Origin of the sequence: Aeromonas sp. QDB63, assembly GCF_027707425.1 — a bacterium.
GTDB lineage: Bacteria > Pseudomonadota > Gammaproteobacteria > Enterobacterales > Aeromonadaceae > Aeromonas > Aeromonas caviae.
In genome coordinates, this window is record NZ_JAPCIS010000014.1 from 4,610 (window position 1) to 61,020 (window position 56,411).

The following is a 56,411-nucleotide window of genomic DNA, read 5'->3' on the forward strand; positions in this document are numbered from 1 at the left end:
GGCCCGGGTTTCGGCCAATGAGGGATGCCGCCGTGCTTGTACCGTACCGGTCCTACAACCCCTTGGCGCTCAGCATCTCCTTGTAGCGCTGATACAGCAGCTTGACCCGTTCCACATAAGCCCGGGTTTCGGCCAATGAGGGATGCCGCCGTGCTTGTACCGTACCGGTCCTACAACCCCTTGGCGCTCAGCATCTCTTTGTAGCGCTGATGCAGCAGCTTGACTCGTTCCACATAAGCCCGGGTTTCGGCATAGGGCGGTATGCCGCCGTGTTTTTGCACCGCACCGGCGCCTGCATTGTAGGCGGCGGTGGCCAGGGCCACATTGCCGTCATACTGCTTGAGCAGACCCGCCAGGTATTTCACCCCGCCAAAGATGTTCTGCTCCGCCAGCAGGGCGTTGCCGACCCCGAGCTCGCGCGCCGTGGCGGGCATCAGCTGGGTCAGTCCCATGGCGCCCTTGCGGGAGACGGCCAGAGGATTGAAAGCGGACTCGGCATGGATAAGTGCCCGGATGAGGGCAGGCTCGACCTGATAAGCCTTGGCTGCCGCCTGTATGGTGCTGGCGTAGTCATAGAGGAAGAGGCCTGTCGTGCGCCAGTTGACCTTGGACGCCGGATCGCAGGCATAGCAGTCGTTGAACAACAGCAGTTCGTAGTGAACCTGCTCCGGCATCATGTCGGAATAGCGTATGACCCCGTTCTTTTGTACCGACTTGTAGACCTGGATCTGACGGCTTGCAGGCTTGGCGGGTTCAGGGGAGGGGAGCGGCGCCGTGGTGAGTGCCACGGTACGCGGCGTGGGAACCGGGGAGGAGACAGCCGTCTCCGGGGTCAGGATCACCACCTCTGCCGGTGGCGGTATCTGAGCCGGGGCTGTGTGGGAAAACAGCGGCATCATGCCCAGCAACATCCATGCTTTCAACGGCTTGCTCCTTAAGCCTCGTTAGCCACGTTGAGTAAAGCATTCGGGATGGCGCAGAACAAGTTCCCGTGAACAGGGGAGGCTGGAAATGTGATGGCAGAGGGACGTCCCGCCTGTGTGCTCACTCAGGACAAGGGGCGCGGCTCATGGCGTCAAGGGACGCATGATCGCAACCTCGTCTTTTCCATCGAGTTATTGGCTTTTTTGTAAGTTAAAGGCGTGTTATCTTGCTGTTGCTCCACTCTGGTCAGATCTCTTCGTGGAGCCAGAGAGCGAGCAGGAGAGGGCCGGTATGGCCAGAGCGAAATGGGCATGACAAGCAGGCGAGCGATGGAGCTCAGATTCGAAGAGTACTGTGATGCGGATCTTTCCCTCATCAGAGACTATTACGAGACGACGTTTTCCCACTATGTGCCGGATTTGGCAGAACGGATTTTTGTGGTTCGTGATGCGCACTGGCTGGTGGGGGCGGTGCGCCTGCGCGATGAACAGGATTACTACCACTTGTGCGGCTTTCGTCTGCTCCCTCACTACCAGTCCCTGGGGCTGGGGTCCCGCTTGCTGCAGCATGCCTGCCGCGATCTTTCCGACAAGCCCGTGATCTGTCACGCCCTGCCGTTCGAGAAACCCTTCTACCTCAAGGCGGGATTTGACCACCTTCCCCTGCATGAACTCGACGGACCCCTTCACTCCCACTATCACCAGCAGCACGAACAGGGTTACCAGATCGAGCTGCTGGTGCGTCAGGCGAAGGCGCCTGTTTTCAACTGACGTCTTATTGGGGTTTGGTCAGCAGGTGGATCTTGCCTGGTGACAGCTCCAGCCCCAGCAAATTTTCCTTGAGCCAGGCCTGATAGGGGTCCTTGTCATCCAGCTTGTAGACAGGCTGGGTCTCCAGCCGTTTCTCCATGCTTTGCAGCAGCATCCTCAGCATGAAACCAAACTTCTGTTCCGCCGCGGCAGGCTCCAGCTTGTAATCGATGAGCTTCATGTTGTCGAGGAAGAGCGCACTCCTGGCCTTGTCGTAGCGGGGCCTCGCCTCATAGGTCATGTTGAGGCGCGCGTCGTACTCGGTCTGATCCGGGAGCGCGATTTTCAACTTGCCTTTGCCAAACACCCTGGCGGTATCCGGGCTCTGGCGACCAATCTGCACATCGCTCTGCTCGAGTTGCACATGGGCCTTGATGATGCCGGGCAATTCCAGCTGTTTGTCCACTTGCACCTGGGATTGCAGGTACTGATTTATCTGCTGCTCATTGATGTCATATGAGCCTTGACCTAGCATGGCCAGACTCAGCAGCATAGATTGCAGGATCATGCTAACGACCTGATAGAATGGGTGTGCCCCATAGCATACCATCCCGACCCTGTGGGGTCTGCCCGTGCCATCTGTCCAATACACCAAGGAGTCGCCTTGCTCGACGGTCTGGAATACGACATTCAGTTGCTGTTTTCCCGCTTTCTCGGCTGGTTGTTGCTGTTGTTTCACACCGTGATCGTGGCAGGGATCTCCCTGAGGGTGGTGATGAAGCGACGTCCCATCGGGGTATCCCTCGCCTGGTTGGCCCTCATCTATGCCATCCCCTTCGCCGGGGTCGGTTTCTACGTGCTGTTTGGCGAGATACGCCTTGGTCGCAAGCGGGCGGAGCGGGCCCAGGCCATGTACCGTCCTTACGCCATCTGGATCCGCCAGCTCGCGCGCCTCTTCCCCCAGCACTGCTGTGAGGTGGGCAGCAAGGCACGCCCGCTCCACGATCTGATCCAGGGGCGCTTGGCCATGCCCATGCTCTCGGGCAACCGGATGACCCTGCTGCACAAGCCCAAGAGCATCGTAGAGGAGATAGTGCGCGACATCCGGGGCTCCTCCCAATCCTGTTATCTGGAGTTCTACATCTGGCACCCCGGCGGGGATGTGGACGAGGTGTGCGAGGCGTTGATGGAGGTGGCGGCACGCGGCGTGGATTGTCGTGTCTTGCTCGACTCCATCGGCAGCAAGACCTTCTTCCGCTCCTCCTGGCCCAAAACCTTGCGTGCCGCCGGTGTCAAAGTCGTGGAAGTGTTGCCGGTCGGCGCCTGGCGTATCCCGTTTCAGCGCCAGGACTTGCGTATGCACCGCAAGCTGGTGGTGATCGATGACAAGGTTGGTTATACCGGCTCCATGAACATGGTGGATCCCCGTTTCTTCAAGCAGGATGCCGGGGTCGGCCAGTGGGTCGACATCATGATCCGGGTGCAGGGCCCCGTGGTGCCGTTGATGTGGTCCACCTTCGTCTGGGACTGGGAGATGGAGACCGGCGAGCGGCTGCTCGACAGTCTGCAACATGAGCCGGAAGCCTGGCCCCAGACCAACTACCGGGCCCAGCTCATTCCCTCCGGTCCCTTCGTCGGCGGTGACTGCATCCAGCAGAGCCTGCTGCTCGCCATCTACCAGGCTCGTCACCATCTGGTGCTGACCACCCCCTATTTCGTGCCGGACGATCCGCTGGCTGCGGCCCTCTCTTCGGCGGCGGCCCGCGGCGTGCTGGTACAGTTAGTTCTGCCTGCGCGCAACGACTCACTGATGGCCAACCACGCCAGCAACTCCTTCATGGAGGATCTGCTGGCGGCAGGAGTGGAGATATACCGCTATGATGCCGGACTGCTACACACCAAGAGCGTGCTGGTGGACGATGATTTCGCCCTGGTGGGCACGGTCAACCTCGACCGGCGCAGTCTCTGGCTCAATTTCGAGATCACCCTGCTCATCGACAACCCGGTGTTTGTCGCCGAGATGAACCAGCTGGTGCAGGGCTACATGCTGGAGGCGACCCCCATGTCGCTGACCAGGTGGCGTGCCCGCCCCTGGTACAAAAAATTGCTTGAGAACATCTTCTACCTGTTCAGCCCCCTGCTGTGACAGCCAGAGCGTGGAACCCAAGCCGTTGTCTGGCTTGTGTTGATGCCCATCCTCCCCGTAGAGTGCGCCCATGCACCCGCCATTGAACCATTGTGGAGAAACAGAACTGATGAAGAAAAAAGTGGCCTTGGCCGTCGGAGCCGTGTTGGTGGTGGGAGGGCTTGGCGCCTGCTGGTACACGGGCAATACGTTCGACCGGATCCTGGCCGAGCAGATCGCCAGGGCGCAGCAGGAGAGCGGGATCGAGGTCACCTGGAGCCCGGAGACGGAGAATCTGTTCACCCGCGACGGCGTGCTCAAGGTGGTGGTGCCGCCCCAGACGCTGGCGAGTTTTGATCCCCAGCTGGCGGGAAGCGAACCCATCGAGATGCAGTTCGCGTTCAACAGCCGCCTGTTGCCGCTCTATATCAAGAGCCACCTCCAGCTTGATACCGCACAGGGCACGCTGGCGCCCATCCTGACTTCTCTGGGGATGCAGCAGTGGCAACTGGGGGCAGAATCGGCGAGCAGCCTCTGGACCATGAGCAACAGTTCCCGCTTCTGGGTGAGTGACTTCAAGGTCAAGGAGGGGCTCAACGAGTTCACCTTCCTGCCCTTGAACGGCGACTATCGCGGGGATCTCGACGGCAATGGCCATCTCACCGCCCACTGGTTGGGGATGACGGTCCACGATGCCCAGAGCAAGACAGATCTGGCCTTGGCGGATCTCAAGGGCAGTGCCGACATGGCCGAGATCAGCGGGCTCTGGCTCTCTCCCCGCAGCGATGCGACCCTCACGGCCTTCACCCTGACCCAGCCGGGGAACGTCAAGATCACGCTGGAGGGGCTGATCACGGCCACCGAGCTGGCGGGGGACGATCTTCAGACGCTCTCCACTCGCTATCAGATGAAGGTGGCGACCCTCAACATGGAGAGCGAGGAAGACCGGCTCGCGCTGACCCAGGGAAATCTGGATCTCTCCCTCAAGGGGCTGGATCTCGAGGGGTATCAGACGCTGCAAGAGGCCAGCAGCAAACGGGTGGACGAAGCGGCCATCCAGGAAGCGCTGGACAAGATGCTCCAGAGAGGGGCCACGCTGGAACTGGCGGATCTGAGTGCGCGATTGAACGGTGAGCCTGTCAGCCTGCAAGGGGAGGCCAAGCTGGCGTCCACCACCCTGGCACAGTTGATGGGCAGCGAGGAGGGGATGCAGGCACTCTCCGGTCTGCTTCATGCCCACCTTGGGGAGAAGCTGGGCCAGGCCGTTCCCCAGTTGGCCCCCATGCTGGAGCAATTCACTGCCATGGGATATCTGAAGGCGCAGGAGTCACAGCTTCAGGCCGAGCTCAAGCTCGACAAAGGGGCCGTGACCGTCAATGGTCTGCCGCTGCACCCGTGAGTGCCGCGCAATGAAAAAGGCTCCCTCGGGAGCCTTTTTTCTGGGGGCGCGCAGCCGCTTACTTGAACACGACTGTCTTGTTGCCGTAGACGAAGACCCGCTCGTTCAGCACCAGTTCCAGCGCCCGGCTCAGCACGGATTTCTCCACGTCGCGTCCGGCCTTGGCCATGTCATCGGCACTGAAGGTGTGATCGACGTGGATCACGTCCTGCTCGACGATGGGGCCTTCATCCAGATCGTCTGTGACGAAGTGGGCGGTAGCACCAATCAGCTTGACCCCGCGGTCGAAGGCCTGACGATAGGGGCGGGCGCCGATGAAGGCAGGCAGGAAGGAGTGGTGGATATTGATGATCTTGCGCGGATAGGCTTCGACGAAGCTTGGGGTCAGCACACGCATGTATTTGGCCAGGATGACGTAATCCGGCTGGTAGCCATCAATGAGCGTGCGCACTTGCTCCTCATGCTCGGTGCGGCTCAGATCCTCGTGGCTCACGCAGTGGAAGGGGATGTCGAACTTGCCGGTCAGCTCGGCGAGGGTGTCGTAGTTGCCGATGACCGCGACGATGTCCATGTCCAGGGCGCCGGCATAGTTCTTCATCAGGATGTCGCCGAGACAGTGGGTCTCCTTGGTCACCAGGATGACGATGCGCTTCTTGCCCGCCTTGACGAGACGACGCTGGGCGCCGGCAGGCAGGGCATCATCGAGGTCGGCCAGCAGGGTCTCGTCGTTGAAGCGCCCTTCCAGCTCGGTGCGCATGAAGAAGCGGCCGTTTTCGTGATCCACGAACTCGTCGTTCTTGTTGATGTTGAGCTGGTGCTTGTAGCAGATGTTGGTGATCTTGGCGATGAGACCCTTGGCATCGGGGCAATCGGTCAGCAGTATTTTCTTTTCCATCTCTGTCATGATTCCGTTTGTGATGTTGGCACCCGGTCTGCGCGGGCGCGCGCGTTTTTGCTGGCACTATGCCACAAACGAATTCAGAAAGGACAGCGCGCCGTGTATCGGGTGGTGCTCGCGCGAAAATTGCAGTGCAGCCAGCACCCGGTTTGTCTTTGATGGGTTTTTGGCTGGCATCCTGCGTCTTTTTTCTTTAGGCTGTCTGCGCTTATTCTCAGGGCGGGGCGAAATTCCCCACCGGCGGTATCCCGATGTGACTCGGGGAGCCCGCGAGCGCCCGACCCGGCATTCATCCGGGACGGGGTCAGCAGATCCGGTGAGATGCCGGAGCCGACGGTCATAGTCCGGATGAAAGAGGATAAGACAGATATTGCTGGCCAGACCCTGACGGGTTGGCCGCCGCATGGCTACTTCTGTCTGCCTTTCCATGCCCTGATTCTGGTCCTTGTCTTTCTTAGGAGTCTTACCATGAATCAGTCTCTACTCAGTGAATTCGGTGATCCCATTGCTCGCGTCGAAGCCGCGCTGGCCGCCCTGCGTGCCGGTCAGGGTGTGCTGGTGGCCGATGATGAAGATCGCGAGAACGAAGGCGATCTCATCTTTGCCGCAGAAACCATGACCAACGAGCAGATGGCCATGATGATCCGCGAGTGCTCCGGCATCGTCTGCCTCTGTCTGACCGACGAGCGGGTTCGCCAGCTCGAGCTGCCGATGATGGTGGAGGCCAACTCCAGCCACTATCAGACTGCCTTCACCGTGACCATCGAAGCGGCGCAGGGGGTGACTACCGGGGTGTCCGCTGCCGATCGCATCACCACCATCCGCGCGGCCATCGCCGACGGAGCCCGGCCCTCCGATCTGCATCGACCCGGCCATGTCTTCCCGCTGCGCGCCCGTACGGGTGGGGTACTGACCCGCCGTGGTCACACCGAAGCGACCGTCGATCTGATGCAGCTCGCCGGGCTCAAACCTTACGGAGTTTTGTGCGAGTTGACCAAGGAAGATGGCTCCATGGCCAGGTTGCCGGACCTGGTGGCCTTCGGTCGCCAGCACCGGATGCCGGTCCTGACCATCGAAGATCTGGTGCAATATCGTCAATTGCTGTCAGAACGTTCAGCCTGAGCCTCATACGAAATTGTAATAAGCCCAAATTTTGGTTACGCTTTGTGCGAACCTCATCTAGGGACACTCATTTTTGCTTAAAGTTTGTACGGAAAGTGTGCAGCTAAAAAAAAATGAGGGTTTTAACGCATTTATCTGTGATGAGGCCTATCCAAACTATGATTTTTTTGTGCCATAATCACGCCGCTTGCTAAACGTCTGGCGAGTTAAAGGGAGCTTTTAAAAATGAAAAAAATGTTGTTGGTAGGTGTTGTTGGTCTGTCCGCTCTGCTGGGCGGTTGTGCAAACACCAGCGAACTGGAAACTTCCGTTCAGAATCTGTCTAACAAAGTTGACCAACTGGCTCAAGATGTTAGCGCTGTTCGTGCTGATCAGTCCAAGATCGCTGCTGATGTTGCAGAAGCCAAGCAAGAAGCTATGCGTGCTAACCAGCGCATCGACAACATGGCTACTTCCTACAAGAAGTAATCCATGCGAAAAAATGGCGCATTTCAATGCGCCATTTTTTTTGCCTGAAATTCATCAAATTACCGCGTTTCCCCGCTGAAACCCGCCTGACAAGGCAATGCCGACGAATCGGCATCCCCTCTTCTGATTTTCCTGTCGCTCAATAGAGCAGGCTGTAGAGCTTGCGACGATAACTCTGCGCCGCCGGGTGCGCGCCCATGGTTGCCAGCACATCGAGATAGATCTTCTTGGCATCGCCAAAGGCGAGATCACGTTTGAGGATGGTGAACAACAGGGCCAATGCCTCCTCTTGTCGACCAACCTGGCTGTAGAGCACCGCCAGCTCCTGGGCGAGGGCATGGTCATCAGGCTGTTCAGCGTGGCGCAGCTCCAGGGCGCGCAGCTCAGGACTGTCGCTGGCCTGCAGCGCCAGCGAGAGGCGGGAGCTCAGGGTCTGGTAATGATCATCCTGTGCCACCATGGGGATGGTCGAGAGCAGGCTCTGCGCCTCGTCAAGGAGATTGAGATCCAGCGCGGCCTGTATCAGCCAGAGCGTGATGTCGTGACGCTCGGGGGCGAGGCGATGGGCCTGGCCAAGATGGGTGTGCGCCACATCGGCTTGCCCGTTCTCCAGCGCCTGCTTTGCCTGATCGAGCAGCAACTCCTCCTCTTTGGGGGCAAAGGCGGCGAAATACTGGCGCAATGTGGCTTCATCCTGCGGCCCTTCCAGAATGGCCTGTTCATCCGGGCGCCCCTGATGGAACAGCACCAGCGCGGGCAGTGCGCGCAAGGCAAGCTGGCTGGCCAGAGGTTGCAACTGGGGGTCGTTCATGTCGACTTTGGCCAGGGTCACCGCTGCATTGGCCGGGCCGACCAGCGCTTCCACCTGCGGGGTCATGGCCTGGCACTCCGGCATCTGGGGCGCGTGGAAATAGATGACGACCGGCTTTTTCATGGACGCATCGAGCAATTCTGCGTGGAAGTTCTGGGGAGTGATGTCGACGATCATGAGGCTGACTCTCGAAAAATGGTGTGGATCAACATGGGGTCCAGCGGGATGGAATTCAAGCGCGCATCCAGCAGATGGGCATCGACCCGGCGAGTCGGGGCAGCCAGGCTGAGCCATCCGCTGCCCGCGGGCCAGTCGCGGATTTCATAGCGGCGATTGTCGAGGTGATTATTGAGCTGCCATGCCTGCTCCGGAAGGAAGCAGATCTTGTCGAGCCCGGCGGAAATACCATCGCCATGGGCCTTGAGCACAGCTTCCTTGCGAGACCATAGCCGATAGAAGGCCGAATGTTGCTCCTCTCGGGGCTGGGCGTTCAACCATTGGTATTCGCTTGGCGCATAGAAGCGTTTGGCCAGCGGCAGTATGGGGCGGTGACGCAATCCCATCTCGATGTCCACCCCAAGGGGGCCCTCCTCACAGAGGGCGATCACCAGCCACTCTCCGCTGTGGCTGAGGTTGAACTGCCAGCGATGACTGAGCAGTGTCGGTTTGCCATGCGCACCGATGCCAAAAGTCAGGGCATCGGCACGGCAATGGAGTCGCTCGGCCAGCAGGCGGCGCAGCAGCACCCGGCCGAGCAGGTACTCATGCTGGCGACCCGCCTGGTGGATCTCGTGCCAGTGACGGCGTTCATCCGGGGCGAGTTCGGATGCCAACCTGATCACCAGGTCTGCATCAACGCTTGCCGTATTTAACAAATAGAGATCCGCAGATAGCATAATATTTCACTTAAAAATGGGGGTGAAATAGCGATAACAGTCCGTTTGATGAGCTCAAAACCGATGCTTTCAAGATTGTATATTGTTTGGGCATGATCACATAAATTGCGCTAAACAGAGCATTTCCTTGCAAAAATGTGAGGTCGATTGGGATTTTCGCTTGCCTCGATAGAATTCTTGGATATAGTCGGGTGCTGTTGCCTTATAAATTGCCCTTTCGGGCTGCATTTTAACAAGTTTCACTCTTTTTGCGGGGATAAAGGATTGCGCCACCTGATGCTACTGCTGGTCGCGCTCGGAATGGTGGGTTGTGCATCGGCACCCCAACCCGAGGTCGCGAGCAAGATCGAGGTTTCCATGATGGAACCCGTGATTGAACCCGAAGTTTCACCAACCCCTGACGTCAACGAAATCCTGACCGTATACAAAGAGTGGCGCGGCGTTCCTTACCGGATGGGAGGCAGCAGCCAGCGAGGCATCGATTGCTCCGCCTTCGCCCGTGAAGTGTTCCGCAATGCCGTCGGCATCGAATTACCCCGTGATACCCGCTCCCAGGTCCATGAAGGTACTCGGGTTTCCAAACAGGATCTGGTCGAAGGAGACCTGGTCTTCTTCAAGATCAACCGCCGCCTCAATCACGTGGGCATCTATGTCGGCAATGGCGAATTCATCCATGCCTCCACCCGCGCCGGGGTGACACGCTCCAAGCTCGACAGCAGTTACTGGCGCAGCAAATTCTGGCAGGCACGCCGGATAGACATCTGAGTCAGGCTGGACAAACGGCTCGCAGTACGGACTGTTTTTCCAACCTCACTTGAACCGGGCCCTCAGGGCCCGGTTTTTTTATGACCCTCGTTTAGACTTTCCCTGGTCGACTCTCTATAGTGTGGCCCCCTTGATCCTCGGCAGGTCCAGCATGACACCCCAGCAGAAAACCGGATTGCACCCGCGCAATCGCCATCAGGCACCCTACGACTTCGACGCGCTCTGCCTGCGTACCCCGGCGTTGACGCCTTTCGTGTTCACCAACGAGCACGGCACCCGAACCCTGGACTTTGCCGATCCGGCCGCCGTCAAGACGCTCAACCGGGCATTGCTGGCACTGCACTATGGCATTGCGCATTGGGATCTGCCCCCCGGCTATCTCTGCCCGCCCATTCCGGGCCGGGTAGACTACCTGCATCGAGCCGCGGATCTGCTGGCCGAGAGCGCGGGATGCGTACCGACGGGCAAGCAGGTTCGAGTGCTGGATGTCGGTGCCGGGGCCAACTGCATCTATCCCTTGCTGGGCGCCCGGGAGTATGGCTGGCGCTTCGTGGGCTCAGACATCGATCCTGTGTCGGTGAAGGCGGCGACCCTGCTGGCCACCAGCAATGGATTGGGCAACCAGATCACATGCCGTCATCAGGGTAACCCCAAGCATGTCTTTCGCGGGATCCTGGGGCCGAAGGAGCACTTTGCCCTGACTCTGTGCAACCCGCCGTTTCATGCTTCTCTGGCGGAAGCGAGCAAGGGGACGGAGCGAAAGCTGCGCAACCTGGGCAAGGGCCAGGCAGTGGCCGGGGCGCCCGTGCTCAATTTCGGCGGCCAGAAGGCCGAGCTCTGGTGCGAGGGGGGCGAGGCGGCGTTTCTGGCGGCCATGATAGAGCAGAGCAAGGAGTTTGCCAGCCAATGCCTCTGGTTCAGCTCGCTGGTGTCGAAAAAGGAAAATCTGCCGGCCGCCCGCAAGGCGCTGGTCAGGGTCGGTGCACGGGAAGTGCGGGTGCTCGAGATGGCGCAAGGCAACAAGGTGAGCCGGATCCTCGCCTGGAGTTTCCTGGACGATGGGCAGCGCAAGACCTGGTGGACAGCCCAGGGGAGATGATCGAGGACGGGGCTCAGTGGCGACACGGGCCCCGTCTCTTTTTCAGATCAGATGTTGATTCGTTTGCAGCCTTCCATTCAATCGTTTTCCTGCCCGTGTTTGCTCGCATGTTAGTAACCACTCTCGCGCCTGGTACAGGTGTACGCCGAGATTTTTTTGTACTTGCTGATGAAACTTTCATAAAATAGGACTGGTTAGACCTCTTTACAGGCTTTGAATCGAATAGGGATCGGTAAATGAAAGTTGTCGATTTTCTGAAGCACAAGCGCGAAATTCTGGCGCAACACCCCTTTGAGCTCAAGGATTGGCTCTCTCCGGCGATCCGCGACTACTGGCGTGAGTTTCAGCAAAAGGCACACCTTCACCCCTTGCTGGGAAGAGTGCTGGATCTGCAGGGGGAGTCCCAGGATGCCCGCCAGCAAGAGGCTGCCAGAGTCACCCAGGTCGCGAATGGCCAGCCTGCCCTGGCGCAGGATCCCGTGGTAGAGCTCGAAGGCGAAGCGGCGGCACTCTATGCCGAGTTGCAGACCCGCATCGGTGAAGAGACCCATGTAGGTGAGTGGTTGCAGGTCACCCAGGCGTTGATCAACCAGTTCGCGACCGTGACCGGCGATCATCAGTGGATCCACACCGATCCCGAGCGTGCGGCAGCCGAGTCTCCCTTCAAGACCACCATTGCCCACGGCTTCCTGACTCTGGCCCTGCTGCCCCAGTTGACCGGTTCGGTGGACGAGAGCACGCCGGAGTTCCCGACCGCTCGCATGGTGGTGAATTTCGGCCTGGAGCAGGTCCGCTTCCCTTACCCCATCAAGGTGGACAGCAATATCCGCGCCCGTACCAAGCTGTCGCGTGTCACGCCCATCAAGGGGGGCATCGAGCTCCTCAAGGAAATCAAGATAGAGATCGAGGGGATCCGCCGCCCTGGCTGCGTCATCGAGTCGGTCACCCGGATCTATTTCTGACGCGCTCGTCTTGCGTCCATGAACACAGGCCCACTTCGGTGGGCCTGTGTCGTTTCTGGCGGGTCAGAAACTCGCTCCCAGGGTGATGAGGTGACGCCACTCCTTCTCGCTCACATCCCTGTGCAGGCCGTGGTAGTCGAGCCAGGCATCGTCCCAATCCAGTTCGCTTGACCAGGAGAGGCGCAGGTGATCGTTGAAATAGTACCTGAGGCCCAGGCTGCCGCTGACGGACTGCTTTCTGGTCAGGTAGGGGGAGGGTTGATCGACGAATTTTTCATAACTGCCCTTGCCAAACAGCTCGAATTTTTCTTCCCAGAGGGTCCAGGGCTGCCGGTAGTCCCACCCCAGGCTGACGAAGGGGTAATTGATGATCCTGTCGTCAAACAGGTCGGAATTGCTCCACACCTCCGGCCTGAAATAGGCCCGCTCCAGACCGAGCTGTGTAATGAGCTCCAGCCGGCGTTGCCTGTCATTCCAGAAGCGGTAGCCGGGGCCGGAAGCATAGTCAATCTCCAGATAGCCGGCATCGATCATGTTGTAATCGATGTCGACGGAAGAGCGAAGGAACCAGTGATCGTCGAAGAAAAAGTCGAGCTTGGGTTTGAGCTTGTATTCGTGGCTGTCGGTGATGTTGTTCGCCGTTTCGTAGATGTACTCGCCATCCAGGCTGTAACGCCAGTCCAGATTGGCAAACTCGGTGGAGACCTTGAGATTGACGTTGTTGGTCTTCTTGGTGTTCTCCTTCAGCTTGATGTTGAGATCCCCGTTCCCTGTCAGCAGCCAGGCATTGGCCTCGTCAGGAGAGTCCAGCAGGGGGATCCCCGTCTTGGTGAGCGGCTTGGGTTTTTCCTGCTTGTCCAGACGCCATCGTTTGATGGCGCGGCGCGGGACCGTCATGGCCTGACTGTAGGCGGGCTTGATGCGGATCTGCTCGTCCGTGATCTCCTCTATGGTCCCGCTCAGACGATCGCCGTTGCGCATCCAGAGGATGTCCGCCATCGCCGCGGAGCCAGGCAGCAGAAACAACAGGCAAACCACATGACTGATTCTGTTCATGGTGGTCAGGCCTTCAGCCGCTCACGGGTTTGGGCAGCCCGCTCTTGCGCTCGAGCAGGGCGGTCACCTGGGCACTGTCGATGTCGGGGGCAGCGATGAACTGCTCGGCTTCGGGGGAGAGCACCAGCGGCGCCCCTTGTGCCATCTCCGCTTCGGTGCGGGAGAGGGGGGAGTGTACCTCCAGCCAGCGACGACCGTCGGGTTCCACCGCCATCTTGACCGGCTGGTTGATGACCCGGACCGGGGTGCCGACGGGAACAAGGCCAAACAGGGTTTCGATGTCATCCGGGCGCAGCCGGATACAACCCGCGCTGACTCGCAGACCGACCCCGAAATCCTTGTTGGTGCCGTGGATGAGGTAGTCCTTGTTGCCATAGCCAAGACGCATGGCGAACTTGCCGAGGGGATTGTCGGGGCCGGGGGGGACCACGGCGGGCAGATCGATCCCCTTCTGCTCCAGCCAGGACTTGCGGACCATGGGGCCGGGCACCCAGGTCGGGTTGGGATTTTTCGCAATGACGGTGGTGGTCATCTCCGGCGTCTCGCGGCCGATGTCACCGATCCCGATGGGCAGCACCATCACCTCCTGCTTGCCCTTGGGGAAGTAGTAGAGGCGAAGTTCAGGCAGGTTGATGACGATGCCTTCTCGCGGCACGTCGGGCAGCAGCATCTGGGTCGGCAGAGTGAGCCGGGTGCCCGGGGTGGGCAGATAGGGATCTACGCCGGGATTGGCTTCGAGCAGTGCCAGAAAGCCTGTCCGGGTATGCTTGCCGACCAGTTCCAGATGATCGCCAGGCTGTACGATGTAATCTTCCAAGGCGCCGATGAGACGGCTGTCCGCTGGTGGCAGGGGATAGGTGTTGGACCAGACAGGTGCGGCCCAGAGGCTGGCGGCAGCCAGCAGCAGTGAGACGATACGAGTGTTGAGCATGGTTGTTCCTATCGGCTGGGGTGAGGGACGGGTTCCCTTCCAAAAAATGAGCAGAGATTGTCAACGAATCCCGCGGGGATTACCAGTCCGGCACCATGACTGCCGGGAGGGCGGTGGCGAGCGCGTCACAGGGTGTCACTGGCCCTTCAGGCTCGCCGTATTCACCCGCCGGGAACCGGGTACAGGGTGGAGACAGTGAGCGAGGAGGCGTTGCCGGGTGAAAGTCACTGGCGTTGGGAGGGGCGGGATCGCCGGATGGCGGTTTTATCGCCAGTCGTCTGATCTGCAACGAGATTTACATTGATTTCCCGGCTAGGGTTGGGTCAATATGAGTGCCCGTGGAGAGATGCCGGAGTGGCCGAACGGGATTGACTCGAAATCAATTGTGGCAGCAATGCCACCCAGGGTTCGAATCCCTGTCTCTCCGCCATTTATTCCCCTCAAGCCCGCGTCCGTCGCGGGTTTGTCATTTCTATCTCATCTCTGTCCATCCCCGGCTCAGCCATCTCCCAATGTCTTTCCCGATTTGGGGCCTGTGGTCATGGGGTTGCGAAGTCTCACCTCATTCTCTCGAATGTCTATGTCACCTGATTAGCCACTTGCCGGCCCAGACAGGTCTCCCGGGTTCATCACCAACATGGTGATGGGGAATGGGCCCGCACCTGCAGGGTCATCTGGCCGCCCCCGCGAGCTCAGCCATCGCGATCCCCCTGAGAGGTGCAGAAAGCGTGCGGGTAGATGTGTCCAGAGCAGGCCATTGGTGCTTGGTTTTCTATCCCGCAGCCATCATCAGAGCAACGTGGCTGCGGGTTGGAGACTCATGCCTTGCGGCTGGCGAGCTGGCGAAGGCGCTGGGTGCTCTGGTGCAGACTCTGGTGCTGCACCTCGTTCAGGGCGCAGTGCTTGAGCACGTACTCGGCGCTGGCCACCACCGTCTTCCAGCGCGGTGCCTTGGGCAGGGTGTCGAGGTTCAAGTACTTGTCGAGGGTGCGGGTCTGGGGACTGGAGCGATCCATGTAGACCCGCCACAGCTTGCTCTTCTCCGCCAGCACTGTCTTGCCCTTGCCGGTGCTCTGCTGCCAGGTCTCCAGGGTGAGACGCATGGTGTCCACCAGGGCGCGGCGCAGAGGTTCGTCATCCTGCTGGCGAATGAGATCGTCCGCCAGCGACCTGAACTCCCCTCCCAGCCGGCTCAGTTCCCCCAGCAACTGGCCATCCTCAATGATGGCGCGGCGAGAGAGGCTCTTGAGGGCGTTCTCCAGTGCAGCCATGCGATTGTCGTCCTGGCGCGGTTCTGTGCCAAGGGTCAGCGCATAGGCGTGCTGCCCCCCCAGGTTGATGGGCAGGGCGCGGGCGTTGAGGGTGTCTCGCTGGCCCGCCACCAGGAAGTCCAGCTCCCGCTCCGGCTGCGCGGTCATGTCGGGCCAGTGGCTTGCCAGCGGGGTGGCCAGCCACTCGTCCAGCATCTGCCCCTCCATGGCTTCCGGCTCCTGACCCAGCAGGCGCGCCAGGGCCCGGGAGGCAAACAGCACCCCCTCCTTGCTCATCGAGGAAGACCATGGGGTCGGCCCCCTCGCCAAGCAGGGCGAGGAGCCGCTCCTGATCCTGGTGCAGTTGCTCCTGGAGCAGCAGACGGTGCTCTATCTCCTGTTTGAGCAGGCGGTTCTCCACCAGGGAGGCGCGCCCGGCGCTGGCCTCCAGCAGGGCCCTCACCCGGGCGAACAGCTCCTCCTTGCAGAAGGGTTTCACCAGATAGTCGTTGGCCCCGGCGTTGAAACCCTCTTCAATCTCCTTGGGCTGGTTGAGGGCGGTGAGCAGCAGCACCGGCAGCTTCTCCTTGGGGTGCTGCTGGCGCAGACGGCGGCAGACGTCGAAGCCCGAGAGGGTGGGCATCATCACGTCAAGCAGGATGAGATCCACCGGCTCCTGAGCCAGCTTGGTCAGGGCGTCGTGGCCGTCGCTGCTGGGCAGGATGCGATAACCGCAGGGCTGCAGCAGGTGGCGCAGTATGTGCAAATTGATGGGCTCGTCATCCACCACCAGGATGACGGGGGCATCTTGCGGCGGGGGCGGCAGATCCTCGCTCTCCCAGTCCGGCAGGATGACGGGCTGCTGGCGCACCAGCTGGTGCTCTATCTGGCGGCTGTCGAGGGTCAGACTGCCCGCCTTGCCGCTGGCCAGCGGCAGGGTGAAGGCGAAGGTGGAGCCGACGCTCGGCTCGCTCTCCACGAACAGCTCCCCCCCCATCAGGTGTACCAGCTGGCGGGTGATGGAGAGACCGAGGCCTGCTCCCTGCTTGCTCACTTCCGGGCTCATCTGCACCAGGGGCTCGAAGATGTGCTCCAGATGGTCCCTGGCGATGCCGATGCCGGTGTCGGTCACCTTGATGCGCAGGAAGTTGCCCTCCACCAGGGCGCTCAGCACCACCTTGCCCTGGGGGGTGTACTTGATGGCGTTGCCCACCAGGTTGTAGAGCACCTGCTCGAGGCGCTGCTCGTCCGCCAGCACAGGGGGCAGCTCGGCGGGGCTCTTGTCCACCAGGGTGAGGGGCTTGGCCTGCACCAGGTGCTGGCAGAGATCCAGCACCAGCCGGATGACCCCCTTGGAGGAGACCGGCTGGGGGTGGATCTCCAGCTGGCCGTAGCGCATCTGGTGGTAGTCGAGCAAGTCGTCCACGAGGCGGGCCAGACCGTCGGCGCTCTTGATGATGAGGCCGAGTTGTTTCTGCTGCCCTTCGGTCAGGTCCTGCTGGCTGGCGAGCATGGACTCGGCCATCCCCTTGATGCCGTGGATGGGGGTGCGCAGCTCGTGGGAGGTGTTGGCCAGGAGCTCGTCTTTGAGCTTGTCCGCCTGTTGCAGGCTGAGGTTCTGCTTGTGGGTCAGCTTGACCTGCTGTTGCAGCTCCTGGGTCTGGCGTTCGATGAGCTCGATCTTGTCCTTCACCGAACGCTGCATGTGGCGAAACGCCTGGGCCAGCCGGTCGATGTCATCGTCGGTGCGGGGGATGGTGATGGGGTGATCCAGGGCGCCGTCCGCCACCTGTTCGGCGGCGGCGGTGAGGGATCGCAGGGGCGCCGTGATGGAGTGGGAGAGCCAGCGGGAGAAGAGGATCAGCAGCAGCAGTGAGCCAGCTCCCAGCAGGATCACCAGGGTCTCGAGCTGGCGGATGGGGGCATAGGCCTCGCTGGTGGAGATCTCGGCGATGAAGGCCCACTCGGTATCGAACATCTTCACCTGGGTATAGGCGGCCAGCACCTCGTCATCGTGGTAGGAGAGGAAGGGGCCGACCCCCTGCTCCCCGGAGAGGGCCTTGATGATGAGGGGGGTCTGCAGCGGCCGGAAGTCGGGGCTGAAGCTGTTCTCCACGCTGAATTCGGGGGCGAGCCAGGCGTTGGCGCGCATCCGCTTGTCCGGGCCGATGAGAATGGTCTCGCCGGTTGCGCCGAGCCCCTCCCGCTCCGCCATGATCTGGTTGAGCTTGTCTGGCAGCAGTTCGAAGATGACCACGCCGCGCACATAGTCGTACTGCATCACGGGAGCGGCGAGGTAGGCGACCACCTGGCCGGTCAGCTCGTTGCGGCCAAAATCGGTGAACTCGAAGATCTGCTGGGGCTTCTGGCCGCCATCGAGGCGGCGCTTGATCTTGGCGAAGGTGTTGCCAAGACCGCTGGACTGGTAGGGGCCCGAGAGCAGGTTGGTGGCGAAGTTGGCCTGCTTGGTGACCGAGTAGACCACGTCACCGTTGAGGTCGACCAGGAAGATGTCGCTGTAGTTGGATTTGCGCACCATGTCGGCGTAGCCGCGATGGAAGCGCTGGTGGACGCGGCCATACATCTCGTCCGCCAGGATGAGGGCGCTGATGGAGGGCTCTATCTCCACCTGACTGTCAGGTTGTTGCAGCTTGTCCCAGGAGCCCGGCACATAGCGGGCCTGGGCGCGGGCGCGGGCCTCCTGCGGCGTGGTGCCGAGCTTCTCGAAGGCACCGGTGAAACCGTAGAAGCGACCGATACTGTTGCCGGCAAAGTCCTGCTGGGAGAAGTTGATGATCTGCTCCTTGAGGTTGCCGAAGTAGTCTTGTAGCTGGTTTTTCTTGATGTTGCGCACCGAGACCAGATGGTTGGAGGTCTGGGTGGTGAGATCCTTGCCGTGGCTATAGAGGAAAAACAGGGTGACGACCAGGAAGGGCACCAGGCCCAACATGAAAAAAGCCAGCATCAGCTGCGGTCTGAGCCCCCGAGGCCTGAAGTTCCATTTCATCGCATGATTTTCAATTGAGAATCCAGTTACTAAGCGCGATGAGTTTCTGACTAAAGGCTAACTATTTCAATGGCTTTATCTTAAATTCGCTCGTCGGGTCACAGGGAGCGGGGGGATTTTCGACCAAGGCGTCTAAAGGGTGAGCAAACAGCACGGGAAAGGGCTCAAAGTGAGAAAAAAGGGTTGTGCCCGGGCTCGGGGTACGTATAATGCGCCTCGTTGTCAGGCAACTGGCACGCAAGCAGTAATGCGGGAATAGCTCAGTTGGTAGAGCACGACCTTGCCAAGGTCGGGGTCGCGAGTTCGAGTCTCGTTTCCCGCTCCAATACTCCATGGCACCAACCATGGACATCACTCTCAAGGCAATGCCTTGTCAGCATGGCGCGTTAGCAAAGCGGTTATGCAGCGGATTGCAAATCCGTTTAGTCCGGTTCGACTCCGGAACGTGCCTCCATCTTCTCCCTGTTATCCACATCACTGACGTTGTCCATCCGCCATGGCGGCCCAGGATGATGCTTCATTGCATGTCAGTCAGCCGTGAACAACCCTCCCGTTGCCACGTCTTGTGCAGATGCTGATCCATCTCGGCCAATGCCTCGCCCCTGGATCCGGACCTCTCTTCGCCCTCCTGTTCTGCCAGCGCGGCCATCTCCTTTATCAGCAAACCGCATTGCCACAGGCTGGCGGTGGGGACCCCGTGATAGGGGATGTCGATGGCATCGTCACGATTGAGCCGCCACTCCTGCCACTGGCTCCAGGCGAGCACGCCCAATGCCCCCAGCAGCGCTGCATCTGCAAGTTTCATCCTGTGTTCCCCCGTTCTGGTCCAGTCCTCGTTAACTCTGGAACAGGGGCCGCGTTTTGCCACCTTTGTTGTTTTTTAGTTAAAGAATGTAACCCGGTTTCATTTTTAGGCTTTTAGCCCCGTTTTTAATAAAAAAATGGCGCTGTCGGTGTAGTAATCCTACAATTATTGGCGTAATCTTTGTTCAGTGGTCTTACCAGTGAGGCGTTACATCATGTTTCATCCCTTCTCCCTGACTCAGATAATCCTTCGCCGCATCTTCGTCTTGGTGGCGGGTTTGCTCGCCTTCCCGGTGATGCTGTTTCGCCGGGATCGCGCCCGTTTCTACAGTTACCTGCACCGCATCTGGAGCAAGACCAGCACCAAGCCGGTCTGGCTCAAGATGAGCGAGCGAGGGGAGCGGATCTTCTACTGATCCTCCCCGTGACGCCCGCTTCACCCGGCGCCAGACTGGCGTGGCAGGCAGGCAGGGCGCACCTCCCGATATAAAAAACCGACACCCTGGTGTCGGTTTTTTTATGGGTCTCGAACCGCCACCGGCCTTGTATCCATGGCCGGTCCACGTTGTCTCTTGTCCCTGTGGGCGATCCTTTATGCGGCAAACGCCGGCGCACTCTCAGCCGCATTCTCAGCCGCGCCCGTGCGACATGACGGGAGGAAGGGCTGGCGGTACTCAGGGCGCAGGCCCAAGGGTGGCCAGCGCCGCGCGCAGACGGGCGAGGCCGATGGGCTTGAACAGGCAGTCGTTCATGCCGGCGGCGAGGCAAAGCTCCCGCTCGCGAGGCTGGGCATGGGCGGTGAAGCCCCAGACGGGCAGGCCATGGCCAAGGGCACGCAGGCTGCGGGTCAGCTCGAAGCCGTCCATCACCGGCATCTGGCAGTCGGTGATGACCAGATCGAAGGGGTGGCTGGCGAGGGCGCGCAGGGTCTCCAGGCCATTGCTGCGCACACTGACGTCGTGTCCCAGGTGCTTGAGCTGCTGGCGCAGCAGGATCTGGTTGGCGTGATTGTCATCGACCACCAGGATATGCAGCCGATGGGGGAGGGGTTGAGCCTGGTGGGGCTGGGGCGCCGGCATTGCCGTGATCGGGGCGGGGGGTTGCTGAGCGAGCGTGAGGGGCAGCCTTATCTCGAGCCGGGTACCTTCGCCGACCTGGCTGTGAACGGCTATCTCCCCCCCATCATCTGGCACAGGATGCGGGCGATGTTGAGGCCCAGCCCGCTGCCGGGGAACTGGCCCTGGCCGTGGGCGCGATAGAAGGGGGTGAAGAGCCGGGGCAGCTTGTCCGCAGGAATGCCGGCTCCAGTGTCGGTGATGGTGAGGTGCAGCACAGGAGGCTGCTCGCCCCCGGTCAGGGTGGCGGTGATGGCGACCCGGCCCTGCTCGGTGAACTTGATGGCGTTGCCGATGAGATTGAAGAGGATCTGGCGCAGGCGAAGGGGATCGATCAGCACCCTTGGCATGGGGGTGTCGGGCAGCCTGACCTCATAGAGCAGCCCCTTCTGCTCGGCCATGCCCGCAAAGACCCGGGTGACGGACGAGAGCAGGGGAGCGAGATCGCAGGGGGTGGGAGTCAGGGTCATCTGGCCCGCCTCTATGGAGGCGATATCCAGGCTGTCCCCCAGCAGATCCAGCAGACCGTTGGCGGAGTCGGCGGCGATGCGCAGCAGCTCGCCGCTGTGACGGCTGAGAGCGGGATCCTCGGTGGCCAGCTCCAGCATGCCGAGGATGGCGTTCATGGGGGTGCGGATCTCGTGGCTCATGGTGGCGAGGAAGTCGCTCTTGGCTCGGCTGGCGCTGTCGGCCTGCTGTTTGGCCTCGCGCAGCGCCTCTTCCAGCCGCTTGCGGTCCGTGATGTCTATCCAGCCGTCGATCACCCCGCTGATGGCCCCCTCCCCGTCGAAATAGGGCACCATCCAGTGATAGATGTCGCTCTGGGTCCCCCTGTGATGGAAGAGGCGATCCGCAAAGATGGGCTGCCCCTCCTGCAATACCCTGGCAAAGTCCTGCTCCAGCACGGCGATGCTGCCTGCATCGAGCACCCCTGACAGCCCCTGGGCGAAGGGCTGACCCAGGATGGCCTTTGGCTCGGCGCCGAGCTGGGTCAGGTATTTGCTGTTGCACAGCAGCACCTTGCCGCTCTTGTCCCGCACGACGATGGGGTGGGGCAGGCTCTCCCCCAGTGCCCGGATGAACCTGACATAGGCCTCCAGTTGCTGGCGGGAAGCCTGCTCGGCGCTGGCCATCCGCTTGAACATGCGGTTGCGATAGAGCAGCACCAGCGCCAGGGTGAGGAGCCCCACGAACACCAGGTAGACGATGTGGGCGTGGCGATCCATGAAGCCGGGAACCGGCAGTTTGCGGTTGCGCCACTCGTAACTCATCATGGCGAGCTCGTTGGGGGGGATGGCGAGGATGGTCTTGTCGAGGATCCCCATCAGCATCCCCTGTCCGGGCAGGCTGGCAAACCCCATCCGGATCGGCTCGTCATCGGCGGGGCCGGCGATGCGCAGCGGGCTCTGGGGATCATTGTCCAGCGCATGGCGGGCAAAATAGAGGGGCACGATGGCGGCATCCACCCGTCCCTGGGCGAGCACCTCCATCGCTTCTGCGGCACTCTCCACCTGGGTGATGCGGCTGCCCTCCAGTCTCTGTGCGAGGGGCACATGGTGCGTCATCGCCACCGTCTTGCCCGCCAGACTCCGGAGGGTGTCGATCCCTTGTTCCTCCTGGCGGGTGAGGATCACATAGATGTTGTCGGTGGCGTAGGGCACCGAGGTGTGCAGCCCGTAGTGTTCGGCCACCTGCTGGGAGATGGCGCCGATGAGGTCGATGGCGCCTGACTGCATGGCTTTTGCCAGCTGACGCTCGGAGTCTGCCCGCACGAACTCGAAGGTGAGGCCGGTGCGTGTGCGGATCTTGTCCAGCATGTCCACCGTCATGCCGACCAGCTGGCCGTCATGATCCAGGGCGCCATAGGGGTAGAGGTTGTCCATCAGCCACACCCTGATGGGGGGCGCTTGCCGCATCCAGGCCCGCTCGGCGGCATCATAGAGATCGGCGCTTCGCTCGCTCATGTCGCGGATGGGCCCGTTCCACTGGGTGAAGAGGGTGTTGCGCGCCCGGTCGTCGATGGCCGCCAGCCCCCGGTTGACCAGGCTGAGCAGGGCGGGCTCGGTGGCCGGGACGGCAAAGCGGAACTCGGCAGGCGCCAGCTCGGGCGGGGCCTCGCCCCGCTGGCGAAGGTTGTCGAAGCGCTCGCTGTTGAGGTAGTGGGTGGCGTGGGCATCCCCCAGCAGGATGTCGTCGCGGCCGAAGAAGACCGCATCGAACGCCTCCATGTTGGAGGGATAGGTCACCAGGGTGAGGGTGGGGTAGTAGCGGCCAAAGCGCGCCCTGTCTATCTGATCCCGGACGGCGGCCACCCGCTGTCCCGGTGTGAGCAGTGCCCCCCGATAACGTCTGGGCACGGAGAAGACGAGGGGGCTGCTGAAATAGGGGTTGCTCAGGCGGATCGCCCGGGTGTCACTGTCCGCCAGGGTGAGATTGCCGAGGCTGGCGAGGTGTATCTCCCCCCGTGCCAGGGCCCGGAGCAGGTGCGCCTTGTCGGGGAAGGCGCTCAGGGCAACGGGTTTGTCCAGCATCCGGGCCAGCAGGTCGATGTAGTCGGCACTGAGCCCCTCGACGCGCTGGCGAGCGATCATGGTGAAGGGGCGGTAGTCCTCTTGCAGGATGCCGACCCGCAGTTGGGACTGCTGGCGCAGCCATCCGAGCTCCACCTCCGACCAGCGGGGAGGCAGCGGGGCGGGATCGTAGCGGCTGTGCAGGGTCAGGGCCTGCACAGGTTGAAGGCAGAGCAGACAGAGCAGGATCAGTGTTCGATATAGGTTCATCTAGCCACCCGACGCGACAGCCATCCCTGCCAAGCCTCATCCAATGGCGGCCATTCTACCGGAAAATGGCTATAACGAGTCCGCTATTTCTCCACGCGCGTCGGCGAGAGCACGTCAAGCAGGGCGGCCTGGCCGCCCCGCCCTCAACCGAACTGGTAGGCCCCCATGTAGAGGCTGCCGTAATCCCAGCTGTCGTGCAGCTTTCGGGGTCTGTCGGCCCCCGCCGCGCCGAGCGCCACAAACAGGGGGCGCAGGTGATCGTCATGGGGATGGGATTCCACCGCGCCCGGCGCCCGGGCCCGGTAATCTTCCAGCGCCCCCCTGTCTCCCTCTGCCATGGTCTGCTCCAGCCAGCGGGCAAACTGGCTCGCCCACTGGGGAACTGGCGAGCCGTCCGGCCCGAGGGCACGCAGGTTGTGGGTGATGGCGCCGGAGGCGAGGATGCCGATCCCTTGCTCGCGCAGCCCCTGCAATGCCTCCCCCAGTTGCCACAGCTGGGCCGGGGTGAAGCTGGCCGGGATGGCGATCTGCACCAGGGGGAGTTCACTGTCCGTATCCATCAGGGAGAGGGGGGACCAGACCCCGTGATCCAGCTCGCGGCGCACCGGGGTGGCGGGCAGGCCGGCCAGCAGCAGCTGATCGCTCACCGCTTCCTGCAACCATTGCGGGCTCGTCGCGGGCCAGCGGATCTGGTAGAGGGGCTCGGGGAAGCCGTAGAAGTCGTACATCAGGGCCGGGCTGGGCTCGACGTTGATCTGCAGCTCGCTTCGGCTGAACCAGTGGGCCGAGATCACCACCAGCCCTCTGGCACCCTCGAGGCGCAGTTGCTTCAGGAACCGGGTCGCGGGCTGATCGCGCAGGACCAGATCCGGGGCGCCGTGGGAGATGAACCAGACAGGGGCGATAGACATGACAGACTCCATATGCGTTGTGCCGATGCGCGCGGCGCACCGACAACCCGAGGCCAGGGCGACATGCCGCTGACGATGTGGTCATTATCTGCCCCTATTGATGGGTTAACAATCAGGCTTTAAGGATAAGCACTCTTCACTTTTGGTTGATAGTCTGGCATCAGGGCGAGGGAGACCGGGGCAGAAACGACAACGCCGGCGCAGTGCGCCGGCGTTGTGATCAGGGTCCGTCGGACGTGGCCTCTGAGGGGATGCCCCGCAGCGCCACCGCCAAGATCAACGCGGGCCCAGGGCGGGTTTATTGAATGCCCAGCAGCTCCACGTCGAAGATGAGGACTGAGCCCGGCGGGATCTTGCCGGCGGCTCTGTCGCCATAGGCCAGGTTGGCGGGGATGTAGAAGCGGGTCTTCTCCCCTTCCACCATCAGTTGCACCTCTTCGGTCCAACCCTTGATCACCTGGTTGAGGCCGAACTCGATGGGTTCGCCACGGGCGACGGAGCTGTCGAACACGGTGCCGTCCAGCAGCTTGCCCTCGTAGTGCACCTTCACCTTGCTGGTGGCGGTGGGGTGAACGGTACCGGTGCCCGGTGTCAGCACTTCGTACTGCAGGCCGGAGGCGGTGGTGGTCACCAGGGGTTTTTCCTGGTTGCTGGCGAGGAACTCGGCCCCCTTGCGCACGTTCTCTTCCGTCAGCTTCCGGTTGTTGCTGCTGGAGTAGAAGTAGTAGGCGGCGCCGGCGATAAGAAGGGCTATCAGAATGAATTTCATCGGGTTTTCCTGTTCCTTGAAATCAGAGTGCAATGAAGGGGCATCTTATCCCAGCCGGGGAGGGAGGGCGAGGGGGGATGCTGGAGGATGTGACCGGACGGGCAAGGCACCGGGGGCATGATGCCCCCGGTTCGGATTTACTTGACGGCCACCATCATCAGGGCGGGCAGGGCGAAGAAGAGCCCGGCCACGTAACCCAGCGCCAGCAGCTTGTTCTCGCTGCCGACCCGGGCCAGGGCTTCGGCGGCCTTGATGGGCAGCTCCCGCAGGAAGGGTACCCCGTAGATGAGCACCACGGCGAAGAGGTTGAACAGCACGTGGACCAGGGCGATGGTCAGGGCGAGCTGGGCACCGGCACCGCTGATGGCGGTGGCGGCCAGCAGGGCGGTGATGGTGGTGCCGATGTTGGCCCCCAGGGTGAAGGGATAGAGTTGGCGGGTGCTGAACACGCCGCCTCCCGCCAGGGGGATCATCAGGCTGGTGGTGGTGGAGGAGGACTGCACCATCACGGTGACCAGGGTGCCGGAGGCGATGCCGGTGAGCGGGCCACGGCCCAGGGCCTTGTGCAGCAGCTCCTTGGCACGGCCCACCATGACCTGTTGCAGCACCTTGCCAAGGGCGGTGACGCAGAACAGGATGAGCAGAATCCCGATGAGAATGGTGGCGATGGCGCCCCCCTTGCCCGGCAGGAAGGCGACGGCACCGTCGATGAGATCCAGGGACGGGGAGATGAGGGGCTTCATGAAATCCATCCCCTTCATCGACATGTCGGCGGAGCCCAGCAGTAGGCTGGCAATCCCTTCCGCACTCTTTTGCAGCAGACCGAACATCAGCTCCAGGGGCAGGAAGATGAAGACCGCCAGCAGGTTGAAGAAGTCGTGCACGGTGGCGGCGGCGAAGGCGCGGCGAAACTCGCCTCTGTCCCGGATGTGCCCCAGGGAGACGATGGTGTTGGTGATGGTGGTGCCGAGGTTGGCCCCCATCACCATGGGGATGGCCATGACCATGGGCAGGCCCCCTGCCACCAGACCGACGATCACCGAGGTGACGGTGCTGGAGGATTGCACCAGGGCGGTGGCCAGGATGCCGAGCAGCAGCGCGACGAAGGGGTTGTTGGCAAAGGCGAAGATCTGGGCCGCGCCCTCGGCGCCGCCGGAGAAGCCCTTGAAGCCGTGGGAGACGGCGCCAACGGCGACCAGGATCAGGTAGATCAGCGTGATCACCGCGAGCCAGTTGAACAGGGGGCCGGGACGACGGATCTGCTGGGGTGCGGAAGATGCGGTGCTGTGCATATGGCCTCTTGGGGTCGTTCTGCGTTGAAAATGGACGGGCGCATTACAACAAGGCTCCATGACAGAAATATGACAACGTGACACTTTTATGATGCTTTGGTGACAGGGCGGCAGGTGGCGTCGCAGACAAAAGGTGTCGGAGCAAACGCCGATATGACGCCATCCGGCTCATCACCGGCCCCCGCCCTTGCACTGGGATCCCAGGGTTATATGCTGCCGGACTTTCCTGTCTTGAAACTGAGGAAGTGATGATGCGTGCATGGGTTTTGTGCCTCTCCCTGGGTCTGCTGTCTGCCGGTGCGCAGGCCAGCGTGTTCAAGTCCGAGTGCAACCTCGACAAGGCGGTCAGGAACGAGGCGATGAACGCCACCCTGGGGGTCAAGGGCAACTGCGATGCCGACAAGCTGGTGCGCCAGCAGAAGGAGAAGGCCAATGCCGAGGTGAAGAAACACACCACGGACGTGCTGGACAAGAAGACGGCGGGACTGAAAGAGACCAGGCAGCACACCAATGCGGCCCTGAACAAGCAGAGTGCCGGTGTGAAGCAGGCGCAGGACAAGGTCAACCAGACCCGCAAGGATGTCAACGCCGTGACCAGGGATCCGGTCAAGGCGGCCGCCACGGCCGTGCTCAATCAGGGGTGAGGGTCCGCGCACCTGACGTCTGAATGCAAGAAGGGGAGCCATGGGCTCCCCTTCTGTTTGGGCGTGTGTGCCGCCTTACTGGCCGTCGGCCGCTTCCTCGTACTGACGGAAGGGGATGCGGAACACGGCGAGGCGCAGGAAGAGGTAGGTGACCCCGATCCCAGCCCAGATGAGGCCAAGCTCCAGGGAGCTCTGCTCCAGGTTGATCCAGAGGGCGCCGATGGTGGCGGCCCCCAGCAGCGGCAGCACCAGGAACAGCAGGTGCTCCTTGAGGCTCTTGTTGCGCTTCTCGCGGACCCAGAACTGGCCGATCACCGAGAGGTTGACGAAGGTGAAGGCCACCAGGGCGCCGAAGTTCACCAGGGCCAGGGCCATGTCCAGATCGAAGGAGACCGCGGAGAGGGCCAGGGCCCCCACCAGCAGCACGTTGATGGCCGGGGTGCGCCAGGTGGGGTGGATATAGCCGAACACCCGCTCCGGGATCATGCGATCGCGCCCCATCACGTAGAGAATGCGCGACACGCCGGCGTGGGCCGCCATGCCGGAGGCGAGTACGGCTGCGGTGGTGCACACCAGCACCACGCTCTGGAACAGGGTGCCACCCACGTAGAGGGCGATCTCCGGCAGCACGGCGTCCGGCTCCTTGAAGCGGGCCAGATCCGGGAAGAACAGCTGCAGGCTGTAGGAGACGGTGACGAAGATGATGCCGCCGATGAGGGCCGTCAGCACGATGGCACGGGGGATCACCTTGCCAGCATTCGGGGTCTCTTCGGAGAGAGAGCTCAGGCCGTCGAAGCCCAGGAACGAGAAGCAGAGGATGGTGGCGCCGGTGAACAGCGGCAGCATGCTGGCAGACTCCACATGGAACGGACGGCTGCTCATCAGGGTGCCGGCCCCTTCACCGTGACTCAGGCCCCAGGCGATGAGGCCGAGGAAGGTGACGATGATGGCGATCTGGATGAAGACGATGAAGCCGTTGAGGTTCGCCACCAGCTTGATGCCGCGCAGGTTCAGGAAGGTCATCACGGTCACCAGACCGAAGATGAAGATCCAGGGCTCCACGGTGGGGAACATGGCGGTCAGGTAGATCTTGGCCAGCAGGATGTTGATCATCGGCATGAACATGTAGTCCAGCAGGGAAGACCAGCCCACCATGAAGCCCACATAGGGGTGGAACACCTTCTGGGCATAGGTGTAGGCGGAGCCTGCGGACGGGAAGCGGCGCACCAGGTGGCCGTAGCTGAACGCGGTCAGCAGGATGCCGCCGAGCGCCAGCAGGTAGGCGGTGGCCACGCGACCATCCGTGATGTCACCGACGATGGCGAAGGTATCGAATACCGCCATGGGCGTGAGGTAAGCCAGACCCATCACCACGACCTGGAACAGGGTGAGGGTCTTGAGCAGCTTGGCACCGGCCATCACGCTTTCTCCTCTGCACAGGCCCCGTGGGCGAGATGGGACGGGATCAGGGACGCGGGAACGCGTCGCTGGACACAGGGGGCGCCCATCTGTGGCACAGATGCGTGGCGCACGCCGGCGGGGACCGGCAGGAAAGCAGTGAAATGCCCCATGTTTTTCCTCACAACGTCGGGAGATTGCTTGGCAATCTGGTTATCAATTCCGGCACATGGCCGGCCTCTTGGTGAATGGTGGTGTGCCCCAGAAAAGCAAAGAACCGATGTTGTTGAAACATCGGCTCTCAAGGGGCGCCGTATTGTGCCCTCAGGGGGGGGGAGGAGACAAGCGAAAAAGGCCGCCAGCGGGGAATTTGTTCCCCCCGTGAGCGATCACTTCGCCACCGCTGCCGGAAAGTCGATGACAACCTTGTCATCAGGCGGGGCCCTGCTTTGCCGCCATGTGAAACCGGCGCCCTGGGGGCGCCGGTTTCGCTCAGGAGGCGTCCTGCTCGGGGCGGCCGAGGCGGACCCGGAACACGGTGAGGCGCAGCAGCAGGTAGATGGCGCCGAGGGCGGCCCAGATCAGCCCCAGCTCGAAGGAGGCGGGCTCCAGGTTGAGCCAGAGCACCCCGATGCAGGCGGCGCCGCACAGGGGTAGGGCGAGGAACAGCAGGTGATCCTTCAGGGTCTTGTTGTGACCCAGCCTGAGATAGAAGTGGGCAATCACCGCCAGGTTGACGAAGGTGAAGGCCACCAGGGCGCCGAAGTTGATCAGTGCCAGCGCCATCTCCAGATCGAAGGCCACCGCCGAGAGGGCCAGCATGCCCACCAGCAGCACGTTGAGAGCCGGGGTCTGCCAGGTGGGGTGGATGTAGCCGAAGACGCGGCTCGGCAGGGCGCGATCCCGGCCCATCACATAGAGCAGGCGCGACACCCCGGCGTGGGAGGCGAGCCCCGAGGCGAGCACCGCCACCGTGGTGCAGACCAGCACCACCGCCTGGAACAGCTTGCCGCCCACATAGAGGGCGATCTCCGGCAGCACCGCATCCGGCTGCTGGAAGCGGGAAATGTCCGGGAAGAAGAGCTGCAGGAAGTAGGAGACGGAGATGAAGAGCACGCCGCCGATGAGGGCGGTGAGCACGATGGCCCGGGGGATCACCCGATCCGCGTTCGGGGTCTCCTCCGACAGGGTGGTGATGGCGTCAAACCCGAGGAACGACAGGCAGAGGATGGAGGCGCCGGTCAGCAGGGGATTGATGTGCATCTGCTCGGAGAAGAAGGGGCGGCTGCTCGCCACCGTGCCGAGCCCCTCGCCGTGGCTCACGCCCCAGGCGATGAGGCCGATGAAGACGGCGATGATGCTGAACTGCATGATGACGATCAGGCTGTTGAAGTTCGCCACCAGCTTGATGCCCCGCAGGTTCAGGAAGGTCATGACGGCGGCCAGGGCCAGGATGTAGGTCCAGGGGGCCACGCCGGGGAAGAGGGCCTCCATGTAGATCTTGGCCAGCAGCATGTTGATCATGGGCATGAACATGTAGTCGAGCAGGGAGACCCAGCCCACCATGAAACCCACATAGGGGTGGAACACCTTCTGGGCATAGGTGTAGGCGGAGCCTGCCGAGGGGAACTTGCGCACCAGGTGGCCGTAGCTCATGGCGGTGAACAGCATGCCGATGAGGGCGAGCAGGTAGGCGGTCGGCACATGGCCTTCGGTGATCTCGGTGACGATGCCGAAGGTGTCGAACACCGCCATGGGGGTGAGATAGGCCAGCCCCATGATGACCACGTGCCAGAGTTTCAGGCTTTTTTTCAGACCGGCGGGGTGCGGGTGCATCAGGCGATCCCCCGCAGGCTGGCTGACGGGATCAGGCTGACGGTGAGGTCATCCTGCACGGTGGGGGCGCCAGTCCGGGATGCGGACGGATGGCGCAGACCGGCGCGGGCCGGCAGGAAAGCGATGATATGCCCCATGGAGTTCCTCACTAAGAAGCGGGTGTCGTGAGATGGCGTGCCACCTCGTTATCATTTCCGGTCTGTTCCGGCCTCGTTATGGATTTGTTTGGCGCAAAAAAAGAACCGGGCTCCGATGAGCGGACGGTCCTTGAATACGGCGGCGCATTGTGCATTCGTGATGCCCCCTTGACAAGCATATCAAGGGAGCAAAAACGCATTTTTTTGCACGTGGGCGAACGCGGTCTTCCGGATCAGGCCAGGGAGGCGGACAGGGCCTGCTCCAGCAGGTCGAGCCCCTCGTCGACGATGGCCGCCGGGGCGGTCAGGGGGGCGAGGAAACGGATCACGTTGCCACGCACGCCGCAGGCCAGCAGCACCAGGCCCCGCTTGCCTGCCTCGGCCACCAGCCGCTTGGTGAGATCCGGGTCCGGTCTGGCGGCATCCCCCTCCTTCACCAGCTCCATGGCCACCATGGCGCCGGGGCCGCGGATGTTGCCGATGCAGTCAAACCGTGTCGCCAGCTGGTGCAGGCGTGCCTTGATCTGCTCCCCCTGGGCCAGGGCCTTCTGGTTCAGGCGCTCCTCCTCGATCACCTCCAGCACCGCCAGGGCGGCGGCGCAGGCGATGGGGGAGCCCGCATAGGTGCCCCCCAGGCCACCGGGCTTGGCGGCGTTCATCACCTCGCTTTTGCCCACCACGGCAGAGAGCGGGAAGCCGCCGGCCAGGCTCTTGGCGAGGGTCATGATGTCGGGTTCGACACCGCTGTATTCGGTGGCGAAGGTCTTGCCGGTGCGACAGAAACCGGTCTGGATCTCGTCGCAGATGAGCAGGATGCCGTGCTGGTCGCACACCTGGCGCAGGCGCTGCATGAAGCTGGCGGAGGCGGGGTAGAAGCCCCCTTCCCCCTGCACCGGCTCGATGATGATGGCGGCCACCCGGGTGGGTTCGATGTCGGCGCTGAAGCAGAGATCCAGCGCGGCCAGGGCATCGCCTTCACTCACTCCCAGGTAGTCGGCGGGGAAGGGGAGGTGATAGACCTCCCCCGGGAAGGGGCCGAAGCCGGTCTTGTAGGGCACCACCTTGCCGGTGAGGGCCATGCCCATCATGGTGCGGCCGTGGAAGCCCCCCTTGAAGGCGATGGTACCGCTGCGACCGGTGTGGGCGCGGGCGATCTTGATGGCGTTCTCCACCGCCTCGGCGCCGGTGGAGAGGAAGAGGGTGCGCTTGGGGGTGGGGCCGGGCACCAGGGCATTCAATTTTTCCGCCAGCTCGATATAGCCGGAGTAGGGGGTGACCTGGAAGCAGGTGTGGCTGAACTTCTCGAGCTGCTCGCGCACCGCCGCCACCACCTTGGGGTGGTTGTGGCCGGTGTTGAGCACGGCGATGCCGGAGGCAAAGTCGATGTAGCGGTTGCCCTCCACGTCCCACAGCTCGGCGTTGTGCGCCCGGTCGATGAAGACCGGCAGCAGGGTGCCGACCCCCTGGACCACGGCCGCTTCGCGGCGGGCCTGCCACTGCTGGTTGTTGCTTGAATGACTCATCTTTCCTCCCTGAGGGGCATGGGCCCCGCTATTCCTGTGCCATCTGGCCATATGTGTGCCGCCAACTGCCCTCGGGCAGGGCGGCCTGTTCGCAAAAGGGGGCCCCGGGTGTGCCCTCTGGGCCCACAAGGCGCTCGGTCGTGACCGGCGCCCCCCTCTTTCTATCTGTAAAAACGATGGGCTGCGTCATAACGCATCTGTTTTAACGATGCGATTGCCCCTTCACTCCCCTCAGCGAATGCCGCCAAAGCAGAGGTATTTGGTCTCCAGGTACTCCTCCAGCCCTTCGGCCGCCCCTTCCCGGCCCAGCCCCGACTCCTTGATCCCGCCAAAGGGGGCCAGTTCGGTGGAGATGATCCCCTCGTTGATCCCCACCATGCCGTATTCGAGCCCCTCGGCCACCCGCCACACCCGGGCGATGTCGCGGCCATAGAAGTAGGCGGCCAGGCCATAGGGGGTGTCGTTGGCAAGCGCAATGGCCTCGGCTTCCGTCTCGAAGCGCACCAGGGGGGCGACGGGCCCGAAGATCTCCTCGTCCAGAATGGGGTTGCCCCGGGTGACCCCGGTCAGGATGGTGGGGTGATAGAAGAGGGGACCGGCGGGGTGGGCGTCGCCCCCCACCAGCACCCGGGCACCGGCGGCGACCGATTGCTGCACCAGCTCGGCCACCTTGCTGGCGGCGGCCGGGTTGATGAGGGGCCCGATCTGGACGCCCTCGCCCATGCCGTCCCCCACCTTGAAGGCCTTGACCGCGGCGGCGAGCTTCTCGGCGAAGGCGTCGTAGACGCTGGCCTGCACCAGGATGCGGTTGGCGCAGACGCAGGTCTGGCCGGCGTTGCGGTATTTGGACGCCAGGGCCCCGGCCACGGCGGCGTCGAGGTCGGCGTCGTCAAAGACGATGAAGGGGGCGTTGCCGCCAAGCTCCAGGGAGAGGCGCTTCATGGTGTCGGCGCACTGGCGCATCAGCAGTTTGCCGATGCGGGTGGAGCCGGTGAAGGAGAGCTTGCGCACCACGGGGTTGCTGCACAGCTCGTTGCCCACCGCGCTCGCCTGATGGGAGGTGACGATGTTGATGACCCCGGCGGGAATGCCCGCCTGCTCCGCCAGTACCGCCAGCGCCAGGGCGCAGAGGGGCGTTTCGGCGGCGGGCTTGATGACGATGGTACAACCGGCGGCCAGCGCCGGACCCGCCTTGCGGGTGATCATGGCGATGGGGAAGTTCCAGGGGGTGATGGCGGCCACGACCCCCACCGGCTGCTTGATGGTGGCCAGGCGCCGATCGGCGGAGAAGCCGGGGATGGTGCGACCATAAGCACGCTTGCCCTCTTCCGCGAACCACTGGATGAAGCTGGCGCCGTAGGCCACCTCTCCTTTGGCTTCCGCGAGCGGCTTGCCCTGCTCGCAGGTCATGATGCGGGCGAGCTCCTCCTGGTTGGCCATGATGCGCTCGAACCAGGCGTAGAGTTTGCTGCTGCGCTCCTTGGCGGTGAGGGCCGCCCAGGCGGGTTGCGCCGCGTGGGCCGCCGCGATGGCGAGGCGGGTGTCCTCCCCGTCCATGTCGGGCACCTGGGTGATGACCTGGCCGGTGGCCGGGTTCAGGACCTCGAACCGGCGCCCGCCCAGGGACTCGCACCAGCGGCCGTCGACATAGGCCAGGGATTTGATCAGGGAGAGAGCAGGTTGTGATGCTGACATAAGTAAGGGGCCTCGATAGTGGGTCTGGGTGGCGCGTTTATGTGGGCACCACCGTATAGAATAATAAGCACGTAACGACCATAAAATGAGCCGAAATGTTTTTCAAGTGTTAAATATATTTGAGTGAACTGGGCGTCACATGCTAGAAATGGGGCTGTGAGCGCGATTGTAGCGGTTTTCATTGCGCAGGGTGTGCAAAATAATGAACGATCTGGGTTGTGCAGGATAGTGAACGGGGCTGACGTTCCTGACTCACTATATTGACCAGTCGGCCCCAGGTATTCGAATGACCATGGAAGGAGGTGGGCGATGGAGCAATCCCGTGGCGAGGTCCGGTGGCGGACCATGACGGACAACCCCCTGGCGGAGCACGAGAGAAACATGGGGGAGCGGCTTGCCCGGATCCGCAGGGAGCTCGGGCTCTCCCAGCGCCGGGTGGCGGAGCTGAGCGGCCTGACCCACGGCGCCATCTGCATGATAGAGCAGAACAAGGTGAGCCCCTCGGTGGCCTCCCTGCAAAAGCTGCTGAGCGTCTACGAGCTGCCGTTGTCGCGCTTCTTCGCCGAAGAGGAGGTGGCGAGCACGCCCAGCGTGGTGATCAAGGCGGAGCAGCTCATCGAGCTCGGCAGCCAGGGAGTCTCCATGAAGCTGGTGCACAACGGCAACAATCGGCGCCAGCTCGGCTTCATGCTGGAGACCTATGCCCCCGGCACCGACACCGGCGGCGTGGTGAAGCATCAGGGGGAGGAGGTGGGCACCGTGCTGGAAGGGTCGGTGTTGCTGACCCTGGCCGGCCAGACCTATGAACTGTGCGCCGGGGACAGCTATGTCATCGACACCGGCGAGCCCCACAGTTTCAGCAATCCCTCGGGGCAGGTCTGCCGCATCGTCAGCGCCCACACCCCGGCCAGCTTTTAATGTGAACAACCCGTTGTGTTGGAAACGAACCGGTAAGGAAACAGGGATCATGACCGAACATGTAAAGAGTTACTACGCAGCCAGTGCCAACAAACACGCGCCCTATCCCACGCTCACCGAGCAGCTGGAGTGCGACGTCTGCGTCATAGGCGCAGGCTACACCGGCCTCTCCAGTGCGCTGCATCTGGTGGAGAAGGGGTACAAGGTGGTGGTGCTGGAGGCGGCCAGGGTCGGCTTTGGCGCCAGCGGCCGCAACGGCGGCCAGATCGTCAACTCCTACAGCCGCGACATCGACACCATCGAAGCGAACTGCCCGCCGGATCAGGCCAGGCTGCTCGGCTCCATGTTGTTTGAGGGGGGCCAGATCATCCGCGAGCGGATCAAGCGCTACAACATCCAGTGCGATCTGCAGGAGGGCGGGGTCTTTGCCGCCGAGACCGAGAAGCAGCTTCACGAACTCAAGGCGCAGAAGGCGCGCTGGGAGAAGTGGGGCAACGACCAGCTGGAGCTGCTCGATGCCGACGGGGTGCGCGAGGTGGTCGCGAGCGATCGCTACGTCGGCGCCCTGCTGGACAAGAGCGGCGGCCATATCCATCCCCTCAACCTGGCGCTGGGGGAGGCGGAAGCCATCCGCATGCAGGGGGGGCTTATCTTCGAGCAGTCTGCCGTCACCAGCATCACCCCGGGTCAGCCCGCCCTGGTCAAGACCGCCAAGGGGGCAGTGAAGGCGCGCTTCGTGGTGGTGGCCGGCAACGCCTATCTCGGCAACCTGGTGCCCGAGCTCGCCGGCAAGAGCATGCCCTGCGGTACCCAGGTGATCGCCACCGAGGTGCTGGGGGAGGAGCGGGCCCGTTCACTCTTGCCACAGAACTACTGTCTGGAGGATTGCAACTACCTGCTCGACTACTACCGCACCTCCGGCGATCACCGGCTCATCTATGGCGGCGGCGTGGTCTACGGGGCGCGAGATCCGGCGGACATCGAGCGGCTGATCATCCCCAAGATGCGCAAGACCTTCCCCCAGCTCAAAGACGTCAAGGTGGAGTACACCTGGACCGGCAACTTCCTGCTCACCCTGTCGCGCCTGCCGCAGTTTGGCCGCATCGGTCACAACATCTACTACATGCAGGGCTACAGCGGCCACGGCGTCACCTGTACCCATCTGGCGGGCAAGCTGCTCTCCGAGGTGCTGAGCGGTCAGGCGGAGCGCTTCGATGCGTTCGCCAGGCTGCCGCACTACCCCTTCCCGGGTGGCCGCCTGCTGCGCATCCCCTTCACCGCCGCCGGCGCCGCCTGGTACACCCTGCGCGATCGCCTGGGGGTGTGATGTCACCGATGGCCCGCCAGGCAGGCTGGCGGCAACAAGCAGAGGGAGGCGTTATGCCTCCCTCGTTTTTTGTCGTCAACCTGCCCGGGCACGGGGCTAGAAGCGGTAGGGGAAGCGGATCCCGATGGTGTAGTCCGGTGCATCCGTGGTGAGCCCGGCAGACCAGTTGACCGCCATGGAGAGGTTGTCGGTGATGGCCCAGGTCGACCCCATGCCAAAGCTGGCGGCGTTGGCATCGGAGCCAGTGACCTTCTCCATGGCAAAGCCTTCGGACCCCTGTTCGGACTCCATGGTGACGCGCTGGTTGATGTTGAAGGAGAGGCTGAAGCGTTCGTTGAGGGCGAATGCGACCCCCAGGCCATATTCATACCAGTCTCCCAACTGGATGCTGCCGGGCTGGTTGCCCGGCTGGTAGGAGATATCGTCAAAGTCCTGCTTGAGGCTGTGACCATAGTTGAGGCTGGCAAACAGGATGGCGGGATCCATGGTCTTGACCAGGGAGAAGCCGGTGGAGAGCTGCCAGAGCCCATTGCCGGTGGCGAGCTCCTTGGGGGTCACCAGGTTGCCCGATTCCGAGGTGTTGATCTCGATGCCGTAAGGATCCTTGCCGGTCGGCGCCTTGGCCCGGAAGTTCCACACCAGATCCGGCCAATCCTCGCTCTCTGCCATGACCCTGTAGTAGATGGCGAGGCTGAGATCCCCCAGACCGCCATCGCTGACGCTCTGCTCCTCAAAGTCGCGGCTGGAGTTCTCCTTGCCGGTGCTCTGGTAGTTGGCGTTGCGGAACATGTAGGGGAGGGCCAGCTCCAGTTGCCAGCGATCGTTGAGGGTGTAGCGGGTGATGACATCCGCCGTCCACTGATCGGAGCGCACCCGATCCAGGTTGATTTCGCCAAGGAAGATGGCGTCCAGGGCGAGGAAGCCGCGCAGGGCGAGATCCTTGCGGTTGTAGTGCTGGTAGGAGAGGCCCACATCGACGGTCAGGGCGCGGTCGAACACATTGTGCTGTTCGATCATCAGGTCTTCGGTGCTGCGGCCGACTTCCGGCGTGCGCCGTGAGGCGTCCTGCTGGGTGGAGGCGACGGCGGCTCCGGCTCCGACCCCGGCAGTTGCCGTCGTGGCACCGGCGGCCTTGACGGCCTCCAGGCGGGCCTGGAGCTGATGAAGGGCCTGATTTTGCTGGATCAGTTGCTGGCGCAGGAGATCCAGCTGTTGTTGCAGGGCCTCCTCTTCGGCCGTGGCCCCCCAGCAGGCGAAGGGGGCGAGGGCAATCAACAGCATGCGAGACTGTTTCATCTGGATACGTCCTTGTTGTTTATCATCCTTTCTGATGGTTCAGCCCCCGGGCTCACCGGTGCTCAGCGCGAAAACCAGATGCGGGTCTGATTGAGCGTCTGCAAACCGTCCCCTCTGACCTTGTTGAACTGCAGCAGCCCCCGGCTGAAGTCGGTACCGCGCAGGCTCTGCTCCAGCAGGACCCGGCCGTCGGAAGAGTGTAGTTGCAAGCCGGCATAATTCCCCGAGACCCGATAGGTGGCGGTACCAAGATCGCCCTGATGCTCGTAGCTGCCCGCCTGAACCAGGTGTCCCGTCATGGTCGGGGTGGTCAGTTCAATACCGGCCTGGTTGACCGAGCTGTTGCCACTCCCCTCCAGTTGAACGACCTGCACCAGCCCGGCCCCCTGCACCTGGGCCTCCTTGGCGGGCGTGGCCGCGGGCTTGACCTCATCCTTGACGCGCACATCCAGCTTGGGCTTGTTTTGCACAATGCTCAGCGCCAGGTTCATGGCCGCCGTCTGCTGGGCCTGGGCCGTGGTCAGTGACGAGATGAACTCGATGCCGAAGTAGCTGATGCCATGGCTGCTGACATAGCGGCCGCGCAGGTGGGCCAGCTCCCCGTCCGCCAGTTCGGGCGCAAAGTGGTCTGACAGATGGGCCAGCGGGTCCGGTGCTGCCAGCAGCGGAGAGGCGATGCCACCCAGGCTGCAGAGGAGGCATAGGGCGGGTCGGGTATTCATGATGACCTCACATTAGCTCTTTGTGCTGAAAACCGAATTCCAGCAGGGATGTTTCATTGACCGGGGCGAAGAGCCCATCCTTGCCTCTGACAGAGAGCGGGGGAGAGGGGTTGGCAAGGGGGGCATCGGGACGATAGCCCGCGCCGATGACGGCGAGGAGGATGCCGTTCCAGCTCTCCTTGAACTCCTTGAAGGTGATCACCCGGTTGCCGAGGGCAGGGTCTGCCAGATAGACGCGATCGTGGCGATCGATGGCCCGCAGCACGGCAAAGTGCTGATAGCCGCGAATGTTGAGCAGGACGATGGTGGGCACCCTCACCTGGCGCAGTTTTTCATCGCCCAGTCGATACCCTCTGACCCGCATGCCGAGCATTTGCAGGTACTGCTTCATGTCGAGCATGGAGAAGCCGTAGTGCTTGACCTGCTCCGGGTCTGCCATGGCAAGCATGCCATCCATGACCCAGCGTTCATTGGTTGCATGGCCGTAGGCGTAGCGCAAGATGGTGGCGACGGCGGCGGCCCCGCAACTGAAATCCGTATGTTGGCGCTCGATGTTGGCGTACCGGCGCTCCAGAATGCTCTGCACCGGTTTGTTGAGATCCCCCAGTGCCGGGAGATGCTCCCCCAGTGGCACCGAGCCCGCCCAGACGGCAGGACAGCACAGCAACAGCAACAGCCAGCGCATTCAGACCTCCAGTGTCAGGGAAAAAGGGGGCACTGGGCCCCCTCGCATCGACTTACTTGGCAAACCCTGCGGCCAGCGAGAGATTGTTCGCTTGCAGGTTGTTGGTCCCCGAGGAGACGTTCACCCCGATGTTGCCCACGGCACCGTTGAAGGCGCCGCCATCGATGGTTGCCCGGTTGAAGGTTTCGCGGCTGGTGTAGGTGTTGACCACGGGAATATACCCGACGGCGTACCCACTGAGCTTGATGTCACCCTCTTCCTTGAACTCGAACTTGCCATCATCTTTCGGGTTGTTGTTGCCGTACCTGTCGTTGTCATTGTCGTGGCCATGTCCTTTCTTGACATCATGACCGGTACCGCCCCCCTCGTAATCGCCCCAAGCCTTGAGACCGAGGAACACTCCTGCCTTGTCAACCGTCTTGGTTGCACTCAGGCTTTGGTTTTCGGTCATGTTCTTGGAGATGCTCTGGCTGTTGGCCACGGTGGCCACGGCCATGTTGCCGGTGGACACGGAGGCTGCCATGTTGTTGGCCTGGACGTTACCCGAGCCCGAGGTCACGTTGACCCCGATGTTGCCTGCGGCATCCTTGAAGGCCCCATCGCCCACACCGGCCTTGTTCTGATGGCCGTGATTGGTCGTCCAGTTGTTGCTGGCGCTTTGGGTGGAGAAGACCTCGGCATCCGACGATCCGCCAGGGGCGCCATGTTGTTGTTGACCACGACCCATGATGAACTCGGCATCGACCTCGTCATAGGCGGCCAGGGAAGCGCTGTTGCCCTGTACGTTGGAGTCACCGGCTGCGACGTTGGCGCCGATGTTACCGGATGCACCCTTGAACGAGCCGTCGATCTTGCTCGTGTTCTCCGTTCTTGTATTGGCGGTGCCTATCATGGAACTGGACTGCTGGTTGTCCACGACGGCCATGCCGAGTTTGTTGACGTTGATGTAGCCGCCGACATTGACCCTGCCTTCGTATTCCACATCGACTTCTGCCTTGACCTTCTTGGTCAAGGTTGCCCCTGTCTCATCTCTGTCACCGCGGTAATCGGCGGATGCAGTGCCCGACATGGCCATGATGACCGCGGCGGCTAATGAGCTATAAATAAGTCCACGCATAATGAGTCTCTCCATTGAACTTTCAGCGGAAGATATGCCCATCGGCTGATACCCCCGGGCCTGGCTTCCTATCCCTGCGGCATCATGGGGATGCCGTTACTGCGCCAGCCAGGGGCAGGGAAACCATGTTGACTGACTGGTTTCCCTGTCCCGTGACTTGGTTCACCTGAATGACCCCCTTGCTGCCCGTGAGGGCGGTGTCATCCAGATAGATGCTGGTAGTGGTGTTGGCGGGGGGCTTTCCCCCTGGGGTCTTCGCGACACTGGAGCTGAGATTGATGTCGGTCACGACACCCAGGCCGCTGTCATCGAGGGACAGGGCGAAGGCGTTCAGTTGCTGGTTGCCCTCACCCGCCCCCTGATTGATGCCGACCAGTCCCCGGTTCTGGCTCAGGGCCGAGCCCAGGATGGCGACGCTCTGGCTGCCGTTCAGATTGGTGGTGGATTGATTCAGCTGACCAAATTGAATGACGGCCGGACCCGAAATGGCGATGGCGGCAAGATTGCCTTGTTGGTTGTTATTGCCGGCAACCATATTGACGCCCATGGAACCACGAATATTGCTCAATGCCTGAGCACCGAGATCGACCCGGTTTTGTGCCATTGAGGGGGTGGCAAATGCCAGAAAAGGAAATGCTGCCAATGCAATATATATTTTCATGTTCTGTCTCCATGTGCCAGGAGGGCTTATTGGAGAGAGCAACGACCATGCCAATTTACAACCATATGATTTTTAGCTGTTTTTTATTTGATGTAATTGTTTTTACGTCTCAATATTGAGAGCGACATATTATGTCGTGAAGTAAGCGCTTATTTATCAATGGATTTATTTTTTCTCACGGATAATTTGGCTGTCTCAATATTGTGGTGCCATCAATCTAAAGGCGGGATGGTTTATAGTTATCATCGTCTGGCCATATTAAATGGCGCCATTTGATGATAAAGGGAGTTATCTGGACAAGTCGTCAGACTCCTTCGTGCAGTGGCGATAACAAGGAGTTGTCCCTATGACAGAAACGGCATTGTTGCTCATCAATTCATGTGCCGTACTGGAAAGCCTGCTGGAACAAGGCGAGTGGCAGGTGGAGCAGGCAAGCTCCCTGGTGGTGGCAGAGAAAAAACTGCAGGAAAAGGACTATCCCCTGGTGCTGGTGGTGATCGAGCATCAGCAGCACGAAGCCCTCTACAACCTGATAGCGCAGCACTCCGGCGCCTTGTGGATCGGCCTCATCCAGCGGGACTGTCTCGCCAGCGAAGCCCTTCGCAATCTGCTGGCCGCCTGTTTTCATGATTTTCACACCTTTCCCCTGGACAGAGACAGGCTCTCCCACAGCCTGGGACATGCCCTGGGGATGGCGCGCCTCATCCGGCGACACCGCCCCCGACTGCAACCCCAGCTTCGTTTCATCCAGGGGGAGAGCGCCCCCATCCGCCAGTTGCGCGACCAGATCGTGCGGTTGCAGCATTGCCGCCTGCCCGTACTGGTGACGGGACCGAGCGGCACGGGCAAGGAGCTGGTGGCCCGGGAGCTGCACTACAGCACGTTCGGGGAGGAGAGCCCCTTCGTGGCGGTCAATTGCGGGGCCATGCCCCATCAGCTCATCCAGTCCGAGCTGTTCGGCCACGTCAAAGGGGCCTTCACCGGGGCACAGCACCACAAGATAGGCAAGATAGAGGCCGCCGATGGCGGCACCCTGTTTCTCGACGAGATAGGGGAGCTGCCGCTGGAGGATCAGGCAACCCTGCTGCGCTTCTTGCAGGAGCAGTGCATAGAGGCGGTGGGCAGCCACCTGTCGCGTCGTGTGGATGTGCGGATCATCGCGGCCACCAATATCGATGTGGAGCAGGCGGTGGCCAGCGGCGGATTTCGCATGGATCTCTACTACCGGCTCAACGTGGTGCGCCTGCGCACCCCGGCCTTGTGCGAGCGGGCGGAAGACATCCAGCTCCTTGCCGATGACATTCTGGCGGAAGTGCGGGGCGGGCGGGTGCTCAGCTTCACCCGCAAGGCGCGCCAGGCCATGCAGTCCTATGGCTGGCCGGGGAATGTGAGGGAGCTGCGCAACCGGGTGCAGCGGGCGGTGGTCATGTGCAGCGGCCCCTTCATCGAAGCCGATGACATGGAGCTGACCAACATGGACAGCCTGCTGCTCGACGGCTCGCTCAAGGCGGTGCGCGAAGCGGCGGAGCGTCAGGCCTTGCAACGGACGCTGGCCCGCTTCCCCGATCAGCTCGAGGAGGTGGCCCGCACGCTCGATATCTCCCGGGCCACCCTTTATCGCCTGCTGGACAAGCACGATCTGCTGTGAGGGGACGGCAGTATCGCCCCGTCATGCAAAAAGCCCGGGCAGCAGGCCCGGGCTGCTTGTCTGGCCCCGTCGTGGGGACTCGTTACTTCCGATGAGCTTCAGGCCATCTCCATGGCCAGGTGACAGAGTCGCCGCGCAGCCTCCTCCTCGCTCTTGACCACCTGATGCACGCCGCGCACGCGCAGATGATGCACCTCCTCGTGCTGGTGGGCACAGGCGGCGATGCGCATCAGGGCGCCGTATTCCTGCGCCCTGATGGCTATCTCACCGGCCAGCAGGCTGTCATCCAGGGTGATCAGCAGCCAGCTGGCGTTGGGCAGCGCCGCCGTCAGCAGATCCTGCTGGATGGGATGGCCCGCCAGACAGGTGATTCCCATGGCGCGCCAGGGGGCCAGCAGTCGCTCGTCGGTGTCGATCACCACCATCTCCCTGCCTTGTTCATGCAACTGCCGAATGAGGTGCTGGCCTATCTCGTCGGCGCCCACTACCACCACATGGCCCTGCAAGGGGCAGAGGTGAGGTGACCCATCGGTGCGTGGTTCGGGATGGCGCCTCAGCCAGCGCTCCACCTGGTTGAAGACCAGCGGATTGAGCACGATGGAGAAACAGGCGCCGACCAGCACCAGATCACGGGCGACTCCGGGGACCAGTTCGAGCATGACCCCGAGACCCATCAGGATGAAGGAGAACTCACCCACCTGGGCCAGGCTGGCGGAGATGGTCAGCGCCGTGCGCTGGCTGTGGCCAAAGAGCCGCACGATGGCGAAGGCGGCCACCGATTTGCCGATCACGATGACGAACAGGGTGGCCAGCACGGCCAGGGGCTCGCGCAGCAGGATGACGGGGTCGAACAGCATGCCCACGGAGACGAAGAAGAGCACGGCGAAGGCGTCCTGCAGGGGCAGGGTGTCGTTGGCCGCCTTGTGGCTCAGATGGGAGCTGTTCATCACGACGCCGGCGAAGAAGGCGCCGAGGGCAAAGGAGACGCCAAACAGCTTGACGGCGCCAAAAGCGATGCCAAGGGAGCAGGAGAGGACGGCCAGGGTGAACAGCTCGCGGGAGCCGGTGGCGGCGGTGCGGGCCAGCAGCCAGGGGATGAGGCGTCGCCCGCCGATGACCATCAGGGCGATGAAGGCAGCCACCTTGGCCAGGGTCAGGCCGATATCCGCCATCACCTGGGCCGGGGTCAGTGCCTCGCCCCCCTGCTGCAGGTTGGCGAGGATGGGGAGCAGTACCAGGGCCAGCACCATCACCAGATCCTCCACGATGAGCCAGCCGATGGCGATGCGTCCCTCGTTGGTGTCGAGCTGGCCGCGGCTCTCCAGGGCGCGCAGCAGCACCACGGTACTGGCGGTGGAGAGGGCCAGGCCAAACACCAGGCCGGCGGTCACGGTCCAGTCGAGCAGTTGGGAGAGGCCAAGGCCGAGCAGGGTCGCAAGGGTTATCTGGACGATGGCTCCCGGGATGGCGATGTGTTTCACCGACAGCAGGTCTTTCACGGAAAAGTGCAGGCCGACACCAAACATCAGCAGGATGACGCCGATTTCGGCCAGCTCGGGGGCGAGCCGCAGGTCGGCGACATAGCCCGGCGTAAAGGGGCCGCATACCACGCCGGCCGCGAGGTAGCCCACCATGGGGGAGATGCGCAGGCGGCTTGCCAGCATGCCGAAGAGGTAGGCCAGCACGAGGCCGCCTACCAGGGTGGTGATAAGGGGGAGTGAGTGGTCCATGTCGTCACCTCGCTAATGGCAGTCAGGGGCTGCCAGATCACCCGAAGGCGAAGAGGGCAGCTGTCAATGAGCAGGGGGCGAAAGAGACAGAAGTTGGCCGTATCAAGGGGAAATCTTGAGGGCAACAGATGCCGTTTCTATTGAAAAGTAATGCATTTATATGCCATGAGCAACACTGTTCCAGTTTTTGCGTTGGTTTTGATGAAAAGCATCTTTAATGCATCGCGATTGGGTGAGAAGAGTGTGCAGTTAAAGAAAAATTGGCAGGAGTAATCAATCGATGATGATATTGGGAGGCAAGGGAGAACAGCTATGAGCACACGGCATGGAGGAGGCAGGCCTCCTCCATGGTGAACGAGGGTGCTGAAGGGGCATCACTCTCCCCTGGCGACCCCCTCACGTCTGGGGTCTGCGGCTCCCAGCCAGCCGCCGGCATGGCGCTGGACGCCCTGCAGCCCGGAGGTCTGCTCGTTAAGCAGGACCTCGTGCCCTCTGGCCTTGAGCCCCTGAACCACGGCGTCGGGCGTGCGCCCCTGCTCCAGCTCGGTGGGGCCGTTGCGACTGCCGAAATTGGGCAGGTTGATGGCCTGCTGCAGGTCGAGCCCCCAATCCTGGGTGCCGAGCAGCGCCTTGCCCACGTAGTTGATGATGGCCGAGCCTCCCGGGGATCCCAGGCTCATCTCGAGCTCGCCGCTTGCCTTGTCAAACACCAGCAGGGGCGACATGGAGGAGCGGGGGCGCTTGCCGGGCTCCACCCGGTTGGCCACCGGCAAGCCGGCGGCGTCCACCGAGGTGAAGGAGAAGTCGGTGAGCTGGTTGTTCAGCAGGTAGCCGTTGACCATCAGCCGCGAGCCGAAGCCATCCTCGATGGAGCTGGTCATGGCCACCGCCATGCCGCTTTTGTCCACGATGGAGATGTGGCTGGTGGAGGGCAGCTCCGGGGTGGCGTCCCGGCCCCTGGCCAGCGCCCGGGGCGGGTTGCCGGGCTGGGCGACGCCCATGGAGCGGTTGCCGATAAGGTGCCCCCGCTGCGCCAGATAGCCCTTGTCCAGCAGGCCTGTCACCGGCACGTCGACGACGTCGCCGTCGGCCACGTACTGGTTGCGATCGGCGAAGGCGAGGCGTGCCGCCTCGCTGTAGAGGTGAATGGCCTCGCTGGAGGCGGCCAGTTGACCCTGCTCCCCCTGTACCGGTTTGAGGGCGGCCATGTCCCGGCTCTCCAGCATGCCGAAGATCTGGCCGAGGGCCAGGGTGCCGGAGGAGGGGGTCGGGAAGCCGCAGATCTCGCTCTGGCGATAGTCAAAGCAGAGCCCGTCCCGCAGCTTGGCCCGGTAGCTGGCGAGATCGGCGGCGCTCAGTACCCCGGGGTTGGTCGGGTGGGCGTGCACCTTGGCCACCATGGCCTCGGCCACCGGGCCGCGATAGAAGGCGTCGGGGCCGTCGCTTGCCAGGGTACGCAGCACCCTGGCCAGGGCCGGGTTGGTGAGCCGGGTACCTGCCGTCTTGGGAGTGCCATCCGCCTGATAGAAGTAGGCGCGGGCGTCCGGATCCCCGGCCAGATAGGGATCTTTTGCCAGCAGGGTGGCGAGGCGGGGGCTTATCACGAACCCTTGCTCTGCGAGGGTGATGGCGGGTTCGAACAGCGTGGCCCAGGGCAGCTTGCCATAGCGCTCGTGGGCCAGGGCCAGGGCTCGCACCGTGCCGGGGGCGCCGACGGAGCGCCCGCCCACCACCCCCTCATAGAAGGCCATGGGTTTGCCCTCCTTCATGAAGAGCTGATCGGTGGCAGCGGCGGGGGCTGTTTCCCGGCCATCTACCGCCGCCACCTGCTTGCCGTCCCACACCAGCATGAGGGAGCCGCCGCCGATGCCCGAGGATTGAGGTTCCACCAGGGTCAATACCAGCTGAACGGCGATGGCCGCATCGACGGCGCTGCCCCCCGCCTTGATGATCTGGTAGCCCGCGTCCACCGCCAGCGGGTTGGCCGCCGCCACCATGAAGTCACGGCCCTGCCAGCCCGGTTTGTCAATCCAGCCGCTGGCCGCCTCCGGGGCGATCAGGGTCTGGGGAGGAGGGACATAGTGAAAGCCATCCTGGGAGGCGCAGCCGCCAAGCAGGCCGAGGGCGACCAGTAGGCCGAGGGGTTTGAGGGACATGACAGGCTCCTTGTCGGTTTCTTGTTCACCTGCCGAAATGTGTCACACTTGGAGCTTGATTAAAAGTTTGTCTTAATACTCATATGGTTACAAAACTTTCAAGGAGGCGCTCATGACACACCGGGGGACGCTGGCGAAACCTTGCATGGCGGGGCTGCTCTGCCTGTTGCTGACGGCCTGCGGGGAGCCGACCTTCAGACCGCTGGCCCAGGGGGAGACCCTGCTCGCCTTCGGGGACAGTCTGACCGAGGGGCGCGGGGTGAGCCCGTCCCAAAGCTACCCCAGCGTGCTGGCGAACCTGAGCGGCCATCCCGTGGTCAATGGCGGGGTGTCCGGAGAGCTGAGCCAGGCCGGCAGGGCCCGCCTGCCCGGGTTGCTGGCCCGGCACAGACCCGCTCTGGTCATCCTGCTGGAGGGGGGCAACGACATCCTGCGTGGCAGCGGGGAGGCGGCCCTCAAGGCCAATCTCGCCGCCATGATAGAGGCGGTGCAGGGGAGCGGGGCCCAGATCCTGCTTGTCGGGGTGCCCCGAAAATCCCTGTTTGCCGATGGCGCTCCCCTCTACGAGGAGCTGGCAGAGCAGTACGGGCTGGTGCTGGACAACGACAGCATCGGCGAGTTGCTGCGAGACCCGGCCCTGAAGTCCGATACGGTGCATTTCAATGCCGAGGGTTACCGCACCCTGGCGCAGCGACTTCATCGACTGTTGCAGGAAAGGGGGGCACTCTAGCGAGGTGTCATGCTGCCGGGGCAGTTCGCCATGCTGCTAAAGCCTATGGGGTCAGGAGATTGCGCGGCGGCGCTACCCCGGAAGGGGCCAGCCCGTGGCGACGATGTCGATGGAGATGAAAAAACCGCCGTGAAGGCGGTTTTTTGCAATCAGGCTGAGCCAATTTGCTTAGATGGACTGCTCTTCACCACCCAGGGCAGCAAACAGGGCCGGGATGAACTGGGAGAGCTCGGCGGTGACCAGGGCGAAGTCGGCGTCCAGGCGGGCGACGGGATCTTCACTGGTGACGTCGTCGTTCTGCTCGCGCAGCTCTTCGCTGAACTTGAGGCGCTTGATGGAAAGATCATCCCCCAGCACGAAGCTCAGGGTCTCGCCCCAGTTGAGGGCCAGCTTGGTCACCAGCTTGTCGTTGGCCAGGTGATTCTTGATCTCCTCGCTCATCAGATCCTGCTGCTTGCAGCGGATGATGCCGCCGTGCTCCATGGCGCTGCGCAGCTCGGCTTCATCCTCCAGGGTGAAGGCGGTGGGCAGGTTGCCCTCGTTGAGCCACTCGGTCATGGTGATCTCGGGCGGGTTCTTGAGGGCCACCGGCACCACCGGCAGGGAGCCGATGGATTTGCGCAGGAGCGCCAGCAGATCGTCCGCCTTCTTGGCTGAGCCTGCATCCACCACCATCAGGTTGTCGGCAGGGTTTATCCAGGCGAAGGTCTGACTGGTGCGGCTGAAGGCGCGGGGCAACAGGGTGTGCATGATCTCCTCTTTCAGCGCCTCCTTCTCTTTCTTCTTGAGGGCGCGACCCTGCTCGAATTCAATGGCCTCTACCTTCTCCGCCAGCATCTCCTTGACCACGGTGCCGGGCAGCATCTTCTCTTCCTTGCGAGCGCACAGCAGGATGTGGCCAGAGGCGGCGTGGGTCAGGGTGGAGCCGAATTTGCCAAGGGGCTTGACCCACCCGAACCGGGAGATGTCCTGGCTGCCGCATGGGGTGAAGGCGCAGGCTTCCAGCTGGGTTTCCAGCTGCTCAACGGTCAGGTCGAAGGGGCGGGTAAAGCGGTAAATCTGCAGGTTTTTAAACCACATGGCGTCCTCGGTCTCTAGATTGTCCGGCGGGCATTGTACTAGAGAGGCGCTTTGTGATCAGCCAATCATTCTCGCTAAATAAAGGGCGATCGACCTCACAGGGCCCCATCTTGATCCCCCGGGAGCGGGCCCAACTCCCCTAGACTGCGAGTGTTCACATTGCTGACAAGGAGGCGACCATGTTGAGACAGAGTCGGCCGGAAGACATGGAAGAGATCGTCGAAATCTGGCTCCTGGCCTCCCTGCAGGCCCACGATTTCGTCGATGCCTCCTGCTGGTGGCAGGCTCAGGAGGAGCTGCGTACCCGCTACCTCGATCACGCCCGCATCTGGGTGTTCGAGGAGCGAGGGGATCTGCTCGGCTTCATGGCGCTGGTGGATGATTACCTGGCTGCACTTTTCGTGCGCCCCGATAGGCAGGGGCGGGGGGTGGGGCACGCCCTGTTGCAGGAAGCCAGATCCAGATGTGCCGAGCTGCATACCCGGGTCTTCGTGGAGAACGAGCCAGCGGTGCGTTTCTACCGCCGCCACGGCTTTGAAATCGGGGGGGAGGTGCCCGATCCCCTCACCGGCCATCTTCAGTACCAGATGCATTACCAAGCCGTCTGAATCTGACGTCTGGGGCTGCCCCGGTTGAAAACGGGGGGCACCATCCTCATCTTGTCTCCATCCCGGGGCGCCTTCGCCCCCGCTCTCTTCTCCTTATCGAGCCGTTTTCCATGAAGATCCTGCACACCGCCGACTGGCACCTCGGTCATCAGCTTCACGGCCACGACCGCCGCTTCGAACACGACGCCTTCCTCGACTGGCTGGCCGACACCATCAAGACCCGCGACATCGACGCCCTGCTGGTGGCGGGCGATCTGTTCGACACCGCCAACCCTCCCGCCGGTGCCTGGCAGCAGCTCTACCGCTTCCTGGCGCGGCTGCGCGCCGAGCACCCGGCACTGGAGATGGTGCTCATCGGCGGCAACCACGACTCTCCCTCCAAGCTGGATGCCCCCCACGAGCTGCTGCGCGCTTTCGACCTCCATCTGGTGGGCAGCATCAGCCGGGACGACGAGGGGCGCCTCGAGACCGAGCGCCTGCTGGTGCCGCTGCGAGGCAAGAACGGCGAGGTGGCCGCCTGGTGCGCCGCCGTGCCGTTTCTGCGCAGCAGCGATCTGCGCCCCGACGGGCTCGGCGAGGGGCAGGACAGACTCATCGAAGGGGTACGCCAGGTCTATGAGGCGGTGCTGAGCGAGGGGCGTGCGCGCTGCCATCCGGATCAGGCCCTCATCGCCATGGGCCACGCCTATCTGGCGACGGGCCAGCTCTCCGAGCTCTCCGAGCGGCGGGTGCTCGGCGGCAACCAGCATGCTCTGCCTGCCGAGCTGTTTGGCGCCGCCGACTACACGGCGCTGGGTCACCTGCACCTGGCGCAGAGTCCGGCCGAGGGAGTGCACTACAGCGGCTCGCCGCTGCCGCTCTCGCTGGCCGAGGCGAACTACAACCATCAGGTGCTGGAGGTGACGTTTGAGGGGGGCAAGCTGGCCCGGCTTGAGCGGATCCCGGTGCCCCGCGCGGTGGAGATGATCCGCCTGCCCCAGAGCGGCCTTGACGAGGCGCTCCAGGCCATCGAGGCGCTGGCGCTGCCCGCTTGCCCGCAGCAGGCGCAGCCCTTCCTCGAGGTGCGGCTGCTGCTGCCCAAACCCGAGGCCCGTATCCGCGAGCGCGTACTGGCCGCCATCGGCGACAAGCCGGTGCGCCTTGCCCGCATCACGACCAGTTATCAGGGCTCGGGTCAGGGGCTGGCGGACGGTGCCGGCCAGCGCCGGCTCGATGAGCTCTCCCCCACCGAGGTGTTTCGCCTCTGCTATCAGCGTCAGTTCGACGGGGAGCCGGAGGCCGAGCTGGTGGCGTCGTTTGAAGAGATCCTGGAGCAGGTGAAGGAGTCCAGCCAATGAAAATCTTGTCGCTGTCAGGGGAGAATCTGGCCAGCCTGACCGGTCAATTCACCATCGATTTTGCCGGTGGCGCCCTGGGGGCCGCCGGCCTGTTTGCCATCACCGGCAATACCGGCGCGGGCAAGAGCACCCTGCTCGATGCCATCTGTCTGGCGCTCTACGACGAGATGCCGCGCTTTATCGCCAATCGCAAGAACGTGGCCGAAGTGGGCCGCATGGATGACGAGGAGAAGCTCAAGGCCAACGACGTGCGCGGCATCCTCAGCCGCGGCCATGCCAGCGGTTTTGCCGAGGTGCAGTTTCGCGGCTGTGACGGCCGCATCTGGCTGGCCCGCTGGGCGGTGCGCCGGGCCCGCAACCGCGCCGAGGGGCGCTTTCAGGCCCAGGAGCGCAGCCTGACCGACGTGGCGTCGGGCCAGGTGTTCAGTGGCAGCAAGCGGGAGCTGCAGGATCGCATCGACGAGCTGGTGGGGCTCTCCTGGGAGCAGTTTCGCCGCGCCGTCATCCTGCCCCAGGGGGAGTTTGCCGCCTTCCTAAAATCGAGCGCCGACGAGCGTTCGGCCCTGCTCGAACGGATGACCGGCACCGAGCTCTACTCCGCCATTTCGGTCCAGACCCATGAGCGGGCGCGGGAGGAACAGCAGAAACTGGCTGCCATCAGCCAGCGGCTCGGTGACGTGGCGCTGATGGACGAGGCGACCCGCGAGCAGTGGGTGAGCCAGCAGATAAGCCTTGCCACCAGCCTCAAGCACGAGCAGCAGCAACAGCAGCTGATGCAGGACTTGCGCGATCTCAACGGCCGCATCGCAGCCCAGTTGCAGGCCTGTCAGGAGGGAGAGGCGGCCCTTGCCGCGGCCGAGGCGGCCCACGGTGCGGCCGCCCCCGAGCGGGAGGAGTTCGCCCGCGCCGAGCAGGCCCAGGTGGCCCGCGCGGATCACGACGAACTGGCTCGCCTCACCCTGGAGGTGCAGCAGCAGGAGAAGGCGCTGGCCGAGCTTGGCCCTGAACTTGGCAAGCTGGAGGAGAAGACCCAGCAGAGCGCCCTCACCGAACAGCAACTGCTGGCGGAGAAGATCGCCGCCGAGCGCGAGTGGGGCGCCCTGCAGCCTGAACTCAAACGGGCGCAGGAGCTCGACACCCGCATTCGGGAAAAGCAGCAGCAACTGCAGAAGATCCAGCAGGAGGGGGCGCAGGAGCGGGAGGTGCAGCTCACCCTGGAGCAGGGCTGGCGCCAGCAGCGCCAGCAGGTGGAGCAGCTCCAGGCCCAGCACCTGCAGTGGGGTGCCTGGCTTGAGGAGCACAAGGAGCTGGCGCCGGTGGCCCGCCAGTGGCAGCCCCTGCTCACCGCCATGCAGGATTGGGCCGAGGATGCCGACAGGCTGCAGCAACTGCTCACCCTGCGCGAACACAAGCTGCGCGCCCTCAGGCAGTTGCAGCACCAGCTGGAGCAGGGGCAGCAGGAGCGCGACTACTGGCAGCGCGAGCAGACCCGGTTGCAGCAACAGCAGCACGAATTGCAGGAGCAGCAGTGGGAGGGGCGCCTGGCCAAGGCGCAGGAGCAGTGGCAAGGGCAGACCGAGCAGCTGGGCCAGCTGCGTCAGCTGCTGGAGCTGGCCGACTATGGCCGCAATCACGGTGAGCAGCATGGTCGCCTGCAGCAGGATATCGCCCAGCTGGAGCAGGCGCTCGGCAAGCTGGCCATCCTCGGCGACGAGCTGACGCCGGCCCGCGAGCGGCTCGCCCTGCAACGGGACGAGGCGCGTCACGCACTGGAGCAGTCCCGTGCCATCGCCAGTTTCGAGCAGCATCGCCATATCCTGCGCGACGGTGAACCTTGCCCGCTCTGCGGCGCCGAGGAGCACCCCTATCACCAGAGTCAGCCACAGGTGGCGGGCATTCTGGGGCGGCTGGCGGAGCGCGTCCGCAGCCTCGAGCTCGAGTGGGAGCGGCTCAATCACCAATACATTCAGTGCGAGAGCGAGCGCCAGGAGCTGGCCCGCCAGCTGGCGGTGCGCCAACAGCATCTACCTGAGCTGGAGACGCGCGCCGAGCAGCTGACCCAGCGCTGGCAGCAGCTCGGCGGTGCCGAACTGCTGGGCCATCCGTTGCCGCTGCGTCAGAGCCCAATCGAGTGGAACGAGTTGATGAGTACCCTGCTCGGCCGCGGCCAGAGTCTGGAGCAGGGGCTGGCCCGCAGCCAGCAGCAACTGCGCGAGGCCCAGCAGGGGCAGCAGCAGTTGCAGGCCGTGCGCCAGCAGCTGAGCCAGCTGGCCAGCCAGCACCAGCAGTTCGAGCAGCAATGGCAGGAGGCCGACCGCCAGCGCATCGCCCTGGAAGGGGAGGTGAAGGGGATGGGCGAGCAGGAAACGGCCCTGCGCCAGCGCCTTGAGCAGGGGGGCAGTCGGCTCGACGAGCAGATGGGGGGCCAGCCCTGGCGTCAGTGGCTGGGCAGCCAGCAGTGGCGCGAGTGGCAGCGGGCCTGCGAGGCCTGGCTGCACGGCCAGAGCGAGTGGGAGCGGCTGACCGGCGAGATTGCCAGCCTCACCCCGGCCCTGAGTGCTCAGGAGGCGCGTCTGCAGACCCAGCGCGAGCTGCTGCACAAGCTCGAGCACGACTACAAGGAGCATGAACTGCAACGGCAGGGGCTGGTCACCAGTCGCGCCACCTGTCTGGGGGGCGAGGAGATTGCCCTGGTCGAGAGCCGCTGGCAGCAGCGGCTGCAGCAGCTGGCCAGCGAGCTGGAGACGATGCAGGGGGCGGCCCGCGCTTTGCGCGAGCGCCAGACCGAGATCAAGGCCCGTCTCAGCCATCTGGAGCAGGAGAAGCAGGTGAGCAGCCGGCGGCGGCGGGAGGTGCTGGGGCGCTGGGCAGCCCACGCCAGCAGCCTCGGCATCGCCGAATATGACCTGCGCCGCCTGCTGGCCATGAGCCCGGATGAGCTCAAGGGGCGCCGCGCCGCCTTGCAGGCGCTGGAGGATGCCCGCGCCGAGGCGCGTACCCGTTTGACCGAGCGGCAGCGGGCGCTGGCGCTGGAGGAGAGCAAGCGGGATCGTTACCGCGAGCATCACCCCGAGCTGGCCGCGTTGGCGCCGCAGGAGCTCGACAGCCGGCTGACGGCACTGGAGGCGCACTGCCGCACCCTCGACGAGCAGCTGTTCCAGTGCAAGAGCACGCTGGCCCAGGCCGAGGCGGCGGCCCTTAAAGCGGGCACCTTGCAGGAGGAGCTGGCCGCCCAGCAGGCGGTGGCGGATCATTGGCAGCGGCTCTCCGATCTCATCGGTTCGGCCAGCGGCGCCAAGCTGCGCACCTTCGCCCAGAGCCTCACGCTGGAGCGGCTGCTGCTGGAGGCCAACGCCCAGCTCGCCGAGCTCTCCCCCCGCTATCGGCTGGAGCGAGTGCCCGGCACCGATCTGGCGCTGCAGGTGGTGGATCTCGATATGGGGGATGAGGTGCGCTCGGTAGATTCCCTCTCCGGCGGCGAAAGCTTCCTGGTGTCGCTGGCGCTGGCGCTGGCCCTCTCCAGCCTGTCGTCGCGCCAGACCCAGGTCGAATCGCTGTTCATCGACGAGGGCTTCGGCACCCTGGATCCCGACAGCCTGGATCTGGCGCTCTCAAGCCTTGATTCCCTGCAGGCGGCTGGCCGCCAGATCGGGGTCATCTCCCACGTGCAGACCCTGGTGGAGCGGATCGGCGTGCAGGTGCGGGTGGAGGCCCTCGGCGGCGGCGAAAGCCGGGTGGTGCTGCCCGGATGACGATGTGTCGCCCATGACCCTCCATGAACAGAAAGGCCCCTGTCACAGGGGCCTTTCTGTTGGTGTGCAACCCGTCGCCGGTTATTTGCGCTCGGGCAGCATATTGGTCAGGGTGTTGTCCTTGAGCACATGGTGGTGGTAGATGGCTGCCGCCGCGTGCAGGGCAATCAGGGCATAGCCAATGTTGGCCAGCGTCTCGTGCAGCTCCTTGATGGTACCCTTCAGGCCGTCATCGGGGGCGATGAGGGCGGGGAGTGCCAGGCCGAAGAAGGGAATGGGCTTGCCCCCTGCGCTCAACAGCAGCCAGCCCAGCAGCGGGGTGAGGATCAGGAAGCCATAGAGCGCCAGATGGGCGAGCTTGGCTAGCGTGAGCATCAGGGGGGAGAGCTCGGGCACGATACGCGGTGAAGGGCTACCCACGCGCACCAGCAGGCGCACGACCACCAGCGCCAGGATCAGCAGACCCACCATAAAGTGAAACTCCTTCATCAGGTCGCGTCCGGCCGACCCTTTGGGGAAGATGTCCCTGAACTCCATCAGCGCATAGACGGCGATCATCAGCAGCAGGGTCAACCAGTGCAGCCCTATGCTCAGGCTGCCATAACGTTGTTCGGAATTTCTCAGCATCGTTGTCTCCTCGCCACTTAAGCGGCTTATCTCTTTTCATCCCGTCTCATATCGAGCCAAAGGACCCACAGGTATCCCTCTTGAGGGTACTCGGCTTGCTTATGCCCGTGTTGATCTCGATAACATTTCTGCCTGTTTGCCGTCATGCTGACCTGTGCGGGAGCCCATGGAGTATCGGGAGATGGAAGGGGCAAAAAAAAACCGAAGCACCAGGCTTCGGTTTTTGGCGGTCGCTGGCGTCAGGCCAGGGCGCATTATTTCTTGATGCGGATCACCGGGGTTTCGCCCACGGTCACGGCGCCAGTCATCTTCACCAGCTCTTTGATCTCGTCCATGTTGGAGATGACCACAGGTGTCAGGGTAGACTTGGCTTTAGCTTCCAGAACGGCCAGATCGAACTCGATGATGGTGTCACCGCGCTTGACCTGTTGACCTTCCTGAGCGATACGGGTGAAACCTTCACCCTTCAGCTCGACGGTGTCGATACCGAAGTGAACGAACAGCTCGATACCAGAGTCGGACTCCAAAGAGAACGCGTGGTTGGTCTCGAAGATTTTGCCGATGGTGCCGTCGCACGGAGCAACCATCTTGTTGCCGGCCGGTTTGATGGCGATGCCGTCGCCGACGATCTTCTCGGCGAAGACGACGTCAGGCACATCTTCGATGGGGACGATTTCGCCGGACAGCGGAGCAAAGATTTCGATGCCGCCAGTGTCAGAACTGTCGTCGGAAACCAGTTTCTTCAGTTTGTCGAACAGACCCATAGTAAAAGCTCCTAGAGATGATTGTCGCTGTTTGCAGCCGATCTTAGCAGACTGCCTTCTGCTTAATAAAGTTATCTACGCACGCTTCGATTTCGGCGGCGGTGGCAAAGCTCAGCGCCTGGTCGGCCATGGCCTTCACATCTTCGAAGTTGGTGTTGCGGATAAGCTTCTTGATACGCGGTACAGAGATGGCGCTCATGGAGAACTCATCCAGACCCATACCCAGCAGCAGCAGGGTGGCGCGTTCGTCACCAGCCAGTTCACCGCACATACCGGTCCACTTGCCATTGTCATGGGAAGCGTCGATCACCATCTTGATCAGGGTCAGGACGGAGGGTGACAGCGGGTTGTACATGGCGGAAATCATCTCGTTACCACGGTCGACAGCCAGGGTGTACTGGGTCAGGTCGTTGGTACCGATACTGAAGAAATCCACTTCCTTGGCCAGATGATGAGCCATCACGGCCGCGGCCGGGGTCTCAATCATGATACCCACTTCGATGGATTCATCAAAGGCTTTGCCTTCGGCACGCAGTTCGGCTTTCAGCGTCTCCACGGTAGCCTTCAGGCTGCGGAACTCTTCGACGGAGATGATCATCGGGAACATGATGCGCAGTTTGCCGAAGGCAGACGCACGCAGGATGGCCCGCAGCTGGGCGTGCATGATGTCGGTGCGATCGAAGAAGATACGCACGGCACGCCAGCCCAGGAAGGGGTTCATCTCTTTCGGGAAATTCATGTAGGGCAGTTCTTTGTCGCCGCCGATGTCCATGGTACGGACGATGATCGGTTGATCCGGCATGGCTTCGGCCACTTCTTTGTAAGCCTTGAACTGCTCGTCTTCGGTCGGCAGCGCGTCACGGTCCATGAACAGGAACTCTGTACGGTACAGACCCACGCCTTCGGCGCCGTTGCGGATGGCGCCTTCGGTATCCTTGACGGTCCCGATGTTGGCGCACACTTCGACCTGGTGGCCATCCAGAGTGATGGCAGGCAGGTCTTTGAGCTTGGCCAGCTCGTCCTTCTCGGCCTGGAACTGGGCCTGGAACTTCTTGGCTTCGTTCAACTGGTCGGCGGTCGGGTTGATGATGACCTGGTTGTTGATCGCATCCAGCACCAGCATGTCACCGTTCTTGACGCGCTCGGTAATGTCGTTGGTGCCCACGACGGCCGGCAGCTCCAGGGAGCGGGCCATGATGGAGGTGTGGGAGGTACGGCCACCGATGTCGGTGACGAAGCCCAGCACGTATTTCAGGTTGATCTGAGCGGTTTCAGACGGGGTCAGGTCTTTGGCGACCAGGATGACCTCTTCGTCGATGGTGCTCAGGTTGACAACGGCGATGCCCAGTACGTTCTTGACCAGACGGGTGCCGATGTCACGGAAGTCGGTGGCGCGCTCACGCAGATAGGGGTCATCCAGATCGGCCATCATCTTGGCGTACTGTTCGATCACCTCGTGAACGGCTCTGTCGGCAGAGGCCTTGTGTTCTTTGATGAAGGATCTGATATCCCCTTCCAGCTCTTCATCTTCGAGCAGCATGATGTGGCCTTCGAAGATGGCCTCTTTTTCTTCACCGAAGGTGCGACCGGCCATCTCTTTGATGGCTTCCAGCTGTGCGGCTGATTTGGTGCGGGCTTCGAGGAAGCGGTTGATCTCGGCATCAATCTGTTCGGCGGGAATCTTGCCCTGATTGATAACGATTTCATCTTCTTTCAGAAGAAGCGCCTTGCCGAATGCGATACCGGGGGACGCAAGAATGCCAGATATCATAATCCTTCCTATTAAAACGACTGTGGGGGAGGAATAAAGCTGGATTACTCCAGCTCGTCCATCAGGGCAACCAGCTTCTCAACGGCTTTCTGAGCGTCCGGGCCGTCAGCCTGGAT

The 56,411-nt window shown here is 62.6% G+C and carries 47 protein-coding genes, 3 tRNA genes, 2 pseudogenes and 1 riboswitch (1 of these 53 cut by a window edge); of the genes and pseudogenes, 20 read left to right on the top strand and 32 right to left on the bottom strand.

The annotated features are described in order from the left end of the window. Positions 1-52: 52 nt before the first annotated feature. A pseudogene (locus tag PG879_RS11060) lies at positions 53-156 on the bottom strand (lytic transglycosylase domain-containing protein); the annotation flags it as partial. A 14-nt stretch (positions 157-170) separates the two neighbouring features. After that, a complete protein-coding gene (locus PG879_RS11065) occupies positions 171-911 on the bottom strand; it encodes a lytic transglycosylase domain-containing protein (RefSeq protein WP_270830213.1) in 741 nt (246 codons plus the stop codon). Positions 912-1,253: 342 nt separating this feature from the next. Here PG879_RS11065 and PG879_RS11070 point away from each other — a divergent pair, with 342 nt between their 5' ends. Beyond that, positions 1,254-1,694 carry a GNAT family N-acetyltransferase gene (locus PG879_RS11070; protein ID WP_223919618.1) on the top strand — a complete coding sequence of 147 codons (441 nt, stop codon included), beginning with the start codon at positions 1,254-1,256 and terminating at the stop codon, positions 1,692-1,694. 4 nt (positions 1,695-1,698) lie between these two features. Here PG879_RS11070 and PG879_RS11075 read toward each other — a convergent pair whose 3' ends face one another. Beyond that, positions 1,699-2,241 (bottom strand): DUF1439 domain-containing protein, encoded by a 543-nt coding sequence (locus PG879_RS11075; protein WP_270830184.1) that lies wholly within the window; start codon positions 2,239-2,241, stop codon positions 1,699-1,701. Positions 2,242-2,337: 96 nt separating this feature from the next. Between PG879_RS11075 and cls the strand changes: the two genes are divergently transcribed. Both cls and PG879_RS11085 read left to right on the top strand, forming a co-directional pair. Continuing rightward, positions 2,338-3,819 carry a cardiolipin synthase gene (gene cls / locus PG879_RS11080; protein WP_010673520.1) on the top strand — a complete coding sequence of 494 codons (1,482 nt, stop codon included), beginning with the start codon at positions 2,338-2,340 and terminating at the stop codon, positions 3,817-3,819. Positions 3,820-3,928: 109 nt separating this feature from the next. Next, entirely contained in the window at positions 3,929-5,197 is a 1,269-nt protein-coding gene (locus PG879_RS11085; protein ID WP_270830185.1) for a DUF945 family protein, read from the top strand. A 58-nt stretch (positions 5,198-5,255) separates the two neighbouring features. On the opposite strand, the gene purU is transcribed toward PG879_RS11085, so the two are convergent. After that, on the bottom strand, positions 5,256-6,092 hold the full coding sequence (purU, locus tag PG879_RS11090) for a formyltetrahydrofolate deformylase (RefSeq protein WP_029313992.1): 837 nt from the start codon (positions 6,090-6,092) through the stop codon (positions 5,256-5,258). 209 nt (positions 6,093-6,301) lie between these two features. Further along, positions 6,302-6,459, top strand: a riboswitch (FMN riboswitch). A gap of 104 nt (positions 6,460-6,563) precedes the next feature. On the opposite strand from purU, the gene ribB reads away from it, so the two are divergent. After that, on the top strand, positions 6,564-7,217 hold the full coding sequence (gene ribB / locus PG879_RS11095; RefSeq protein ID WP_010673523.1) for a 3,4-dihydroxy-2-butanone-4-phosphate synthase: 654 nt from the start codon (positions 6,564-6,566) through the stop codon (positions 7,215-7,217). 225 nt (positions 7,218-7,442) lie between these two features. Beyond that, a complete protein-coding gene (locus PG879_RS11100) occupies positions 7,443-7,685 on the top strand; it encodes an Lpp/OprI family alanine-zipper lipoprotein (protein ID WP_010634682.1) in 243 nt (80 codons plus the stop codon). A 139-nt stretch (positions 7,686-7,824) separates the two neighbouring features. Here PG879_RS11100 and PG879_RS11105 read toward each other — a convergent pair whose 3' ends face one another. Beyond that, on the bottom strand, positions 7,825-8,673 hold the full coding sequence (locus tag PG879_RS11105) for a tetratricopeptide repeat protein (RefSeq protein WP_041214740.1): 849 nt from the start codon (positions 8,671-8,673) through the stop codon (positions 7,825-7,827). Then, complete coding sequence (locus PG879_RS11110; protein WP_270830186.1) at positions 8,670-9,392, bottom strand: 4'-phosphopantetheinyl transferase family protein; 723 nt, start codon at positions 9,390-9,392, stop codon at positions 8,670-8,672. Before PG879_RS11110 ends, PG879_RS11105 begins: the two co-directional genes overlap by 4 nt. A 276-nt stretch (positions 9,393-9,668) precedes the next feature. On the opposite strand from PG879_RS11110, the gene PG879_RS11115 reads away from it, so the two are divergent. The 3 genes from PG879_RS11115 to PG879_RS11125 all read left to right on the top strand — a co-directional run bounded on the left by PG879_RS11115 (position 9,669) and on the right by PG879_RS11125 (position 12,218). Further along, positions 9,669-10,157, top strand: a complete 489-nt coding sequence (locus tag PG879_RS11115; RefSeq protein ID WP_039039319.1) for a C40 family peptidase — start codon at positions 9,669-9,671, stop codon at positions 10,155-10,157. Positions 10,158-10,308: 151 nt separating this feature from the next. Further along, positions 10,309-11,256: a 23S rRNA (adenine(1618)-N(6))-methyltransferase RlmF gene (gene rlmF, locus PG879_RS11120; RefSeq protein WP_270830188.1), complete on the top strand. Its 948-nt coding sequence runs from the start codon at positions 10,309-10,311 to the stop codon at positions 11,254-11,256. Positions 11,257-11,492: 236 nt separating this feature from the next. After that, complete coding sequence (locus PG879_RS11125) at positions 11,493-12,218, top strand: MaoC family dehydratase (RefSeq protein WP_010673529.1); 726 nt, start codon at positions 11,493-11,495, stop codon at positions 12,216-12,218. 63 nt (positions 12,219-12,281) lie between these two features. Here PG879_RS11125 and PG879_RS11130 read toward each other — a convergent pair whose 3' ends face one another. Beyond that, complete coding sequence (locus PG879_RS11130) at positions 12,282-13,274, bottom strand: DUF481 domain-containing protein (protein ID WP_405695969.1); 993 nt, start codon at positions 13,272-13,274, stop codon at positions 12,282-12,284. A gap of 13 nt (positions 13,275-13,287) precedes the next feature. Further along, the gene (locus PG879_RS11135; RefSeq protein WP_125117417.1) at positions 13,288-14,205 is read right to left on the bottom strand and encodes a L,D-transpeptidase family protein; all 918 of its coding nucleotides are present in this window, start codon (positions 14,203-14,205) and stop codon (positions 13,288-13,290) included. A 340-nt stretch (positions 14,206-14,545) separates the two neighbouring features. On the opposite strand from PG879_RS11135, the gene PG879_RS11140 reads away from it, so the two are divergent. Beyond that, positions 14,546-14,635, top strand: a tRNA-Ser gene (locus PG879_RS11140). A 388-nt stretch (positions 14,636-15,023) separates the two neighbouring features. Here the strand turns inward: PG879_RS11140 and PG879_RS11145 are convergent. After that, positions 15,024-18,462, bottom strand: a pseudogene (locus PG879_RS11145) (ATP-binding protein). 249 nt (positions 18,463-18,711) lie between these two features. Between PG879_RS11145 and PG879_RS11150 the strand changes: the two are divergent. Together PG879_RS11150 and PG879_RS11155 are read left to right on the top strand one after the other, a co-directional pair. Further along, positions 18,712-18,787, top strand: a tRNA-Gly gene (locus PG879_RS11150). 55 nt (positions 18,788-18,842) lie between these two features. After that, a tRNA-Cys gene (locus PG879_RS11155) sits at positions 18,843-18,916 on the top strand. Between the two features lie 63 nt (positions 18,917-18,979). On the opposite strand, the gene PG879_RS11160 is transcribed toward PG879_RS11155, so the two are convergent. Further along, a complete protein-coding gene (locus tag PG879_RS11160) occupies positions 18,980-19,267 on the bottom strand; it encodes a hypothetical protein (RefSeq protein ID WP_223925359.1) in 288 nt (95 codons plus the stop codon). Between the two features lie 214 nt (positions 19,268-19,481). On the opposite strand from PG879_RS11160, the gene PG879_RS11165 reads away from it, so the two are divergent. Further along, on the top strand, positions 19,482-19,682 hold the full coding sequence (locus PG879_RS11165; protein WP_045523888.1) for a YbfA family protein: 201 nt from the start codon (positions 19,482-19,484) through the stop codon (positions 19,680-19,682). Between the two features lie 258 nt (positions 19,683-19,940). On the opposite strand, the gene PG879_RS11170 is transcribed toward PG879_RS11165, so the two are convergent. The 5 genes from PG879_RS11170 to PG879_RS11190 form a co-directional block, all read right to left on the bottom strand. Further along, positions 19,941-20,345, bottom strand: a complete 405-nt coding sequence (locus tag PG879_RS11170; RefSeq protein ID WP_270830189.1) for a response regulator — start codon at positions 20,343-20,345, stop codon at positions 19,941-19,943. Positions 20,346-20,434: 89 nt separating this feature from the next. Further along, positions 20,435-23,161: an ATP-binding protein gene (locus PG879_RS11175; protein ID WP_270830190.1), complete on the bottom strand. Its 2,727-nt coding sequence runs from the start codon at positions 23,159-23,161 to the stop codon at positions 20,435-20,437. A gap of 143 nt (positions 23,162-23,304) precedes the next feature. After that, positions 23,305-24,072: a DODA-type extradiol aromatic ring-opening family dioxygenase gene (locus PG879_RS11180; protein WP_128345733.1), complete on the bottom strand. Its 768-nt coding sequence runs from the start codon at positions 24,070-24,072 to the stop codon at positions 23,305-23,307. Between the two features lie 298 nt (positions 24,073-24,370). After that, positions 24,371-24,841, bottom strand: coding sequence for an FKBP-type peptidyl-prolyl cis-trans isomerase (locus PG879_RS11185; RefSeq protein WP_270830192.1), 471 nt, complete (start codon positions 24,839-24,841; stop codon positions 24,371-24,373). 137 nt (positions 24,842-24,978) lie between these two features. Continuing rightward, complete coding sequence (locus PG879_RS11190; protein WP_270830193.1) at positions 24,979-26,133, bottom strand: Na/Pi symporter; 1,155 nt, start codon at positions 26,131-26,133, stop codon at positions 24,979-24,981. Between the two features lie 251 nt (positions 26,134-26,384). On the opposite strand from PG879_RS11190, the gene PG879_RS11195 reads away from it, so the two are divergent. Continuing rightward, on the top strand, positions 26,385-26,777 hold the full coding sequence (locus PG879_RS11195) for a hypothetical protein (protein WP_069651686.1): 393 nt from the start codon (positions 26,385-26,387) through the stop codon (positions 26,775-26,777). Positions 26,778-26,852: 75 nt separating this feature from the next. Here PG879_RS11195 and PG879_RS11200 read toward each other — a convergent pair whose 3' ends face one another. From PG879_RS11200 to PG879_RS11220, 5 genes are all read right to left on the bottom strand, one after another. Further along, positions 26,853-28,196: an APC family permease gene (locus tag PG879_RS11200; protein WP_039039328.1), complete on the bottom strand. Its 1,344-nt coding sequence runs from the start codon at positions 28,194-28,196 to the stop codon at positions 26,853-26,855. A gap of 471 nt (positions 28,197-28,667) precedes the next feature. After that, entirely contained in the window at positions 28,668-30,011 is a 1,344-nt protein-coding gene (locus tag PG879_RS11205) for an APC family permease (protein WP_041214747.1), read from the bottom strand. Next, positions 30,011-30,148, bottom strand: a complete 138-nt coding sequence (locus tag PG879_RS11210; protein ID WP_164882979.1) for a hypothetical protein — start codon at positions 30,146-30,148, stop codon at positions 30,011-30,013. Before PG879_RS11210 ends, PG879_RS11205 begins: the two co-directional genes overlap by 1 nt. 233 nt (positions 30,149-30,381) lie before the next feature. Further along, positions 30,382-31,671, bottom strand: a complete 1,290-nt coding sequence (gene gabT / locus PG879_RS11215) for a 4-aminobutyrate--2-oxoglutarate transaminase (RefSeq protein WP_252593138.1) — start codon at positions 31,669-31,671, stop codon at positions 30,382-30,384. 231 nt (positions 31,672-31,902) lie between these two features. Then, positions 31,903-33,366 (bottom strand): NAD-dependent succinate-semialdehyde dehydrogenase, encoded by a 1,464-nt coding sequence (locus PG879_RS11220; protein WP_010673552.1) that lies wholly within the window; start codon positions 33,364-33,366, stop codon positions 31,903-31,905. 309 nt (positions 33,367-33,675) lie between these two features. On the opposite strand from PG879_RS11220, the gene puuR reads away from it, so the two are divergent. Both puuR and PG879_RS11230 read left to right on the top strand, forming a co-directional pair. Next, positions 33,676-34,284 carry an HTH-type transcriptional regulator PuuR gene (gene puuR / locus PG879_RS11225; RefSeq protein ID WP_029314011.1) on the top strand — a complete coding sequence of 203 codons (609 nt, stop codon included), beginning with the start codon at positions 33,676-33,678 and terminating at the stop codon, positions 34,282-34,284. A gap of 49 nt (positions 34,285-34,333) precedes the next feature. After that, positions 34,334-35,611 (top strand): NAD(P)/FAD-dependent oxidoreductase, encoded by a 1,278-nt coding sequence (locus PG879_RS11230; protein ID WP_125117411.1) that lies wholly within the window; start codon positions 34,334-34,336, stop codon positions 35,609-35,611. Positions 35,612-35,707: 96 nt separating this feature from the next. Here PG879_RS11230 and PG879_RS11235 read toward each other — a convergent pair whose 3' ends face one another. The 5 genes from PG879_RS11235 to PG879_RS11255 all read right to left on the bottom strand — a co-directional run bounded on the left by PG879_RS11235 (position 35,708) and on the right by PG879_RS11255 (position 40,092). Next, complete coding sequence (locus PG879_RS11235) at positions 35,708-36,907, bottom strand: transporter (protein WP_227262963.1); 1,200 nt, start codon at positions 36,905-36,907, stop codon at positions 35,708-35,710. Between the two features lie 62 nt (positions 36,908-36,969). Continuing rightward, a complete protein-coding gene (locus tag PG879_RS11240; RefSeq protein WP_039039334.1) occupies positions 36,970-37,629 on the bottom strand; it encodes a hypothetical protein in 660 nt (219 codons plus the stop codon). Between the two features lie 7 nt (positions 37,630-37,636). Beyond that, the gene (locus PG879_RS11245) at positions 37,637-38,314 is read right to left on the bottom strand and encodes a C39 family peptidase (protein ID WP_039039335.1); all 678 of its coding nucleotides are present in this window, start codon (positions 38,312-38,314) and stop codon (positions 37,637-37,639) included. A 52-nt stretch (positions 38,315-38,366) separates the two neighbouring features. After that, complete coding sequence (locus PG879_RS11250) at positions 38,367-39,326, bottom strand: hypothetical protein (protein ID WP_270830196.1); 960 nt, start codon at positions 39,324-39,326, stop codon at positions 38,367-38,369. A gap of 187 nt (positions 39,327-39,513) precedes the next feature. Continuing rightward, entirely contained in the window at positions 39,514-40,092 is a 579-nt protein-coding gene (locus PG879_RS11255) for a hypothetical protein (RefSeq protein ID WP_223924172.1), read from the bottom strand. 346 nt (positions 40,093-40,438) lie between these two features. Between PG879_RS11255 and PG879_RS11260 the strand changes: the two genes are divergently transcribed. Next, entirely contained in the window at positions 40,439-41,740 is a 1,302-nt protein-coding gene (locus PG879_RS11260) for a sigma-54 dependent transcriptional regulator (RefSeq protein ID WP_041213309.1), read from the top strand. Positions 41,741-41,838: 98 nt separating this feature from the next. On the opposite strand, the gene ybaL is transcribed toward PG879_RS11260, so the two are convergent. After that, entirely contained in the window at positions 41,839-43,470 is a 1,632-nt protein-coding gene (gene ybaL / locus PG879_RS11265) for a YbaL family putative K(+) efflux transporter (RefSeq protein WP_043155825.1), read from the bottom strand. Positions 43,471-43,844: 374 nt separating this feature from the next. Continuing rightward, positions 43,845-45,626: a gamma-glutamyltransferase gene (gene ggt, locus PG879_RS11270; protein WP_270830197.1), complete on the bottom strand. Its 1,782-nt coding sequence runs from the start codon at positions 45,624-45,626 to the stop codon at positions 43,845-43,847. A 112-nt stretch (positions 45,627-45,738) separates the two neighbouring features. Between ggt and PG879_RS11275 the strand changes: the two genes are divergently transcribed. Further along, the gene (locus PG879_RS11275) at positions 45,739-46,356 is read left to right on the top strand and encodes an arylesterase (protein ID WP_103244482.1); all 618 of its coding nucleotides are present in this window, start codon (positions 45,739-45,741) and stop codon (positions 46,354-46,356) included. A gap of 168 nt (positions 46,357-46,524) precedes the next feature. Here PG879_RS11275 and rdgC read toward each other — a convergent pair whose 3' ends face one another. Continuing rightward, positions 46,525-47,436 carry a recombination-associated protein RdgC gene (gene rdgC / locus PG879_RS11280; protein WP_270830198.1) on the bottom strand — a complete coding sequence of 304 codons (912 nt, stop codon included), beginning with the start codon at positions 47,434-47,436 and terminating at the stop codon, positions 46,525-46,527. 179 nt (positions 47,437-47,615) lie between these two features. Between rdgC and PG879_RS11285 the strand changes: the two genes are divergently transcribed. From PG879_RS11285 to PG879_RS11295, 3 genes are all read left to right on the top strand, one after another. Then, positions 47,616-48,044, top strand: a complete 429-nt coding sequence (locus tag PG879_RS11285) for a GNAT family N-acetyltransferase (protein WP_010673565.1) — start codon at positions 47,616-47,618, stop codon at positions 48,042-48,044. A gap of 110 nt (positions 48,045-48,154) precedes the next feature. Beyond that, positions 48,155-49,381: an exonuclease SbcCD subunit D C-terminal domain-containing protein gene (locus PG879_RS11290; RefSeq protein ID WP_270830200.1), complete on the top strand. Its 1,227-nt coding sequence runs from the start codon at positions 48,155-48,157 to the stop codon at positions 49,379-49,381. After that, positions 49,378-53,133 (top strand): AAA family ATPase, encoded by a 3,756-nt coding sequence (locus tag PG879_RS11295; protein ID WP_270830201.1) that lies wholly within the window; start codon positions 49,378-49,380, stop codon positions 53,131-53,133. Before PG879_RS11290 ends, PG879_RS11295 begins: the two co-directional genes overlap by 4 nt. Positions 53,134-53,214: 81 nt before the next feature. Here the strand turns inward: PG879_RS11295 and PG879_RS11300 are convergent, their stop codons facing one another. From PG879_RS11300 to PG879_RS11315, 4 genes are all read right to left on the bottom strand, one after another. Next, on the bottom strand, positions 53,215-53,760 hold the full coding sequence (locus PG879_RS11300) for a cytochrome b (protein ID WP_053288243.1): 546 nt from the start codon (positions 53,758-53,760) through the stop codon (positions 53,215-53,217). A gap of 254 nt (positions 53,761-54,014) precedes the next feature. Beyond that, positions 54,015-54,524, bottom strand: coding sequence for a PTS glucose transporter subunit IIA (crr, locus tag PG879_RS11305; protein WP_010673569.1), 510 nt, complete (start codon positions 54,522-54,524; stop codon positions 54,015-54,017). Between the two features lie 43 nt (positions 54,525-54,567). After that, positions 54,568-56,295 (bottom strand): phosphoenolpyruvate-protein phosphotransferase PtsI, encoded by a 1,728-nt coding sequence (gene ptsI / locus PG879_RS11310; RefSeq protein ID WP_041213301.1) that lies wholly within the window; start codon positions 56,293-56,295, stop codon positions 54,568-54,570. 44 nt (positions 56,296-56,339) lie between these two features. After that, positions 56,340-56,411: the final stretch of an HPr family phosphocarrier protein gene (locus PG879_RS11315; RefSeq protein WP_005303128.1), read on the bottom strand. 186 nt of this gene lie beyond the right edge of the window; the window shows 72 of its 258 coding nt (coding positions 187-258); its start codon lies beyond the right edge, outside the window; the stop codon is at positions 56,340-56,342.

Excerpts from the sequence above, each read along its gene's own strand:
- PG879_RS11065 (WP_270830213.1), bottom strand. The coding sequence starts at position 911 with ATGTTGCTGGGCATGATGCCGCTGTTTTCCCACACAGCCCCGGCTCAG.
- PG879_RS11070 (WP_223919618.1), top strand. The coding sequence starts at position 1,254 with ATGGAGCTCAGATTCGAAGAGTACTGTGATGCGGATCTTTCCCTCATC.
- PG879_RS11075 (WP_270830184.1), bottom strand. The coding sequence starts at position 2,241 with ATGATCCTGCAATCTATGCTGCTGAGTCTGGCCATGCTAGGTCAAGGC.
- PG879_RS11085 (WP_270830185.1), top strand. The coding sequence starts at position 3,929 with ATGAAGAAAAAAGTGGCCTTGGCCGTCGGAGCCGTGTTGGTGGTGGGA.
- purU (WP_029313992.1), bottom strand. The coding sequence starts at position 6,092 with ATGGAAAAGAAAATACTGCTGACCGATTGCCCCGATGCCAAGGGTCTC.
- ribB (WP_010673523.1), top strand. The coding sequence starts at position 6,564 with ATGAATCAGTCTCTACTCAGTGAATTCGGTGATCCCATTGCTCGCGTC.
- PG879_RS11100 (WP_010634682.1), top strand. The coding sequence starts at position 7,443 with ATGAAAAAAATGTTGTTGGTAGGTGTTGTTGGTCTGTCCGCTCTGCTG.
- PG879_RS11105 (WP_041214740.1), bottom strand. The coding sequence starts at position 8,673 with ATGATCGTCGACATCACTCCCCAGAACTTCCACGCAGAATTGCTCGAT.
- PG879_RS11110 (WP_270830186.1), bottom strand. The coding sequence starts at position 9,392 with ATGCTATCTGCGGATCTCTATTTGTTAAATACGGCAAGCGTTGATGCA.
- PG879_RS11115 (WP_039039319.1), top strand. The coding sequence starts at position 9,669 with ATGCTACTGCTGGTCGCGCTCGGAATGGTGGGTTGTGCATCGGCACCC.
- rlmF (WP_270830188.1), top strand. The coding sequence starts at position 10,309 with ATGACACCCCAGCAGAAAACCGGATTGCACCCGCGCAATCGCCATCAG.
- PG879_RS11125 (WP_010673529.1), top strand. The coding sequence starts at position 11,493 with ATGAAAGTTGTCGATTTTCTGAAGCACAAGCGCGAAATTCTGGCGCAA.
- PG879_RS11130 (WP_405695969.1), bottom strand. The coding sequence starts at position 13,274 with ATGAACAGAATCAGTCATGTGGTTTGCCTGTTGTTTCTGCTGCCTGGC.
- PG879_RS11135 (WP_125117417.1), bottom strand. The coding sequence starts at position 14,205 with ATGCTCAACACTCGTATCGTCTCACTGCTGCTGGCTGCCGCCAGCCTC.
- PG879_RS11160 (WP_223925359.1), bottom strand. The coding sequence starts at position 19,267 with ATGAAACTTGCAGATGCAGCGCTGCTGGGGGCATTGGGCGTGCTCGCC.
- PG879_RS11165 (WP_045523888.1), top strand. The coding sequence starts at position 19,482 with ATGTTTCATCCCTTCTCCCTGACTCAGATAATCCTTCGCCGCATCTTC.
- PG879_RS11170 (WP_270830189.1), bottom strand. The coding sequence starts at position 20,345 with ATGCCGGCGCCCCAGCCCCACCAGGCTCAACCCCTCCCCCATCGGCTG.
- PG879_RS11175 (WP_270830190.1), bottom strand. The coding sequence starts at position 23,161 with ATGAACCTATATCGAACACTGATCCTGCTCTGTCTGCTCTGCCTTCAA.
- PG879_RS11180 (WP_128345733.1), bottom strand. The coding sequence starts at position 24,072 with ATGTCTATCGCCCCTGTCTGGTTCATCTCCCACGGCGCCCCGGATCTG.
- PG879_RS11185 (WP_270830192.1), bottom strand. The coding sequence starts at position 24,841 with ATGAAATTCATTCTGATAGCCCTTCTTATCGCCGGCGCCGCCTACTAC.
- PG879_RS11190 (WP_270830193.1), bottom strand. The coding sequence starts at position 26,133 with ATGCACAGCACCGCATCTTCCGCACCCCAGCAGATCCGTCGTCCCGGC.
- PG879_RS11195 (WP_069651686.1), top strand. The coding sequence starts at position 26,385 with ATGCGTGCATGGGTTTTGTGCCTCTCCCTGGGTCTGCTGTCTGCCGGT.
- PG879_RS11200 (WP_039039328.1), bottom strand. The coding sequence starts at position 28,196 with ATGGCCGGTGCCAAGCTGCTCAAGACCCTCACCCTGTTCCAGGTCGTG.
- PG879_RS11205 (WP_041214747.1), bottom strand. The coding sequence starts at position 30,011 with ATGCACCCGCACCCCGCCGGTCTGAAAAAAAGCCTGAAACTCTGGCAC.
- PG879_RS11210 (WP_164882979.1), bottom strand. The coding sequence starts at position 30,148 with ATGGGGCATATCATCGCTTTCCTGCCGGCCCGCGCCGGTCTGCGCCAT.
- gabT (WP_252593138.1), bottom strand. The coding sequence starts at position 31,671 with ATGAGTCATTCAAGCAACAACCAGCAGTGGCAGGCCCGCCGCGAAGCG.
- PG879_RS11220 (WP_010673552.1), bottom strand. The coding sequence starts at position 33,366 with ATGTCAGCATCACAACCTGCTCTCTCCCTGATCAAATCCCTGGCCTAT.
- puuR (WP_029314011.1), top strand. The coding sequence starts at position 33,676 with ATGGAGCAATCCCGTGGCGAGGTCCGGTGGCGGACCATGACGGACAAC.
- PG879_RS11230 (WP_125117411.1), top strand. The coding sequence starts at position 34,334 with ATGACCGAACATGTAAAGAGTTACTACGCAGCCAGTGCCAACAAACAC.
- PG879_RS11235 (WP_227262963.1), bottom strand. The coding sequence starts at position 36,907 with ATGAAACAGTCTCGCATGCTGTTGATTGCCCTCGCCCCCTTCGCCTGC.
- PG879_RS11240 (WP_039039334.1), bottom strand. The coding sequence starts at position 37,629 with ATGAATACCCGACCCGCCCTATGCCTCCTCTGCAGCCTGGGTGGCATC.
- PG879_RS11245 (WP_039039335.1), bottom strand. The coding sequence starts at position 38,314 with ATGCGCTGGCTGTTGCTGTTGCTGTGCTGTCCTGCCGTCTGGGCGGGC.
- PG879_RS11255 (WP_223924172.1), bottom strand. The coding sequence starts at position 40,092 with ATGAAAATATATATTGCATTGGCAGCATTTCCTTTTCTGGCATTTGCC.
- PG879_RS11260 (WP_041213309.1), top strand. The coding sequence starts at position 40,439 with ATGACAGAAACGGCATTGTTGCTCATCAATTCATGTGCCGTACTGGAA.
- ybaL (WP_043155825.1), bottom strand. The coding sequence starts at position 43,470 with ATGGACCACTCACTCCCCCTTATCACCACCCTGGTAGGCGGCCTCGTG.
- ggt (WP_270830197.1), bottom strand. The coding sequence starts at position 45,626 with ATGTCCCTCAAACCCCTCGGCCTACTGGTCGCCCTCGGCCTGCTTGGC.
- PG879_RS11275 (WP_103244482.1), top strand. The coding sequence starts at position 45,739 with ATGACACACCGGGGGACGCTGGCGAAACCTTGCATGGCGGGGCTGCTC.
- rdgC (WP_270830198.1), bottom strand. The coding sequence starts at position 47,436 with ATGTGGTTTAAAAACCTGCAGATTTACCGCTTTACCCGCCCCTTCGAC.
- PG879_RS11285 (WP_010673565.1), top strand. The coding sequence starts at position 47,616 with ATGTTGAGACAGAGTCGGCCGGAAGACATGGAAGAGATCGTCGAAATC.
- PG879_RS11290 (WP_270830200.1), top strand. The coding sequence starts at position 48,155 with ATGAAGATCCTGCACACCGCCGACTGGCACCTCGGTCATCAGCTTCAC.
- PG879_RS11295 (WP_270830201.1), top strand. The coding sequence starts at position 49,378 with ATGAAAATCTTGTCGCTGTCAGGGGAGAATCTGGCCAGCCTGACCGGT.
- PG879_RS11300 (WP_053288243.1), bottom strand. The coding sequence starts at position 53,760 with ATGCTGAGAAATTCCGAACAACGTTATGGCAGCCTGAGCATAGGGCTG.
- crr (WP_010673569.1), bottom strand. The coding sequence starts at position 54,524 with ATGGGTCTGTTCGACAAACTGAAGAAACTGGTTTCCGACGACAGTTCT.
- ptsI (WP_041213301.1), bottom strand. The coding sequence starts at position 56,295 with ATGATATCTGGCATTCTTGCGTCCCCCGGTATCGCATTCGGCAAGGCG.